Origin of the sequence: Spongiactinospora rosea, from assembly GCF_003315795.1 — a bacterium.
Taxonomy (GTDB): domain Bacteria; phylum Actinomycetota; class Actinomycetes; order Streptosporangiales; family Streptosporangiaceae; genus Spongiactinospora; species Spongiactinospora rosea.
The window spans coordinates 1-57671 of record NZ_QMEY01000022.1; the positions used below are offsets into that span (position 1 = coordinate 1).

Genomic DNA, 57671 nt, shown 5'->3' on the forward strand with positions numbered 1-57671 from the left:
GACCGGGACGGACGAACCTCTGGTGTGCCAGTTGTATCGCCAGGTGCATGGCTGGTTGGCTACGTTCGGGAAGGATAACCGCTGAAGGCATCTAAGCGGGAAGCTTGCCTTGAGATGAGGTCTCCCTCCCACTTTGGTGGGGTAAGGCTCCCGGTGGATGACCGGGTTGATAGGCTGGTGGTGGAAGCGTTGTGAGGCGTGGAGCTGACTGGTACTAATAGGCCGAGGACTTGACCACAACAAACACGTTTGTGTGTTTAATGCTGTTGCGTGTGTGGTGCTCGCGTTCACTGTGTGATTCTGAGACTGCAACCAGGCTGCGGTCTGCCCCTCTTCGGAGGGGTGGGTCTGCGCCGGTTGGTGGTTTCGATGTGTTGCGGTGGTTATGGCGGTGGGGAGACACCCGGTTACATTCCGAACCCGGAAGTTAAGCCTGCCTGCGCTGATGGTACTGCACTGGGGACGGTGTGGGAGAGTAGGTCGCTGCCGCACAATTTTTGAATATGGGGAGGCCCTTGTCGCTGGGCACGGAGTTCAGGTTCCGTGCCGGGCGATGAGGGCCTCCTCTTTTGCATGCCCGGAAACAGCCCCGCCTCCACCACCTCCACGAGGCATCGCCTAAGGTTTGCTGCATTGTGGAGCTTTTCGAAACCCATCGCCGGCACCTGTGGGGCGTCGCCTACCGGATCCTCGGCACCGTCGCCGACGCCGATGACGCCATGCAGGAGACCTGGCTGCGCTGGGAGCGCGCGGACCAGGCCGCCGTCGAGGACGTCCGGGCCTACCTGACGACGACGGTCAGCCGGGTCTGTTACGACATGCTGACCTCCGCCCGTGCCAAGCGGGAGTCCTACGTCGGCCAGTGGCTGCCCGAGCCCGTGGTCGAGGAGCTGGGCCCGGAGGACCGGGCCACGTTGGACGACTCGATCAGCCTCGCACTGCTGGCCGTTCTGGAACGGCTCACGCCGGCCGAGCGCACGTCGTTCGTGCTACACGATGTCTTCGATGTGCCGTTCGAGGAGATCGCCGACATCGTCGGCCGCAGTACGGGGGCGGTCAGGCAGCTCGCGTCCAGGGCCCGGGTGCGGGTGCGGGAGTACGGGCCGCGGCGTACGCCGGAGCGGTCGGCGCACCTGAAGGTGGTGGCGGCGTTCGCGGCGGCGGCTGCCAGCGGCGACCTGCCCGGCCTGGTGGCCGCGCTGGACCCCGACGTCGTGTGGACGGCGGACGGCGGCGGCAAGGTCACCGCGGCGTTTACTCCGGTCACGGGTGCGGACAAGGTCGCCAGGCTGGTCCTGGGGATGGTGGAGCGCTGGTACACGAACATGTCCGCGGAGTTCCGCGAGGTGAACGGCGCACCGGGTGTACTGGTGGTGGACGCGGCGGGGGCGGTGGACTCCGTGCTGGCGTTCACCGTCGCCGAGGGCCGCATCACCCGCGTGGACGTCGTACGCAATCCGGACAAGCTCCGGCATCTCGCTGTGTGACACAGCTCACTAAGACATTCTCCGCCTTCCGCTGGTCTCCCCTGGTGAACAGCGACTCAGGAGGCTGGCATGAAGATCGTGGTGATCGGCGGCGGATATGCGGGTATGATGGCGGCGCTCCGGCTCGGCCGGCGACACGGCATCACCGTCATCAGTGCGGAGGACCGGTTCACCCAGCGGATCAGGTTGCATGAGTTCGTGGCGGGACGGCCCAGCGTGACGGTTCCGCTGGCGGAGCTGACCCGGGGCACCGGCATCGAGGTCGTCACCGCGTGGGTGGAGGGCATCGACCTGGCCGCCAAGCGGGTGCGTACGGCCGACGGCCGCGAATTCGGCTATGACACGCTGGTCTACGCCCTGGGCAGCCACACGGACCTGAGCCTGCCCGGTACGGCCGAGCACACCTACACCGTCGAGCGGGCCGCCGAACTGCGCGAGCGCCTGGCGGACGGTGCGAAGAAGGTCGTGGTGGTCGGTGGTGGACTGACCGGCATCGAGCTGGCCGCCGAACTCGCCGAGTCCCACCCGGGCCGCCGGATCGAGCTGGTCGCCGGTACGGTCGCGGGGGCGGGACTCTCCGCGCGCGGGCGCGCCCGGGTCGAGCGAACGCTCACCAGGCTCGGCGTCACCATCCACACCGGCACGCGGGTCACCTCGGTCGAGGAGGGGGTACTTCACACCGACCGTGGCGATATCTCCGCCGATGTCATCGCCTGGGCGGGATCGTTCGCCGTACCGGGACTCGCCGCCGCAGCGGGGCTCGCGGTGGACGACCGGGGCCGGGCTCGCGTGGACGGTACGATGCGGTCGCTCTCACACCCCGACGTCTATGTCGTCGGCGACGCGGCGGCCGTGGAGATCCCGGGCGCGGGCGTCTCACGCATGTCGTGCGCGGTGGGCATGCCGATCGCGGCCCACGCCGCCGACGCGATCAACGCCAGAGCCGACGGACGCACCCCGGCCGAGTTCCGTTTCCGGTACTTCATCCAGTGCATCAGCCTGGGCCGCCGCGACGGCGTGATCCAGTGGGTCAAGCCCGACGACTCCCCGGCGAAGCTGGTCATCACCGGCCGCCTCGGCGCCTGGGTCAAGGAACAGGTCTGCCGCTCCACGGTCACGTGGCTGCGCATGGAGCGCCGCCGCCCCGGCTCCTACCTGTGGCCGAAGGGCCCGGCCCCGGTACGGCGGAGCGCTGACGAGGGCCGGGCCGTCGCCGACCTGCCCGCGGCCGACCTCACCAGATCATGACCGGGCTCGCCTATCACCCGGTGCTGCTCGTCCTGCGCTTCGGATTCGAGTTGTTCGCGCTGGCCGGCTTCGCCATCTGGGCCTGGCGCAGGACGCCGGGGCCCCTGCTCCGCTTCCTGACCGCCATCGCGTTGCCGGTGGCGGTCGGGTGGGCGTGGGGCGCCTTCGCCGTGCCGGGCGACGAGTCGCGGTCGGGCGAAACCGACTTCGACACCCCCGGCCCAATCCGGCTGCTGCTGGAACTCGCGGTCTTCTTTGGTGCGGCATTCGGCTATTACCGGGTGGGACTGCGGCGGATTGCGGTAGGATTCGCGGTCCTGCTGGCCGTATATCATGTGGCGGCGTTCGACCGGATCATCTGGCTTCTACAGAATTAGCCTGGAGTGGAATGTAGTTCGGCGGTCATGACCGTGACCGCATGGCCGCCGAGTATGACTCGGTCGCCGCGTAGGCTGGTATGCACCAAGCCGCCCCGGGCGGAGAGCTGGTGGCCGAGGAGGTCCTTCTCGCCGAGTTGGGCGGACCAGTACGGGGCGAGGGCGCAATGTGCCGACCCGGTCACCGGGTCCTCGTTCACGCCAACGCGGGGCGCGAAGAACCGTGAGACGAAATGGGGCTGCTCCGACCCCTCCTGACCTGCGACGGAACCACTACGGTCGGTGTCGTCATTCGACGCGCGCGCGGTGACGATGACACCTCTCGCGTCGATCTCACGCAGTGCCGCGATATCCGGGGTGAGGGTCTGTACGGCGTGTGCCGATTCCAGTTCGACGAGTAGGTCCTCCCGGGCACGGGCGGTCCGCAGCGGCGTCGCGCCCAGTGCTTCCGCGAGCCCCGCGGGTGGTGTGGTGGGCTTGGGCGGTGCGGCGGGAAAATCCATCGTGATCATATTGTCGGAGCCCTGACTCACTGTCAGGATTCCACTCAAGGTGGAGAATTCGATCGTCCCTGAGGCCGCTCCGATGGAATAGAGCACATGCGCCGTGGCCAGGGTCGCGTGCCCGCACAATGCCACTTCGACGGCCGGGGTGAACCAGCGCAGCGAATACGGCCGGCCGCTGTCGAGACCGGTCACGAACGCGGTCTCGGAGAGGTTCATCTCGGCGGCGAGCGACTGCATCCACGTGTCGTCAGCAGGGAAGTCGAGCAGGCAGACGGCCGCGGGGTTACCCTGGAACGGTTGCCGGGTGAAGGCGTCTACGGTGAACATCCGCATGGAGTCAGGTTATCGGGGGAGGATAACCGATCGCCCTGAGGGACCCAGCCGTACAAAATAGGAAAGTGTTGGGCGTGTCGCATGGCGAACATCCAGGCATCGGTTAGCGTCCAATGTGTCAGGGCGAGCCGAATGCGGTGAGTGCCTGACGAGGAAAGGACGAGCCGATGGGGGCAGTGCGCAAGGTGGCGACCTACCTTGGCCTGGGCGGTGTTGATCAGTACGACGAGCCCTACGAGTACGAGGGCGCCGAGGACGAGGAGTGGATGCCCGCGGCGGAGCGCGCGGCGCGCCGGTGGCAGCAGGCCGGGGAGCCCGCCCGCATTGTGATGGTGCAGCCGCGTGAGTACAACGACGCGCCGACCATCGGGAAGCACTTCCGCGAGGGGCAGACCGTGATCATGGACGTGACCGGCATGTCCATGACGGAGGCCACCCGGATGGTGGACTTCGCGGCCGGGCTGGCTTACGGCTGCGAGGGCAAGATCGAGCGCATCGCGGAGAAGGTCTTTCTGCTCGCCCCGGCCGACGTCGAGATCTCCGCGGTCTGACGTACGGCCGTGGGGGCATGCTCGCCGGGGGGCCGAGCATGTCCCACTGACCGACTCGGCAGACGACCGGCCGACGCGTGGTGTCGTCGTGGTCAGGCGGCGCGAGGGCCGCGGCGGATGAGGCGGGTCAGTTCGGTGAGGTCATCGGAGGCCAGCTTGGCGCGGTTGTCGGCCTCGCGGGCGTACTCGTGCATCGCCCAGACCGCCCCGTCGGCCAGTTCGCGCAGCTCGGTGGTCCGGGCGCGTACGTAGTCGTCGTCGGCACGGGACTGGCCGTGCGCGCGCCACAGCAGGTGACCCGCGAGCGCGCAGAGCGCCACGCCCGGGACCAGCAGGAGCAGCATCGGCACCAGGAAGGCCGCCACGCCCAGGACGACGCCGAGCGCCGCCAGGGCGTAGCCCGGCCAGGGGCCCCGGCGCTTGGGCACACCCGACTCGGTGATCCGCCGCTCGGCGTCGGCCAGCGAGCGAGGGTCGGGCCCTTCGGGCAGCAACAGGATGTCGTGCCCCAGTATGGGCACGGTGATCTGCGTGGGCGGCGCGCTGCGGGTCGCCTCGGTCAGCTCTTCGGCCACCGAACGCACGATGGGCGCGACCACGTGCAGGGCGGCGGCGGCCAGGTCGGGGTCCGCGCCGGGGCTGAGATCGTCGCGCAGGTGGCCGACCAGCGAGCCCATCGGGCCCTCGGGGCCGCCCGAGCCGATCAGGCCGCGCAGGACCGCCAGCGGCTCGTCATGGGCCCAGGCGGAGACGGGCCGCCCTGAGCCGTTGCGCGGCGGGGGCGAGGCGCTGTCGTCGGGCCGCTTGGACGAGGTGATCTCCACACACCGGCCGCGCAGCCGCGCCAGCTTGGCGGCGGCCTGGGTGGGGTCGGCAAGCCCGGGGATCTCGGCCAGCTCGGGATAGTCCACCAGCGAGTGCGGTATGACAACGGCGGGGTTGCCCGGTATGAGGGCGGCGAGCCAGCCGTCCACGTCGTCCTGGTCGGGGAGATCGACGGCGTCGAGCTTGCGGAGTACGAAGATCTTGCCCGCCGGGCCGTACGCGCCCCGCGCCGCGGTCACCCACAGCGCCCGCTGCCCGTGCGCCACGGGCCGGTCGGCGGACAGCTCGCCGAAGGCGATGCCGAGCCAGGACGCGTGGATGCGGTCGCCCTGGCCCGCCACGGCGAGCGCGAGGCACAGGAAGAGCGCGGTACGTCGTTCGTCCCGCTGCGCGGCCTTGGCCAGCGGGTGCAGCGCGTCCTGGCCCGCCATGAGCGCCACCAGGGCCTCCATCGCGGGCGGCAGCCAGTGGCCATCGACGTCGGCGAACGTGGCCGGGAGCACGGGCGTGGCACCGCCGGCGGCGAGGTGCGCGAGCAGCGCCTCAGCGCCGCGCTGGAGCTCCGTCGTGGCACGGGGGCTCGCGGTCAGATCCATGCTCAAGCGGGAACCCCCCGTAGACGCTGGGATCGCCCGGACATGTGCGACTCCCGCCGAGGTCGCATGCCGGACATTCCAATGACCGCGCAAAGCCTAACCCGGGGGGTGCCCATGTCCACGGAGGCGCGCCCAGAGCAGGCGCTTCCGGGACCACCCGGTGCCATCCGGTCGGCCCCTCCCCTCCACCGGCACACCCCACCCAGCGGTCGGACGGCGGTGGCGGGGGTCACATGCGGTCGGGGGCCGGGACGCCGAGGAGGTGGAGGCCGGTTTCGAGGACGCGCAGGGTGAGGGCGCACAGGGCCAGGCGGGAGGCGCGGGTGTCGGCGGGGACGCCGTCCTTGACCACCGGGCAGGTCTCGAAGAAGGTGGTGAAGGCCGTGGCCGTGTCGAACAGGAACGCGCACAGCCGGTGCGGCTCGGCGGCCTCGCCCACCCGCTCGACCACCGCGGGGAAGCCGAGGAGTTGCAGGGCCAGCGCCCGCTCGGCGGGCTCGCCGAGGACGATCGGGCCGGTGACGGACGCCGGGTCGACGCCGCCGCGGCGGAAGATGGACCGGATCCGGGCCTGGGCGTACTGCATGTACGGGCCGGTGTTGCCGGTCAGCGCGAGCATCCGGTCGAAGTCGAAGACGTACTCGCTGTCGTGGCTGACAGACAGGTCGGCGTACTTCACCGCGCCCATGCCGACCGCCCGCGCGATCTCCTCGCGGGTCGCGTCGTCGTAACCCCGGTCGGCGATGGCCGCCCTGGCCCGGTCGATCGCCTCGTCGAGCAGGTCGGTGAGCTTGACCGACTCGCCGGAGCGGGTCTTGAACCGCCGGCCGTCCTTGCCGAGCATCATGCCGATCTGGATGTGCTCGGGCGAGACCGAGTCGGGCAGCCAGCCCGCCATCCGGGCCGCCGCGAAGACCATCTGGAAGTGCAGGGCCTGGTCGTTGCCGACGACGTAGAGGATGCGGTCGGCCTTCAGGTCGTGCACCCGGTAGCGGATGGCGGCCAGGTCGGTGGTGGCGTAGCCGTAGCCGCCGTCGCTCTTGCGGATGATCAGCGGCAGCGGCTTGTCGTCGCTGCCGGTGAAGCCGGGCGGGAACACGCACAGCGCGCCCTCACTCAGCACCGCGACCCCGGACGCCTCCAGGTCGGCGCAGGTCTTGGCCAGCATGTCGTTGTACATGCTCTCGCCGGCGATGTCGGCGTCGGTCAGGGTGACGCCGAGCATGCTGTAGATCTTGTTGAAGTAGCGGATCGTGGCGTTCATGAAGACGTGCCAGAGCCGCAGCGTGTCGGGGTCGCCGGACTGGAGCGTGGTGACGCGCTCGCGGGCCCGCCGCTTGAACGTCTCGTCGGTCTCGAACTTCTGCCGCGCGGCCTGGTAGAACTCGGTGCCCTCACCGGCCTCCAACTGCGCCACGGCGGCGGGCTCGCCGATGTCGAGCAGGTGCTCGATGAGCATGCCGAACGGCGTGCCCCAGTCGCCCAGGTGGTTCTGCCTGACGACGCGGTTGCCGAGGTGCTCGTGGACCCTGGCCAGCGCGTCGCCGACGATCGTCGTGCGCAGGTGGCCGACGTGCATCTCCTTGGCCGCGTTGGGCGCGGAGTAGTCGATCACGACGGTGGCCGCCGGAGTGATCGTGGGCACCCCGGCGCGCGGGTCGCCGAACATCTGGCCCGCCTGCTCGGCGATCCACGCGTCGCTGAGCGTGATGTTGAGGAACCCGGGGCCGCTGACCTCGACCGTGCCGGGGAAGTCGGCGAGCCGGTCGGCGATGGCCTGGGCGACGTCGCGCGGCTTGGGCCGGTCGGGCAGTCGCCTGGCCAGGCTCATCGCGACGTTCGCCTGGAAGTCGGCGAACTGCGAGGGCCGGATCAGCGGGTCCGCGTCGGCGAACTCCGCCCCGAAGGCGTCGGCCAGTGCCAGCCGGACGCGCTCGGTCAGGACGAGCTGCGGATCGGTCATGCACCCAAGAATATCGGCTGGCGATCCATGTCCTCACCGGGTTTCTCACCCGTGATCACCAGCGCCCGAAGGCTACGACCACAGGCGGTGCGGGCGGTGCGTCCCGGCGACGCGCTCGCCGATCTTGGCGACCGTCCCGGCCGCCGCCAGCCGCGCGGCCAGGGCGCAGGCCGCCGCTATCCCGTTGGCTCTGGAGGCGCCGTGCGCGATGACGACCGTGCCGTTCAGGCCGAGCAGTACGGCCCCGCCGTACGCCTCGGGGTCGAGCCTGTCGCGCAGGTCGCGCAGGGGGGAGCGCTGGAACAGCGCGCCGAACCGCGCCAGGCGGCTCTCCGCGAAGCTCGCCCGCAGCTCGCCGAAGGTGAACCGGACCGCGCCCTCGATGGCCTTGAGCGCGACGTTGCCGGTGAACCCGTCGGTGACCACGATGTCGACCACGCCGGTGAGCAGGTCGTGGCCCTCGACGTTGCCGCCGAAGTCGATGCCGGGGGCGGCGGCGAGCAGTTCGTGCGCCCGGCGTACCAGTTTGTCGCCCTTCTCGGCCTCGCTGCCGATGGTGAGCAGGCCCACCTTGGGGTTCGCGACGCCGAGGCCGGTCTCGGCGTAGGCGATGCCGAGGTGTGCGAACTGCACCAGCGACTCCGCCTTCACCTCGGCGTTCGCGCCCGCGTCGAGCAGGATGGTGGGGCGCGGCGCGGTGGGGAGTACGACGGCGAGCGCGGGGCGCAGTACGCCCTGCTGGCCGCGCAGCCGCAGCTTGCCGGTGGCCACGACCCCGGCGGTCGAACCGGCGGACACCACGGCGCAGGCGTCGCCCCGGCGTACCAGGTGACAGGCCACGGCGATGCTGGAACGCGGGCGGCGCAGGCTGGCCAGCGCGCCGGCGTTCATCTCCAGGGCCTCCTCGGCCCGCACGATCGGGATCTGCCGCGCGGCGTCGTGCTCGATCAGGGCCTCGTGCAGCACCCGCGGCGCTCCGACCAGGACCACGGGAACGCCGTGCTCCCGGTACGCCTGTACCGCACCGGCCACGATCTCCGCCGGGGCGTGGTCGCCGCCCATGGCGTCCAGCGCGATCGGCGGCAGGGCGGCGGACCGGCGGCCGTCCTCCGCCTTGCCGGGCGAATCCGTGCCGGACGTGCCACCGGAAGGGGTGGTCGTGGCGGACTGCCCGGACTGGCCGGGTTTGCCGGAGTCGCCGGAGTGGTCGGTTTCGGGCAAGGTCACCTCGTGCGGATCGCGTCTCACCGCATCGTAGGCGTCCTGTCCGGTACGTCTACCAGCGGGTACGTCGGACCGGCCGGACCCATGGGCACTGGCCCGTGGTCAGCCGAAGTGCGGGTCCTTCTCCCGGGAGACCACGATCTTGCTGAACACCGCGCGCCCGGTGATGCGGATCAGCGGGCCGGTGGTGTCGCTGTTCCCCGCACCGCCCGACCCCACCGCGACGTGGCGCTTGCCGAACAGCACCCCGCCCTCCTCGATCACCTGCGCGTCGCCCGGGACCCGCACGATGAGCTTGCCGCAGAACGCGTTCAGTTCCAGGGTGATCTCCCGGCCGGGCAGCACCGCCTCCGTGAGGTCCACGATCAGCGCGCCGAAGGTCGATCGCATTTGGGTATGGCGGGCCGGAACCCACCTCCCGCCCCGGACGACCTTGCTGAACACCGCGCCGACCTGCTGCTTGTGCATGGCGTCGGCCGCTGACGAGCCGCTGACGGCGGGCAGATCCCGAGTGATCGCGACCAGGTCACCGACGGTTATCGCAGAGTAGGTGGCCTCCAGGCGGTCGGCATGCTCAACACTGGTGAGACGGCCGGTGGCGAGGGCTTCGCCGATGACCGCGGCGACCTGGTCGCGCTCGGCGTCGGAGGCGCGTTGATCCACGTTGTCGGGCGGTGGACTGCTCATGTGGACGAGTGTACGACTAACGCGATATGTCGCGAAAGCAGGAAGTTTTACGGCGACCTTAGCGATCATCTGAAAGCTCTTGGGGCACTGCCCGGGCAGGACGACATCAAAGGAAACTTTGGTCTCCCTGGAACCAGTCGAGGGGGTTGCCACGTCGGGGTATATGAAAAATAGAGGACGCACGAGACGGCCTAGTGGTTTACAACCTCGTTGGAAAAGGGAGGGAAGGGCCTAGTGATCTTGAAGCAGAACGGTAGTCGCGGGTTCCGTGCCTACACCAGCAAGCACCTGGATGAGCTGCTCCAGCGTGCAGGACTCGACGACGAGGAACGGCTACGTATCCGTGCGGTGGCGACCGTGCTGCCCTTCCGGACCAACGCCTACGTCGTCGACGAGCTGATCGACTGGTCGGACATCCCGGACGACCCGATCTACCGGCTTGTGTTCCCGCAGGCCGACATGCTGCCGGAGGCGGACGTCACCCGGATCGCCGGCCTGCTGCGCGACGAGGCCGCGAAGAGCGAGATCACCGCGGTCGCCCACGACGTACGCATGAAGCTCAACCCGCACCCCGCCGGGCAGCTCCAGCTCAACGTCCCCCGGGTCGGTCAGGAACCGATCCAGGGGCTTCAGCACAAGTACCCCGAGACCGTTCTCTTCTTCCCCAAACAGGGGCAGACCTGCCACGCGTACTGCACGTACTGCTTCCGCTGGGCGCAGTTCGTCGGGGACCCCGACCTCAAGATGGCCTCCGACGATGTCGAGCGGCTGGTCGAGTACGTCCATGCGCATCCCGAGGTGACCAGCATCCTGCTCACCGGCGGCGACCCCATGATCATGGGCGAGCCGGTGTTGCGCCGCTACATCGAGCCGCTGCTGCAGATCGAACAGCTCGAATCCATCAGGATCGGGACGAAGTCCCTGGGCTACTGGCCGCAGCGGTACATCACCGACCCTGACGCGGACGACACCCTGCGCCTGTTCTCGCGGGTGGTCGAGTCCGGCAAGAACCTCGCCTTCATGGCGCACTTCTCCCACCCGCGCGAGATCGAGCCGCAGGCGGTGCAGGAGGCGGTCCGGCGCATCAACGACACGGGCGCGGTCATCCGCACCCAGGCGCCGCTGATTCGCTCCATCAACGACGACCCGGCCATCTGGACGCACATGTGGCGGCGTCACCTCACCATGGGGATGGTCCCGTACTACATGTTCGTCGAGCGTGACACCGGTCCCCAGGACTACTTCGCGGTGCCGCTCGCGCGGGCGTACGAGATCTTCCGCGACGCGTACGCGGGCGTGTCGGGGCTGTGCCGTACGGTCCGCGGGCCGTCGATGTCGGCGACGCCGGGCAAGGTGTGCGTGGACGGGGTCACGGAGATCGCCGGTCAGAAGGTCTTCGTCCTCCACCTCATCCAGGCCCGCGACCCCGAACTCGTCGGCCGCCCCTTCTTCGCCCGCTACGACCCCCAGGCCACCTGGCTCACCGACCTCACCCCGGCCTTCGCCGACCGCTTCCCCTACGAGCCGGCCCCCCTCGGCGCGGCCCGCCTCTCCGCCTGAACCCCTGCCCAAGCCCCTGAGCCCGCCCCTACGGGCCCGGGAGCCCATTCCACCTCATCCGCAACGGCCGGTGCCCCCTCACGGGGCCACCGGCCGTTGTAGATGGCGCTCGCTCCCTCAGATGGCGCTCGCTCCGCTCGCGCGGGGCCCGTGTATGGCTGCGCGCAGTCCACCCCCCGGGGGTCAGTCCAACGCGTGGGCGTACTCCCGGGGGCCGCAGGACGGGCGGCGGACGCCGGTACGGCGGGCGATCTGGGCCTGTAGCCGGGCCATCTGCCAGTGCAGCTCCAGTAACTGTTCGGCGAGTTGGGTGTGCGGGATCTCCGCGGGATCCTCGGCTGCCAGGTGGTCGATCGCGATCGACAGATCTCTCATCGCGCGCCCCTCATCGACGGCGTCTCCGGATCGAATATACGTTCGGAATCATAGCGGAACGCCGGTCGCGATGTCAGAAAGTCGGGGCGCGGCCCGAGTCTCGGCGGCTCAGGTCTCGTAGGTCGGCGCGATGTAGCCTCGGGCCAGCGTGTTCGCGGTGATGTTGAAGCCCACCGCGGCGGGCGGCGTCTGCGGGTCCACGCCCAGCTTCTCGACGCTCAGCGCGTGGACGGCGAACAGGTAGCGGTGGGGGTAGCCGGGCGGCGGCGCGGCACCGCCGTACGTGGCCTGGTTGTAGTCGTTCCGGCTCTCCACGGTCCCCTGCGGCAGTCCCTTGGTGCCGACGGAGCCGGAGGCGCCCCTGGGGAGTTCGGTCACGTCGGCGGGGATGTCGAACGCCAGCCAGTGCCAGAAGCCGCTGCCGGTCGGCGCGTCCGGGTCGTAGCAGGTGACCGCGTAGCTCTTGGTGCCCTCCGGGCCGGGGGACCAGCGCAGATGCGGCGAGATGTTCTGCCCCGTCGAGCCCCAGTCGTCGAACACATGCACGTCCGACATCCGCTCACCGTCGCGTACGTCGTCACTCTCGACGGTCAGCGCGGGAACCTGGGGAAGAAAGTCGTACGGGATCGGTGGCCGCTGCGACACGGGTCTACCTCCGATGGATCTCGTCCTTCATGAACGTTCCCCATCTTGGGCCAAGTCGCGCACTCAGCGCACCACGCCCTGCCCACGCGCGCCCCCGCGCGAGCGCAGCGAGCGCCTTGAGTACTTCTAGTGACGCGCCCGCCGTAACCATGCACGGCCCGGGCGCGGTCGTGTCCGGAGTGACGAGCGATGGAGTGAGGGAGCGAGGAACGAGCGAGTGAGCGACGGAGCGAGGAGTAGAGGGCGCGGCCTTGAAGGCGCCCGGGCCCGCGCGAGCGGAGCGAGCGCCATGGGCACGCCCCCGCGCGAGCGAAGCGAGCGCCTTAAACACGGTTGTAGGCGGCGAGGACTTCCTTGGGGTTGCCGTCCATTTTGATCTTGCCCTTGTGCAGCCAGATGACCCGGTTGCAGGTCTCCTCGATCACGTCCAGGTTGTGGGCGACCAGGAAGACCGTGCCGGCCTCCTGGCGCATCAGCTTGATGCGTTCCTGGCTCTTGCGCTTGAACTCGCGGTCGCCCGTGGCCAGGGCCTCGTCGATGAGGAGGACGTCGTGGGACTTGGCCGAGGCGATGGCGAAGCGGAGCCGGGCGCCCATGCCCGAGGAGTAGGTCGACATCGGGAACTGGACGAACTCCCCGATGCCGGAGAAGTCGACGATCTCGCCGTACTTCTCCTTGACCTGGCTGGGCTTCATGCCCATCGCGTAACACCCGAGCACGATGTTGCGCTCGCCCGTCAGGTCGCGCATGAGGGCCGCGTTGACGCCCAGGAGGGACGGCTGGCCGTCGGTGTAGACCGCGCCGGAGTGGGGCGGCAGGAGGCCCGCGATGGCGCGCAGGAGGGTGGACTTGCCCGAGCCGTTGCGGCCGATGACGCCGATGGCGTCGCCGTGGTGGGCCACGAAGGACACGCCCTTGATGGCGTGGACCTCGCGCATCTGGGGGCGGCCCTGGCGGCGGACGAGGCGGAGCAGCGCGTTGGCGGCGTTGCCGCGTTCGGCGTCGGAGGCTGCGCCGTACACCCGGTAGATGATGTGGAGGTCGTCCACGATGACGGTGGGCGTGCCGGAGTGTTCGGGCCCCCCGGCCGGCTTCTCGTCCCTGGGATAGACCTTGACGTCCTTGTTGGACGGGACGTCTGGTTCCTCCGCCTTCACGTGTGACAGCTCCTCGGTCAGCTCAGCCACGGCCGTACCTCTCCTCGGCACGCCAGAAGTACCAGAAGCCGACGAGCAGGGCGAACACTGCCCAGAATACGCAGACCCCCCAGATCCACGGCGGGGCGGTGGTGTGCGACTTGAGCAGCAGCTCGCGCATTACCTCGATGTACGCGGCGGCGGGGTTGATGTAGAGAATGTCAGCGATGATCTGGGGGATCTCGGCGTCCCTGATCTTGTCGCCGATCGCGAAGAACACGCCCGACGAGTACAGCCAGGTCCGCATGATGAACGGCAGCAGTTGGTTCATGTCGCGGGCGAACGCCCCGATGCGCGCGAGGACCAGGCTGGCGCCGATGTTGAACATCGTCTGCAGCAGCAGCGCCACTGGGACGAGCAGCCAGGACCAGGTCAGCGGCTCACCGGTGACCAGCACCAGCACCGCCAGCACGCCCATCGAGATCAGGAGCTGTTGCAGCTCCTGCACCGTGTAGGCGAGCGGCAACGCCGCGCGGGGGAAGTGCAGCGCCCTGATCAGCGAGAGGTTGCCCGAGATCGACTTGGCGCCGCCGCTGACCGCGCGCTGTGTGTATGTGAACACGAACATTCCGGTGATCAGGAACGCCGTGTAGTTCTCCATGCCCTTGGCCGCACCGAGGATCAGGCCGAACATCAGCCAGTAGATCGCGGCGTTGAGCAGCGGCGTGAGCACCTGCCAGAGCTGACCCAACGCCGAATTGCTGTACTTCGAGATGTTCCGCGAAGTGGCGTAGGTCAGCACGAAGTGCCTGCGCTCCCAAAGCTGGCGCAGGTAGACGGGCAGACCTGGGCGTGCGATGGCACGTCGAAGCCCGTATCGCTCGGCGAGCTGGGCCAGCGACTCCTTCCCGGCGGAAGGGGTGCCGTCTTTCCGGCCGCCCGCCCGGGCGTCCGCGAGCGCGGATTCCGGCTGGCTCATGGCAAGGACTCTATTGGATCCTGGTGATGGGGATGCCTGCGATGGTGCTCTGTGCAGCGACGGGCGCGCACAGACAGTTGGACGTGGCCTCTCAGAGTACGGTTCCGGGGCATTTGCAAGGTTCTGCAATGCTCGCCCCGGGTTCATCCGCTGTGCTGCGGCCGGGTCAACCGTAGCCCAGGAGACGGCCCTGTGTCGGCAAGCACGCGAGCATCAGGCCCTTATGTGTATTTTGGGACAGACGCCCAAGTCCCCTGTAGGACAAGGGATCCCCGTCTGTACACTTCTGGCGAGTTTATGCCTGTTTTAGGCTCTTTGAGCGCCCGTAGTGGTATGCGTGTGACGTCCAGCGGGCGCACGTGTGACCGAACTGCAACGCGCCAGAGACTCCCTGGTGAGAAGTAGTGCGGGATTGTAGCGATCGACTGGCAGGGCGTCGGCAGGGTTCGACCGTGTCGGCCGAGGCGGGGGTAACCAGGCCCTTTCCTTGGCTGCCGGGAGAGCATCGCAGCTCAGAACCATGCCCACCTGAGAGGGAGGAAAGACCCACAATGCGTGTGACCAAGGGCGCACAAATAATCGCCGGTACCGCGCTGCTCGCCCTCGCGGTAGCCGCGTGCGGCGGCGGTGGCGGGAGCACCGGCAGCTCGCCCGGAGCCACCACAGGCGGAGGCGACGCTCCCGTCCGGATGGAGATCGGCGAGCCGCAGAAGCTGTTCTACCCGAGCGACACCACCGAGACCGAGGGCGCCGAGGTCCTCGCCGCTCTCTTTTCTCCCCTGGTGAGCTACAACGAGAACAAGGAAGTCGTCAACGAGGTCGCCCAGTCGATCGAGACCGAGGACAACAAGGTCTGGACGATCAAGCTCAAGCCCGGGTACACGTGGCACAACGGCGAGAAACTGATCGCCCAGAACTACGTCGACGCGTGGAACTTCGCCTCCAACCAGGAGAACGCCCAGTCGGCCAGCTACTTCTTCGGCCGCGTCGCGGGTTATGAGGACCTCAACCCGGGTGAGGGCAAGACGCCCACCACCAAGGAGATGTCGGGCCTCAAGGCCGTGGACGACACCACCCTTGAGGTGACGCTGTCCAAGCCGTTCTCGCAGTTCCCGGTCATGCTCGGGTATACCGCGTTCTATCCGCTGCCGAAGGCCGCGTTCGGCCCCGACGGCAAGGTGACCGAGGAGTTCGCCAAGAAGCCCATCGGCAACGGGCAGTTCTCGATCGACAAGCCGTACGGCAAGGGCACCGACCAGACGATCGACCTGACCAGGTACGACGCCTTCGCGGGTGCCAAGCCGAAGTTCGCCAAGCTGCAGTTCAAGATCTACACTAGCACCGAGACGGCGTACAACGACCTGCGCGGTGGCCAGCTCGACATCATCGACCAGCTCGCCGCCTCGTCGATCTCCTCGGCCAAGGCCGACCTGGGCGAGCGCTACATCGAGCAGCCCGACGCCGGCATCGGCTACATCGGCTTCCCGCTGAAGTACAACAAGGATTACGAGAACGTCAAGATCCGCGAGGCCATCTCGATGGCCATCGACCGGAAGACGATCGCGGAGAAGGTCTTCTCCGGCACCCGCGCCCCGGCCGACGACTTCATCAACCCGGCCATCGCGGGCTACAAGCAGGGCGCCTGCACGGTCTGCGTCTTCGACCCCGCCAAGGCCAAGGAGGTCTACACGGCGGCGAACGGCCCCAAGAAGCTGGAGCTGGGCTACAACGCCGACGGTGGCCACAAGGAGTGGATCGAGGCCATCGCGATCAACCTGCGCGCCAGCCTGGGCGTCGAGGTCGGGGTCAAGCCGTTCGAGAAGTTCCAGGCGATCCTCGACGAGCTGGACGCCAAGAAGTACACCGGTATGTTCCGGATGGGCTGGGCGATCGACTACCCGTCCCCGGAGAACTACCTGACTCCCATCTTCTCCACCGAAGCGGCCAAGACCGGCTCCAACTACGCCGGCTACTCCAACAAGGAGTTCGACGAGCTGCTGGTGAAGGGCGACACCGCCGAGACGCCGGAGGCGGGCCTTGAGGCCTACCGCCAGGCGGCCGACGTCCTGAACAAGGAACTCCCGTACATTCCGGTCTACTTCTACAAGATCAACGCGGGGTATTCAGAACACCTCAAGAGTGTGAAGATTAACCTGCTCAACCAGGTTGAGTGGGAGTCCGTCGAGAAGGCCTAGAAAGATTCTCCGAAGCCGGGCGCGCACGCCGCGCCCGGCCTGGGAGAAGGTCGCATGAGGGCAGTCTGCTTGGCACCGCAAACCCTGGGTACCGAGGCTGCCCTTTGCGCATGTATGGGAGGCTTTAGTGGGCCGCTACGTCATAAGACGTCTTATCCAGGCGATCCCAGTGCTACTGGGCGCCACCCTGCTGATCTTCGCCACCGTCTTCGCACTGCCTGGTGACCCCATCGCGGCGCTGGCGGGCGAGAAACGGCAGGATCCGACGGTCGTCAGTATTCTGCGTGAGCAGTATCACCTGAACGACCCCCTTCTAGTGCAGTACGGCTACTACATCGCCGGCGTGTTCCGCGGCAATCTCGGCCGGACCTACGCCAACGTGGAGGTGTCCGAGATCATCGCGGCGAAGTTCCAGGTGACCATCAACCTGGCGCTCACCGCGCTGGTCCTTGAGGCGCTGATCGGCGTCGGGCTCGGACTGTGGGCGGCGCTGCGCCGCGGCCGGGCCGTGGACAGCATGATCCTCGCCTCCACGCTGCTCCTCGTCTCGGTGCCGACGCTGGTGACCGGCTTCGTGCTGCAGCTCCTCCTCGGCGTCCAGCTCAGGAGGTGGACCGGCGTCACGATCTTCCCGATCGCCGGTGTGTCCGACGGCTGGGTCAGCTACATCGTCCCCGGCTTCGTACTGGCGGGCACGTCGATCGCCTATCTGACCCGGCTCACCCGGACCAGCTTGGTGGAGAACCTGCGCGCCGACTACGTGCGAACGGCCGTGGCCAAGGGCATGCCACGAAGACGCGTGATCGGACGGCACGCGCTGCGCAACGCCCTGATTCCGCTGATCACGTTCCTCGGAGCCGACCTGGGCACGCTCATGGGCGGCGCGGTGATCACAGAGTCGATCTTCAACATCCCCGGAATCGGGCAAGAGCTGTTCAGATCGGTACACGAACGACAACAACCGGTGGTGGTAGGCATCATCACCATCCTGGTGCTCGTGTACATCCTGGCCAACCTGGTCGTCGACCTGCTCTACGCTGTGCTGGACCCGAGGATCCGCTATGAGTGACATTCGACCCGCAGGCCCCATGGACCCTGAGACCCAGCAGCGCGAAGCTCTGGACCAGGTCGCCCCGGCCACAGCCCCCGACACCGCGCAGCCCGGCGTGCCGCCGTCGGCGCAGCCGAAGACCAAGCAGAAGAAGGAGGGCAAGCCCGCCAGCCTGTGGACCGACGCGTGGTACGACCTGCGCCGCCGGCCGCTCTTCATCGGCTCGGCCATCATGATTTTCATCTTGGTGGTCATGGCGATCTTCCCGCAACTGTTTACTTCGGTGAACCCGTACGACGCGGTCACCTGCCAGCTCATGGACGCCCGCACGCCCCCCAGCGCGGGCCATCTGTTCGGGCAGGACAACCAGGGCTGCGACGTCTTCGCCAAGACGATCTACGGCGCCCGGGTCTCGATCCTGGTCGGCGTGACCACGATGATCGTCACCGCGGTGTTCGGTGGCCTGCTCGGGCTGATCGCCGGGTTCCGTAGCGGCGCGACCGACGTGATCCTCTCCAGGACGACCGAGATCTTCTTCGCCATCCCGGTGATTCTGGGCGCGCTGCTGATCCTGGTGGTCTTCGGCAAGGGCAACGTATGGACGGTGATGCTGGCGCTTTCGGTGCTGGCCTGGCCGATGACGTTCCGCATCATGCGCGCGGCGGTGATCACCGCCAAGAACCAGGACTACGTCGTGGCCGCACGGGCGCTCGGCGCGGGCGCCGGCCGGATCATGTTCCGGCACATCCTGCCGAACGCGCTCGCCCCCGTGATCGTCATCGCGATGATCAACCTGGGCGGGTTCATCGCGGCCGAGGCGGCGCTGTCCTACCTCGGAGTCGGCATCCAGTCGCCGGAGATCTCCTGGGGCCTGATGATCGCCGATGCCCGCGACCGCTTCCTGGAGGCGTGGCACCCGCTGATCTTCCCGTCGATCTTCCTCAGCATCACCGTCCTGGCGTTCATCATGCTCGGCGACGCCGTCCGCGACGCGCTCGATCCGAAGTTGCGATAAGGGGGATCCGTGAAATCCGCGAAGACAACCGCCACCGATGTGTTGCCCGCCGAGGGAGGGCTGGGCAACGACGCACTGCTTGAGGTGGACGATCTCCATGTGGAGTTCGTCACCAGAGCGGGGCTGGTCAAGGCCGTCAACGGGGTGAGCTACTCGCTCATGCCCGGTGAGAGCCTGGCGGTGCTCGGCGAATCCGGGTCCGGCAAGTCGGTGACCGCTCAGGCCATCATGGGCATCCTCGACATGCCGCCGGCCAGGATCCCCCAGGGATCGATCAAGTTCCGCGGGACGGACCTGCTCAAACTGAGCGAGGACGCCCGCGCCCAGATCCGCGGCCAGCGGATCGCCATGATCTTCCAGGACGCGCTGTCCGCGCTCAACCCGGTCTTCACCGTGGGCTGGCAGATCAGTGAGATGTTCCGGGTCCACCGCGGCATGTCCAAGCGCGACGCGCTGAAGAAGGCCGTGGAACTGATGGAACGGGTCCGCATCCCGGGCGCCAAGCAGCGGGTGAACGACTACCCGCACCAGTTCTCCGGCGGTATGCGGCAGCGCATCATGATCGCGATGTCCATCGCGCTGGACCCCGAGGTACTGATCGCCGACGAGCCCACCACCGCGCTGGACGTGACGGTGCAGGCCCAGATCATGGAACTGCTCGCCGAACTCCAGCGCGAGAGCAACATGGGCCTGATCCTCATCACCCACGACCTCGGGGTGGTGGCGGACGTCGCCGACAAGATCGCCGTCATGTACGCCGGGCGCATCGTCGAGAACGCCCCCGTACGCGACATCTACAAGAACCCCGGCCACCCCTACACCAAGGGCCTGCTGGAGTCGATCCCCCGCGTGGACCTGAAGGGCCAGGAGCTCTACGCGATCAAGGGGCTTCCGCCCAACCTGCTGGACATGCCCTCGGGCTGCGCCTTCCACCCGCGCTGCCCGTACCGGCAGGACAACTGCGTCACCGACGTCCCCCCGCTGAACGAGATCAACCTGGACCGCAACAGCGCGTGCCACTACTGGAGGGAGGTCCTCGATGGCAGCCACGGGTGAACGGGTCCTTGAGGTCCGTGACCTGGTCAAGCACTTCCCGCTGACCCAGGGGATCATCTTCAAGCGGCAGATCGGCCAGATCAAGGCCGTGGACGGCGTCTCCTTCGACCTGCACAGGGGCGAGACCCTGGGCGTCGTGGGCGAGTCGGGTTGCGGCAAGTCCACGCTGGCCAAGGTGCTGATGGCGCTGGAGCGGCCGACGTCGGGCAGCGTGAAGATCAACGGCGAGGACATGGCCGCCGCCAGGGGCGGCGCGCTGAAGCGGATGCGCCGCAACGTGCAGATGGTGATGCAGGACCCGTACACCTCGCTCAACCCGAGGATGACGGTCGGCGACATCATCGGCGAGCCGTACGAGATCCACCCCGACGTGGCCCCGAAGGGCGACCGGCGGCGCAAGGTGCAGGAACTGCTGGAGGTGGTCGGTCTCAACCCCGACCACATCAACCGCTACCCGCACCAGTTCTCCGGCGGCCAGCGGCAGCGCATCGGGATCGCCAGGGGCCTGGCGCTCCAGCCGGAGATCATCATCTGTGACGAGCCGGTCTCCGCGCTCGACGTGTCCATCCAGGCCCAGGTGATCAACCTGCTGGAGCGGCTGCAGAACGAGTTCAACCTGGCGTACATCTTCATCGCCCACGACCTGTCGGTGGTGCGCCACATCTCCGACCGGGTCGCGGTGATGTACCTGGGCAAGCTCGTCGAACTCGGTAAGGACACCGAGATCTACGACAAGCCCGCCCATCCCTACACGCAGGCGTTGCTCTCCGCCGTACCGGTCCCCGACCCGGAGGGCCGCGAGGCGCGGGAGCGGATCATCTTGCAGGGCGACCCGCCGTCCCCGGCGAACCCGCCCTCGGGCTGCCGCTTCCGCACCCGTTGCTGGAAGGCGCAGGAGATCTGCGCCAAGGAGGAGCCGCTGCTGGAGATCCGCACCGGCACGGCCCACGAGAGCGCCTGTCACTTCGCCGAGACCCAGGACGTCGTGCACGCCTGACGCGGGCTGGAATAACGCGTCTGAGCCCTCCACAGGCCGGTCTTGTGGAGGGCTCAGCCGTTGGTTCGCCGTTGGCGCCGGCGGTCAGCGGCCGGCGGCCGCCCCGGCCGCGCCCGCCGCTCCGGCGGCGGCACCGGTGGCCCCGCCGACCGCCCCACCGGCCACGCCGCCCAGGGCGCTGCCGTTGGTGAGGCCGGTCACCATGCCGACCAGATCCCCCAGCGGGTCCTGCGCCACCGCGGACGCGACCCCGGCCGTACCGAACGCGGCCATGCCGACGATGGCGGTCGCGACGAAAATGCGTCGGATCATTTGCTACTTCCCCCGAAGCTCTCCCGGGGCACGTGTGATCACAGAACGTCCCCGGGTGGATGCGATATGTCCCCGACAGCCTCGCACCCACCCCAGTACCTCAGGCCCCGACTTGATCCGTCCATTACGCCCGCTGTGCTCGAACAAGGCCCACGCCGACCGCCACCCCGCGCGAGCGGAGCGAGCGCTTTAGGCACTTCTTAGTGACGCGCCTGCCGCAACCACGCACGGCCCGGGCGCGGTCGTGTCCGGAGTGACGAGCGATGGAGTGAGGGAGCGAGCGACGAGGGAAGCGCGCCGGTTATCAGCGCCCTCGCCGCGACGCGCCAGCGTCGCCATGGGCAGGAGGAGTGGAGGGCGCGGCCTTGAGGGCGCCCGGGCCCCGCGCGAGCGGAGCGAGCGCCATGAGCACAGCGAGCGCCATAAACACAGCTCAGACTTTGATCACCTTCGTCAGGGGGCGTTCGGGGGTGTGGTCGGGGAGGAACCAGCGGAACCAGATGCGGCCGCGTTCGTGGCCTGCGGTGGAGACCCAGTTGGGCATGCCGGGGTCGGTGGCGGAGATCACGATGCGCCAGGAGCCGTCCGGCTCGTACTCCACCTGCCCGCCGTTGATGGTCACCCGCTCCCACGCGTAGTCGTACGTGTGCTGGAACGGGTTCCACAGGCACATGTTCCAGAAGGCGCACTCCGGCGAGCGCCCCTCGATCAGCAGCGCCTCCCCCGGCCGCAGGTCGAAGGACCCCATCGCGTACGCCGCGTCGCCCGCCGCCCACCCGAAGGTCGTGGTGGGCACCGGGTAGGGCTCGGCGACGTCGTTCTCCTCCACCAGCGGCAGCACCAGCGTGGACTGCTCGCGCAGCCAGGTGAGCGCCGCCGTGAACCGACGGGCGAGGTCGGCGTCGGTCTCCCTGGGCGGGTCGTCGGGCGCGTCCAGGCACTCGATGCTCCAGGTGGCCCGGCGGCCGGTCTCCGGGGACACGAGGTAGTCGCGGGTGATCGCGCACACCACGTCGGATTCGAGGCGCAGCCAGTTGGCGGCGCTGTCCTGCGGCGGGTCGTCGGGCGAGAGGATCAGCTCGAAGGAGCCGTCCGCGCCGAAGCGCAGGGTCCGGTCGTTGGCGGTGGCGACGATCCGTTCGGCGTAGCGGCCGTCGTCGGGCCCGCCGTACAGGGTGAGCGACATGTACGCGGCGTCGGCGCGCTGCCCGGTGATCAGGTACGTGCGCTCCGGGTCCAGCGGCGTGAAGCAGAAGTAGGCGTCGGCGTTGTCGCCGCCCCACTTGGCGTACGGCCAGACGATGTCGGTGAAGCGCGGCCGGTGCGGATGCGCCCATACCTGTGTGTCGAGCGCCACGCGCAGCAGCGAGAACGCCCAGGCGCGGCCTTCGGCCTTGGTGCGTTCGTCGAAGGCCGGGTCGGAGGAAACGCCCTGTTCGATGCGTGCCAGCTCGGCGAGGATCTCGTGGAAGACTGCGGAGCTGTCCGGGACGCCTGCGGTGCGGAGCGCGCTCATGGGGCCAATATTGGCATACGGGCACCTCCGCCAACATCCCTTGACAACCCCGCTATAGATCCATTCGGCGGGCCGTTCAGCGGCTGCGCGCGGACCGGCTGCCGCGCCGGTCGCGGACCGCGATGCTCACCCCGAGCAGCACGCTGACCAGGATCAACGCCGCCCCCACCAGCCGCCGGGAGGGCGTCGAGTCGTCCGGTGGGGGACCGCCGCCGAAGTAGACGGGGCCGGAGGGCGGCCCGCCGGGGCGAATCGCCGGTGATCGCGCGTTCGCCGGACTTTGTGTGAATTCGGGCTCATCTGCATCCCGGGCGTGTCCGTTACCCATAGGCGTCAGCAGCCCCCCGGTGACCCGGCGTCTGGCGTATCGCCCGGCCTGTTCCAGCGCGAGGTCCGCGCGGACCACGCCGTGCCCGTACGCCGAGTCGTGACCGGCGGCGGGGCGGCGCGCGGTCCCGCGTTCCACCGCCCGGCGCACCTGCGCGGGGGACAGCTCCGGGTACCGCGCGCGGACCAGCGACACGACGCCCGCGACCATGGCCGCCGCCGAACTGGTGCCGTCGCCCACCACGTAGGAGTCGGGGCCGTCCGCGCTGACGATCCGCGCCCCCGGCGCGACCACCGAGAGGTACTCCTGACGGTTGGAGAACCGGGGCACCCGCAGCGACTCGTCCACCGCGCCCACCGCGATCACCCCGGGGTAGGCGGCCGGGAAGTTCTTCCTGTTGCCGCTCGCGCCGTCGTTGCCGGAGGAGGCGACCAGCACCACGCCCTGGTCGATCGCGTACTGGACGGCCTCCTCCTCGGCGGCCGAGCCCTCCCAGGTGCCGCTGCCGCCGCCGAGCGACATGCTGATCACGTCGGCCCCGTGGTCGGTGGCGTAGCGGATGCCCTTGGCCAGCGCGTTGGTGCCGCGCCCGGCGAGGCGTTTGCGCTGCGGGTCGTCGTTCTCCAGGGTGACCCGCACGGACAGCACCCGCGCCTCGGGGGCGACGCCGAGCACGCCGCTCGCGTCGCGGTCGCCGTGCCCGCGCCCGGCGATCAGGCTGGCCATCGAGGTGCCGTGGTGGCCGGAGTAGCGCGACGCGCCCCGGCCGCCGGTGAAGTCGGGGCCCACGGTGACCGCGCCCGCGAGGTCGGGGTGGCGGGGATCGACGCCGGTGTCGAGGACCGCGACCAGTACGCCCTCGCCGCGGGTGTGCCGCCAGGCTTCGGCCGCGCGTAACGCGGTGAGCGGCCACTGTTTGGCGCGTGCCGCCGTACCGACGTCGTCGGCGCGGACCGGGGTGTCCGGCACGGCCGCGACCAGGGCGGGCAGCGCGAACAGCGCCGCCGCCAGGGCGATCGGCGCGGGCGGGCGGAGCGGCCTCACCGGGTGAGGTCCCGGTGCAGGGTGACGGCCAGCTCACGGGCCAGCCGGGGCAGCCGGCCGTCGATGGGGGAGCCCGCGGTGTACGGGCGGCCGTCGGCGTAACCGGCCGAGGTGAGCACCACGTAACGGTGTTCGCCCGCGGCCAGCGCCCCCGCGATGTACTGGCGTTCGCCGAACCCCTCCGCCGCGCCGCCCGCGAAGCCCGCCGGGCGGACCGTGGACGGGCGCAGCCGGGGCCGCCCCGACCGCTGCGTGGCGAGCCGCCGCGCGACCCGCGAGGACGCCTCCGCCGCCGAGTCGGACAGCACCGCGATCCCGGCCGTGGCGACGTAGGTCTGCGTGCTGTCGGAGTAGGTCGCGCGCAGCGTGGTCAGGCAGCCGAGCCGGCTCAGCGCCTTGGCCGCGGCCGGTTGCAGCGCCCGCGCGCAGGGGGCCTCCGCGGCGACCCCGGTCAGCCGGTAGCGGACGGTGGCCCCCGACGGGCTGGTGCCCGGCAGCGTGGCGGGGAAGATGCGCGCGGCGGGCCAGGAACGCCAGCGGTCGGCCACCGGGGCGCCGGTGCCGCTGTGCGCGGGCGGCCAGGAGTGCGCGATCAGGCCGACCGCCGCGGCGAGGACGACGGGCAGTGTGTACGGCCTGCGGAGGAACGCCCACACCGGCCACGGGCGGCGTTTGCGGTGTGCGCCGCGGCGACGTGTGTCACGTGCTTCGGTCAAGAGCGCCCTCGCCAAAACGGATCAGGCCGCGGCTCACGGGCCCGCTCCCCGATCATCCGCTGGTGCCGGCCTCATTCTGACATGCGAGCGCGCGCCGACGCGGCGTATCGGTGAACAAACCGATACCCAGGGTAGTGAGATTGGGCCCGCAATTTGGGGCGGGCATTACCGGGTCCCGCCCGGCCCCTTGCCCGCGGGCGCGGCCACCAAGTCTGTACAACCCCCATGAAGGCCCGCAAATTGCCGACTACGATGGCTGCGGGCCGCGCGCTCGTGACGTGACCGTCGCGGGCCCGACCGAGGAGGACAGTATGGACACTGCGCCGGTGGACGGTGACAGTGACACCCCCGATGACGCTCCCGAAGAAGCACAGATCATTGACGGGCTCAGCGAACGCGACCGCGACATCCTGGCCTTCGAGCGCCAGTGGTGGCGCTACGCGGGCGCCAAGGAACAGGCGATCCGCGAGGCTTTCGGATTCTCCGCCACCCGCTACTACCAGCTCCTCGGCGAGCTGGTCGAGCGCCAGGAGGCGCTGGCCCACGACCCGATGCTGATCAAGCGGCTGCGCCGGCTGCGCGCCGCCAGGCAGCGCGAGCGGGCCGCCCGCCGGCTCGGCATGCGTCCGTGACGGTCCGGGTAAGGGAAGCGGATGAGCGACCAACCTGAGGCCCCGTCCGCGGAGCTGCCGTGGCCGCGTACGGCCGCGGGGTCCGTGGGGCTCGACAAGATCCTGGCCGATCCCTCCGGCGCGGTCGTCGGGCTCGACTTCGACGGCACGCTGTCGCCGATCGTGGCCGACCCCGCCGCCGCCCGCGTGCATCCCGCCGCCCCCGGCGTGCTCGCCACCCTGGGCGCGGCCGTGGGCACCGTCCTGGTCCTGACCGGCCGCCCGGCGGCCTCCGTGATCGAGTACGGCGGCGGCGCGGACGCCGCGCTGGCCGACGTGCCGGGGCTGGTCGTGCTCGGGCAGTACGGCGTGGAGCGCTGGGAGGCCGGGGAGCTGGCCTCGCCGCCGCCGCCGGCGGGCGTGGCGGCGGTCCGTGCCGCGCTGCCGGAGGTCCTGGCCGCGGCCGGGGTGCCGGACGCCTGGGTCGAGGACAAGGGCAGGGCGCTGGCCGTGCACACGCGCCGCACCGCCGACCCGGCCGCCGCGTTCGCGGCGCTGACCGAGCCGCTCGCCGCGCTCGCCGCCCGGCACGACCTGATCGTCGAGCCGGGGCGGCTGGTCCTGGAGCTGCGCCCACCTGGCACGGACAAGGGCGACGCGCTGTCCGCCTTCCTGGCCGAGCGGTCCGCCCGCTCGGTGATGTACGTCGGCGACGACCTGGGCGACCTGGCCGCCTTCGACGCGGTACGCCAGTCCGGCCTGCCCGGCGTGACCGTGTGCAGCGGCTCGGCCGAGGTCACCGCGCTGAGCGAGCGCGCCGACATCATCGTGGACGGCCCCGACGGCGTGGTGGCGCTGCTGCGGGCGCTGGCCGGGGCGGTCAGCCGTCCAGGGCGTCGAGCTGCTGACTGAACCACGCGGCGGGCGGCAGCGCGGTCGCCGCCTCGCGCAGCCGTTCGCCCCTGCGCGCGCGTTCCTCCTCCGGCATCGTCAGGCCCTCGTGCAGGGCCCGTGCGGTGCCGGAGACGTCGTAGGGGTTGACCAGGATCGCGTCCCGGCCCAGCTCGGCCGCCGCGCCCGCCTCACGGGAGAGCACCAGCGCCGAGCGCGGTGACAGGATCGGGCCCTCCTTGGCCACCAGGTTCATCCCGTCGCGGATGGGGTTGACCAGCAGCACGTCGGCCATCCGGTAGGCGGCCAGCGAGCGCGGGTAGTCGTCGTGGACGTTGAGGATCAGCGGGTCCCAGTCCTCGGTGGCGTAGTCGTCCTCGATCTCCTTGGCGCAGCGCTGCACCGCCGCGGTGTACTCCCGGTACTCCGGCAGGTCGTGCCGCGACGGGTAGGCGAAGGCCAGATGGACGACCCGGCCGTGCCACTCCGGGTGCTGCGCCAGGAACTCCCGGTAGGACAGCAGGCCGCGCACGATGTTCTTGGACAGCTCGGTGCGGTCGATCCGGACGATCAGCCGGCAGCCCCCGACCCGCTGGCGCAGCGCGGCCATGTGCGACTCGACGTCCGGCTCCAGCGCCCGCGCCCACAGGGCCTCGCCGTCCACGCCGAGCCCGTGCACGCCGATCTTGGTCGTCCGGCCCTGGTGGACGACGGTACGACGGGCGCGGTCCACCCGCGCCCCGAGCACGACCTCGCAGCAGTCCATGAACGCCGCCGCCCACCGCTCGGTCAGGAACCCCGCGTGGTCGGCCCCCAGGATGCCGGACAGCACCTCGATCCCCACGTCGTCGGGCAGCAGCGCGAAGTACTCGGGCGGGGCCCACGGCGTGTGCGAGAAGTGCGCGATCCGCACGTCGGGGCGTTCGCCGCGGAGCATCGCGGGGGCCAGCGTGAGGTGGTAGTCCTGGATCATCACCCGCGCGCCCGGCCCGGCCTGCTCGGCGAGCGCCAGCGCGAACGCCGCGTTGTAGGACTGGTAGGACTCCCACTCGCGGCGGAACCTGCCGTCGAAGTGCGGCTTGTTGGGCGTGTCGTAGAGCAGGTGGTTGACGAACCACAGGGTCGAGTTGGCGACCGCGTTGTAGGCCCGGTGGAAGGTCGCGGGCGGGATGTCCAGCATGCGCAGCGGGCCGGTGTCGTATCCGGCGCGGTCCAGGCGTCCGCCGGGCGCCAGGCGTACGGCGGAGCGGTCGCCGTCGGACAGCGCCGCGCACACCCACAGCACGTCCATCTGCTTGACCACCCCGGACAGGCCGGAGACCAGGCCGCCGCCGCCCCTGCGCATGGTCAGCTCGCCGCCCTCGGACAGGGTGAAGGAGACCGGGCCGCGGTTGGAGGCCACCAGGACAGCGTTCAACGTTGGACCACCGTTCCTTCGCCGTGGGACGCTTGCGGGAAGGTTAACCAACCCTGATCCCTGACCATAGGATGTCCAGGACTCACGGCTGATGGGGACCCGAATGGCGCTGGACGAGACGACCGAGCAACTGGCCCGCGCCGCCGCGCAGGGTGACCACCGGGCACTCGGCGAGCTGTTGCGGCGGATCGAGCCCGACGTGCTGCGGCACTGCGGCCGCATCCTTCCTTACCACCAGGACGCCGAGGAGGCGTGCCAGGACACGTTGCTGGCGGTGGCGCGCAACATCGGCCGGTTCGAGGGGCGGGCCCGGTTCAGCACCTGGCTGCACATCGTGACGGCCAACTGCGCGCGCACGACGTACCGCACGCTCAAGCGCCGGGCGGCCGAGCAGAGTTCGGACGAGCTGCCCATGCAGCGTCCGGACGTCCGCAGGGTGAGCGTGATCGCGGGGTCGCGACTTGACCTGCTCGACGCCATGGAGGCCCTGGAGGCCGACAAACCGGACCTCGCGCAGGCGCTGGTGTTACGTGACATCTGCCAGCTCGACTACGCGGAGGTGGCGGAGCAGCTCCAGATCCCGCTCGGCACCGCCAAGTCACGCATCCACCAGGCGCGCAAGTTCGTTCAGGCGGCTCTGGGCGACGCCTACGGAGGCTGACCTCAGCCGGTTTCTGGACGGCGGCCGTCTTGAATGCTGAGATGCTTCGTCACGGATGTCCGGTTGCCGGGTAGAGTGCGAGCGAGCCTGTCCATCAGGCTCGCCAGACTTCACAACTTCATATTGCTCATCCAGAGGGGTGGAGGGACCGGCCCTGCGAAGCCCCGGCAACCTTCCCGGAGATCAGCGCTCGCGACATGGCGAGAGGCCGGCCGGGACAGGTGCCAAATCCGGCCTGTGATCAAGGTGGTCGCAGGCGAAGATGAGGGAAAGGCCTCGCTTCCATGGTGCTCGCGACACACACCAAGCCCGCCACCACCGACTTCGGCGCCGCCGTGGCACTCTCCTGCCGCGAGTGCGGCACCCGCTACGACCTCGGCCCCGACTTCGCCTGTATCGAGTGTTTCGGCCCTCTGGAGGTCGCGTACGAGTTCGGGCCGGTCAGCCGCGAGCAGATCGAGGCCGGGCCGACCAGCGTGTGGCGGTACCGCGCGCTGCTCCCGGTGCCCGCCGACGTGGCGGACAAGCCCAACCTGGCCCCCGGCTGGACCAAGCTGGTGCGGGCCGACCGGCTGGCCGCCGAGCTGGGCCTGCGCTCGCTGCACATCAAGGACGACTCGGGCAATCCCACCCACTCCTTCAAGGACCGTGTGGTGGCCATCGCCGTCGAGGCCGCCCGCAACTTCGGCTTCCACACCCTGTCCTGCTCCTCGACGGGCAACCTCGCGGGCGCGGTCACGGCGGCGGCGGCGCGGGCCGGGCTCGACGCCTGCGTGTTCATTCCCGCCGACCTGGAGCAGGCCAAAGTGGTCATGGGGTCGGTGTACGGCGGCAGGCTCGTCGGCATCGAGGGCACCTACGACGAGGTCAACCGCTTCTGCTCGGAGCTGATCGGCGACCCGCTGGGCGACAAGTGGGGATTCGTCAACGTCAACCTGCGGCCCTACTACGCCGAGGGCTCCAAGACCCTCGCCTACGAGATCGCCGAACAGCTCGGGTGGCGGCTGCCCGAGCAGATCGTGATCCCGATCGCCTCCGGCTCGCAGCTCACCAAGATCGACAAGGGCTTCGCCGAGCTGATCAAGCTGGGCCTGGTCGAGGACCGGCCCTACAAGGTCATCGGGGCGCAGGCGGCGGGGTGCGCGCCGGTGGCGACGGCGTTCCGCGCCGGGCATGACGTGATCAAGCCCGTCAAGCCGGACACCATCGCCAAGTCGCTGGCCATCGGCAACCCGGCGGACGCGCCGTACGTGCTGGACATCGTCCGCCGTACCGGCGGGGTGGTGGAGGATGTCACCGACGACCAGATCGTGGACGCGATCCGGCTGCTGGCGCGCACCGAGGGCATCTTCGCCGAGACGGCGGGCGGCGTGACCGTCGGGGTGCTGACCAAGCTGGCCCGCGAGGGCCGCCTCGACCCCGAGGCCGAGACGGTGGTCCTCAACACCGGCGACGGCCTGAAGACCCTCGACGCGGTCGCGGCGCACGCCCGTCCCTCGGCGGTGATCCGCCCGTCTCTCGACGCCTTCCGCGCGACCGTTGCCGAGTGAACCGCATATCTGACGAGAAAGTGAGCCGAAAATGAGCGTTTCCGTGCGTATTCCGACGATTCTGCGCACATACACCGATGGGGCGGCGGAAGTCGGCGGGGAGGGCGCGACGCTGCGCGAGGTCTTCCAGAAGCTGGACGCGGACTACCCGGGCATCGGGGCCCGCATCCTCGACGAATCCGGAAAGATCCGGCGTTTTGTGAACGTGTATGTGGGGGATGAGGACGTCCGTTTCGCGGAGGGCCTGGACACGGCGACGCCCGACGGAGTTCAGGTCTCCGTCATCCCGGCGGTCGCGGGAGGCGCCCGCTGAGGGTGTCCTCAGCGGTACATTTCGGTGTTCGGGGAGGGAGCGGGCGAGAGCCGACAGTACGGCGTCGCTCGCTCCGATACCGAAATGGCATGATTCCCCGGCACTCGGAGCCGACTGCCGTACCTGTGCTTCTACGTGCCTTTTGATGACCCTTTGACGCCTGAGGCCCGCCCTGGGGAGCCTGGAGACGCGGACGCGCCCGGCTCGCGGGCCCAGGCCGGTTGACCGGCGGGGCGGCGGGTAGATCGTTCTTCGTGGCCGAGCCATGCGCGTGCCTCCGCCGAATGTGCCGCCCCGGTATGGGGCCCGCTCTGACCTGCCCGCATGTCGCCGCCATCGCACCTTGCCCCGCTGCGGCCCCACGAGCCTCAAGACGGGCGGTGAGCTCGGCTAAAAGCCCGTCCGGCGCGTGATACCCGCGCCTCGGTAATCGGCACTATTACGGATGTCGGCCCTTGACTGGCACGCCTTCACCACCGGCCGTGGCCGTATTCGGTGCGCCCCGCTCACCATTCCCGCCAGGGCCCGTACCGGGCTTCCGCCCACCGGCGGGCGGGCGGGATTGGCCGTCCCCTGGGCCGGCCGGTGCCGAGGTGACTTGTGGCACGAGGGCTTACCGGCCCTATTGCCCAAGACCCCGGTCGGTCACCTCTGACTCACCTGTCAGACCCGAGTGTGACTGATGGGTATTCGTGTGTTTGCGTACCGCTATTTCCGCACTGCGTCAGAGGTGAGGGTCATTCGCGTTCGGTGCGCCCGGACGCCCGCTCGACACCGCCTCCCGCTCCCGGGAAGCGCCCCGACCTGCTAGGAGACGCCTGGGCCCGCCGGTGGCGGTTACGGAACTCCAACCACTTCATTACATCGGGTGGGGGCCCATAATGGGGCGAGGGGGTTGGGGTGCTGTGTGCGGGTTGTGCGGGAAGCGTCGCAGTCCGTGGAGGGAATGGGGTTATGGCCCCGGAAGTCTCCGCCCGGGGCGCCCCAAGACGGGCGGCTAAGCGGGCACTGTTCCATTCCGTCATAGGTAATGGTGCAAGATTTAACCATAGATTCGATGGAAGAAAATTCTCTCAACAAGCTATGAGCGAACGTCAAGAGTGAGTTTGCGCCCTGACTCTGTTGCTCAATGCCGTCCCACAGGTATGGTCGAGTTCGATCGACGTAGCCGAGTACGAGTAAGAAGTTGGTCTCCCAACTATCCGGGAGTTCCATACTTCCGGCTCTATCTCCGCCTCGGAGATCGCGGGCCGCGCAGAGGAATGGGTGCGGCCCGGAGCCCAGCAAGAGGAGTCGGAAAGTGGCGCAGGGCACCGTCAAGTGGTTCAACGCGGACAAGGGCTACGGCTTCATCGCGGTAGACGGTGGTAAGGATGTGTTTGTCCATTACTCGGCAATCATGATGGACGGTTACCGTTCGTTGGAGCAGGGCCAGCGGGTGGAGTTCGAGATCACCCAGGGGCAGAAGGGGCCCCAGGCTGAGTCCGTCCGGACGGTCTGAGCCGCATAGCCGGCCCGTCGGCGTCGAGGGTGACCCCGAGCCGCCGGGCAGGTGAGGCGGGTCATCCACACGTGGAACGTCTGGTGGGCCGGTGTGTCCGGAAAGCGTGCGGCAGCGCAGTCCGCGCGGTTCCGCCGGATGCCATCGGCCCACCCGAAGGGGCCGGACCTTCCCCTTTCCGCAGTCCGGTCCCTTCCCTTACCGCAAAAACTGCACAATCACACAAACGCACGCCGTATCCAGATCCGCCGGTGGCCGGTGACCCTCACCAGGCCACCGGCGGATCAGCGTTGCGGGCGGCGCGCGGGGGCGGCCCGGAAGGGGTGAGAGATCGGCAGGTCAGCAGGTCACAAGGGTTCGCGCTTGCACTCCCTGGGGTAGAGTGCTAAACAGTTCGTTGGCACTCTCCTGTCGAGAGTGACAAACCGGGATCGAGGCGATGGGGCCTCGCCGACCACGACGTCCGGTGTCGTGCGGAAGCGGGTCCACATGCCGTCGCGGGCGTCGGCTCGATCCGCTGCAAGCCACCCTGTATCTGGGAGGTCTAGCCTTATGGCAGCCAAGATGATCGCGTTTAACGAGGACGCCCGGCGCGGTCTCGAGCGCGGTATGAACCAGCTCGCCGACGCCGTGAAGGTGACCCTTGGGCCCAAGGGCCGCAACGTCGTGCTGGAGAAGAAGTGGGGCGCCCCCACGATCACCAACGACGGTGTCTCGATCGCCAAGGAGATCGAGCTCGAGGACCCGTGGGAGAAGATCGGGGCCGAGCTCGTCAAGGAGGTCGCGAAGAAGACCGACGACGTCGCAGGTGACGGCACCACCACGGCCACCGTGCTCGCCCAGGCGCTGGTGCGCGAGGGGCTGCGCAACGTTGCTGCGGGCGCCAACCCGATGGCTCTGAAGAAGGGCATCGAGGCGGCCGTGGAGCGGGTCAGCGAGGAGCTGTCCAAGCTGGCCAAGGACGTGGAGACCAAGGAGCAGATCGCCTCCACCGCCTCCATCTCCGCCGCCGACCCCGAGATCGGCTCGCTCATCGCCGAGGCGATGGACAAGGTCGGCAAGGAAGGCGTCATCACCGTCGAGGAGAGCAACACCTTCGGGCTGGAGCTTGAGCTCACCGAGGGCATGCGCTTCGACAAGGGCTACGTCTCGGGCTACTTCGTGACCGACCCCGAGCGCATGGAGGCGGTCTTCGAGGACGCCTACATCCTCATCGTCAACTCCAAGATCTCGGCCAACAAGGACCTGCTGCCGCTGCTCGACAAGGTCGTGCAGGCCGGCAAGCCGCTGGTCATCATCGCCGAGGACATCGAGGGCGAGGCCCTGGCCACCCTCGTGGTCAACAAGATCCGTGGCCTGTTCCGCTCCGTCGCGGTCAAGGCGCCGGGCTTCGGTGACCGCCGCAAGGCCATGCTGGGCGACATCGCCACGCTGACCGGCGGCCAGGTGGTCTCCGAGGAGCTGGGCCTGAAGCTGGAGACCGCGGGCCTGGACCTGCTGGGCCGGGCGCGGAAGATCGTGGTGACCAAGGACGAGACCACGATCGTGGACGGCGCCGGTGACGCCGAGCAGATCGCGGGCCGGGTGAACCAGATCCGCGCCGAGATCGACAACACCGACTCCGACTACGACCGCGAGAAGCTGCAGGAGCGGCTGGCCAAGCTGGCCGGCGGCGTTGCGGTGATCAAGGCCGGTGCGGCGACCGAGGTCGAGCTGAAGGAGCGCAAGCACCGCATCGAGGACGCGGTCCGCAACGCCAAGGCGGCCGTGGAAGAGGGCATCGTGCCCGGCGGTGGTGTGGCGCTGCTGCAGGCCGGCACCAAGGCGTTCGAAAAGCTGGAGCTGTCGGGCGATGATGAGGCGACGGGCGCGGCGATCGTGCGCAAGTCGCTTGAGGAGCCGCTGAAGCAGATCGCGGTCAACGCGGGTCTTGAGGGCGGCGTTGTCGTGGAGAAGGTGCGCAACCTGACTCCGGGTGAGGGCCTGAACGCGGCGACGGGTGAGTACGTCAACATGTTCAAGGCGGGCATTCTGGACCCGGCGAAGGTGACCCGTTCGGCGCTGCAGAACGCTGCGTCGATCGCGGCGCTGTTCCTGACCACCGAGGCCGTCATCGCCGAGAAGCCGGAGAAGGAGAAGGCTCCGGCCATGCCGGGCGGCGGCGGCGACATGGACTTCTGAGTCCACGTCACCACAGCGTCACCAGCGCCACCACGGCGCGACAAAGCGGGCGGCTCCCATCGGGGGCCGCCCTCTTCGTGTTCCGGACATCTTCCTGCGGCCTCGAACGGCGGCCCGCGGGCTGGGCAAGGCCGGTTCTGCGGAGGGCAGGGCCGAAGGGGCGTGTGCCAGTGGCCCGTAAACGCTGGGTCTGCACTTGTCCGTGCGGCTGATCGGCCGATCGGGGCCTCGATAGTCTCCCCCGGTCGGACAGCCAGCAGGGGAGCTTTCATGAGCCAGCGAGCGGCGAGGAGGAGACCGTACGGCGGCATCTCCATCGTGGCCGTGCTCATGTTGTTCGCGGCGGGTTCGGGCGTGTCGCCCGAGGCGGGGATGACCTTCCTGCCGCAGGCGACCACGTTCACGGCGCTGGGCGGAGTGGCGCGGGACACCGCGCCGCTTTCGGAGGGGACGGGTGTGGTGGTTCATCCGGTCGGAGATCGGCCGGTCCACGCGCGTCCCGGCGGACCGCCCGTCGCGGTGTTGCCGAGTCTGCAGCTCGGCAACCCGACGTGGGTGCCCGTCGTCCAGACCGTGCCAGGGTGGCTCAGGGTCCTTCTTCCTTCGCGTCCCAACCGCGCGACGGGGTGGATCTCCGGGGCGGGGGGCGGCCTCAAGGTCGCCCGTACCCCCTACCTGGTGAAGGTCGAAAGGGCGGCGCGGCGTTTGACGGTCTACAGGTCCGGGCGGGCGATCGGCCGGTGGACCGTCGGAGTGGGCGCTCCCAAGACGCCCACTCCGCTGGGACGGACCTTCGTGCTCGCGTCGCTGCGCGGGCAGGAAGGGTCCGGCTCGACTGTCATGCCCACGGGAACGCATTCCGCAACGCTGGATTCCTACGGTGGCGGGCCGGGGACCGTTGCGTTCCATGGCTGGCCCGACAAGTCGGTCTTCGGCAGGGCCGTCAGTCACGGGTGCATCCGAGCGCCCGACAGCGCGCTCGAAGCGCTGTCGCGGGTACCGCTCGGCACCGTCGTCATCATCACGCGCTAGGCGTCCGCCGGAGCACCACGCCTGGCCGCATTCGAAATCTGTCACCCACAGGGGGGAAAATGGGTCTCAGCAGACACCTCGTCGGGGCCGCGGCACTCGCCATCGCCGCCGCCTCGACGCTGGTGAGCGCCGCCGCGTCGGCCTCACAGGCGAGCACCGACTCGCCGTCCACCGCCCACGTGCTCTCGGCGAACGGGCCGGTGCACATCAAGCCGATTCCGAGGGTCGAGTCGCCGCAGGGCCAGGCGGCCCGCCGGGTCGTGCTGGGCAGTCACGAAGACCAGCTCATCACCGCCACCGGCCTGCTGGCCACGGCGGACGAGTCCCGCTCCGAGGCCAGCGCGGCGCACATCCGGACGCTGGAGAAGCGGATCACCGCGGACGCCATCAAGTCCACCTGCACGGGCGGCGAAGGGGTCACCACCCTGGCCGGCGCCCGTATCGGGGACCGCCCGATCGAGGCGAACCCCGCGCCCAACACCACCATCCCGGTGGACCTCGGCAAGGCCGGCACCGCTTCGGTCACGCTGAACAAGCAGGTGCGCGGGGCCGACGGCCGGCTGAACGTCACCGGTATGGCGGTGACCGTCCCGGTCAGCGAGGGCAAGTCGCAGACGGTGGACGTCGCCTCTGTCGCGTGCGGCGGCGCGGGCGAGGACGCCGGTTCCATCGACCAGAGCGCCGACAACGGCGACCTGGGCGACCAGAACGACGGCGCCGTGGACGGGGCCCAGGACGGCGACGCGATCGAGCCGGCCGACGTCTCCGACGTGGTGCGGCGGGACAAGGTCGAGGAGGCGGCCCCGGCACCGGTGCCGGCAGAGGTCGACCTCCCGGTCGCCGGCTGATCAACGGTCCGGGACCGCGATAGGCGGGGGCATGGGGAACGACGGCCGGTAGAACTCGTTCCGCAGCCCCCGCCGGCTCGTTTCCGGGGGCCCGTCCAGCCGCTGCTTAGATACGCTAATGTCTCTTAATAAGAGTCTTTGGTGTCTCTAATGGAGGTGTGGCGATGGCCTGGCTCGAAGTACCGGTACTGATCGCGGGCGGGGGGATGAGCGGCCTGTCGGCCGCGCTGTTCCTCGCGCATCAAGGGGTTTCGTGCCTGCTCGTGGAGCGGCACCCCGAACACTCCCGGCACCCCCGCCTCAGCGGGCTCTTCCCGCGGGTGATGGAGGTCTTCCGCCAGGTGGGGCTGGAGCCGCAGATCCGGGCGCTCGACGAGTTCGAGGGCCGGGAGGGGCGGTTCATCAGGGCTCGCACGCTCGCGGGCGAGGAGATCGAGAGCAACCCCGACCTACGGGAGGACGCCGACCTCGGGCCCTACACGCCCACGCTCGGCGCGATCTGTGACCAGGACCAGGTGGAGCCGCTGCTCCGCGCCCGGGCCGAAGAGCTGGGCGCGGACATCCGCTTCCACACCGAACTCATGGACTTCCGGCAGGACGGCGACGGGGTCACCGCGATAATCCGCGACCGCGCCGACGGCACGGCGACCACCGTCCGCGCGGGCTACCTGCTGGCCTGCGACGGCGAGCGCAGCCCGATCAGGGAGCGCCTCGGTATCGACCGCTCGGGGCCGGGCACGCTGGCCGAACGGCTCGGCGTGCTGTTCCGGGCCGACCTCGGCGCGGCCCTGCGCGGCCGGCACATCAGGATCTGCCTCACCGAGGGCCACGGGGACCTGCACATCCGCGCGATGAACCGCTGGGGGTACGGCTGCGACTTCGACCCCGCGCGGGACCGGATCGAGGACTTCACCGACGAACGCTGCACGGAGTTGATCGGGGCCGCGGTGGGCCTGCCCGGCCTGCGGCCGGAGATCCTCGGCGTGCAGCGCTGGCGGATCGCCGCCCTGATGGCCCGGCGGTTCGGCGAAGGACGGGTCTTCCTGGTCGGCGACGCGGCCCACGTCTGGCCGGCCACCGGCGGCTTCGCCGGGCAGGCGTGCGTGCTCGACGCGCACAACCTCGCCTGGAAGCTCGCCGCGGTGCTCTCCGGCCGGGCGGGCGCCGCCCTGCTCGGCACCTACGAGGACGAGCGGCTGCCCATCGCGCGGATCAGCCTGGACGACTCGCTACGCCGGATGGCATGGTTCCACGCCGGGGACGGGGCCGGGGAGAGAGGGGCGCCGCGGGATCACGCCACGGTGGCGATGGGGGGCGTCTACCGGTCGTCCGCCGTGCCGGCCGGGGAGGAGGACCCGCCGGAGGAAGAGTCGCTGGAGGACCCACGGCGGCCATCCGGGCGGCCGGGGACCCGGGCGCCGCATCTGCCCGTCACGCGGGGTGGTGGCCCTGCGGAGTCCACCATCGACCTGTTCGGCCGCGACCTCGTGCTGCTCACCGACACCGCGGGCGTGGGCTGGCGGGAGGCCGCCGGGCGGCTCGGCGGGGTGACCGCGTACCGCTTCGGGGCCGAACTCACGGACCCGGCCGGACTGTTCCACGACCGGTACGGCGTGGGCCCCGGCGGAGCCGTACTGGTCCGGCCGGACGGTCACATCGCCTGGCGGGCCCGCACGCCGTCGCCCTCGCCCGCCGTCGCCCTGAAGGACGTCCTGGGCAGGCTGCTCGGATGAAGGTCACCGTGTTCGGGGCCACCGGCGGGACCGGGCGGCATCTGGTCCGGCTCGCGCTGGACCGCGGCCACGAGGTCACCGCCGTTGCCAGGAATCCACAGGGACCGGCCGTCCGCAGCCCCGGACTGACGGTGCTGCGCGGCGACCTGACCCGCCCCGGCGACCTGCGAGCCGCGGTCGAGGGGCGGGACGCGGTGCTGTGCGCGGTGGGCGCGCCGTACCGGTTCCGCGCCACGACCACCCTGCACTCCGCGGGGGTCGGACTGAACCTGGTCACCGCGATGCGCGCGGCCGGGGTCCGCCGGTTGATCTGCATCACGTCGATGGGCGTCGATCCAGGGCCGGAGCTTCCGATCAGGGACCGGCTCATGGTGGGGTTCGTCACCAAGGTCCTGATCCCCGCCGTGTACGCCGACATGGCGCTGCTGGAGCGCACGCTACGGACGACGGAAGACCTCGACTGGACGGCGGTACGCGCGCCGAAGCTGAGCGACGGACCGGCCACGGGACAATATGTGAACGCGGTCGGCGGACATCTCGGGCGCACGGGCGGCCGGCGGCCGATGCCCAGGGCGGACCTCGCCTCGTACATGATCGAGCTGTTGGCGGATGAGCGCACGTTCGGCCACTGGGTCGAGGTGGCCCCGAAGAACTAGAACGGAGGTCCGGTGCCGGAGCAGGTGAAGAAGGTGCGGCGGCGCGGTCAGGCCCTGCTGAACGCGATCTATCGGGCCGTGCTCGCCGAGGTGGCGGAAGTCGGTTTCCGCAGGCTCACCATGGAGGGCATCGCCTCCCGCGCCGGTACCGGCCGGATGCCGCTCTACCGGCGCTGGGACACGCCGGAGGCGCTGCTCCTGGACGCCCTCGCCGACGCGCTGGCCGGTACCGGCGGGCCGGTGGACACCGGTGATCTTCGTCAGGACCTGCTCGTGCATTTCCGCCGGATGACCGAGCAGGTCCTGGCCGGTGACCTCGGGTCCGCGCTGGGTGCGGTGATGGGCGAGCGGGGGCGGCACCCCGACCTGGTGGTGACGGTCCGGGACCGGATGCTGCGCCCCCATCTGGCGGCGATCGAGGACAGCCTGCGGCTGGCCGCCGCGCGCGGCGAACTCGACGAGTCCGCGATCTCCACGGAGGTCTGCGCCGCGGGGCCCGCGATGATCACCGTCCATCACCTGATCAACGGCGCGCCGCCCGTGGAGGCGGAGCTGGCCGCGATCGTGGATCGGGTCGTGCTGCCCGCCGCGCGCGGCGGCGGAACCGGGGTCGCCAGGGGAGTGATCTGAGGCGAGCGGCTACCTGTCGGCGAGGGCCGCCGGAAGCTCATGGGCGTGTACGACGGTCAGCGTGGTGACCGCACGGGTCAGCACCACGTACAGGCGGGCCAGGCCGCGCGGCTCGGCGGCCACGATGTCGGCGGGCTCCATGACGATCACATGGTCGTACTCAAGACCCTTGGCCAGCGTCGCCGGGACCACGAGCAGGCGGTGGTCGCCCGTGGAGTCGGGCCCGAGTACGCCGTGCTCCAGCCCGGCCGCGCCGAGCGCGGCCGACAGCGCGGCGACGGCGGCGTCGGGGACGATCACACCGATCGAGCCCTCACGGGCCAGCGCCTCGCGGACCGCCGTCTCGACGGCGGCGGGGAGGGCGTCGGCGGCGGCCCGCCGTACCGAGAGGGAGCCCGCGCCCGGCCGCAGCGAACGCGGCACGGCCAGCTCCGGGGCGACCTCCGGGAGCAGCCTGGCCGCGAAGTCCAGGACCTCCCTGGGCACCCGGAAGCCGAGCGTCAGCTCGGTCACCTCGCCGGAGTCGCGGCCCAGGTGCGTGAGCACCGCCTGCCACGAGCGGGTGGACCACGGCGTGGTGCCCTGGGCGAGGTCGCCGAGCACGGTCGCCGACCCGGTGCGGCAGCGCCGCCCGAGCGCCCGCAACTGCATGGGCGAGAGGTCCTGCGCCTCGTCCACCACGACGTGACCGATGGAGGGCGTGCGCTCGATGAGGTCGGCCAGCTCGTCCAGCAGGGCCGCGTCGGCGGCCGTCCATTTGGCCGACTTGTGCGACCGGGGCGGCTTGGCCCAGGTCAGCAGCTCGCGTTCGGCCGGTTCGAGGTCGGATTTGGCGGCGCGTTCCAGGAACTCGGCGTCGCTCAGCAGGCGGAACAGGACCTGCTCGGGCGTCACCTTCGGCCACACCGCGTCGAGGACCTGCTTGACCGGCTTGGAACGGGCGACCGCGTCCTGGACCCGGTCGTCCGGCGACTCGCCGCGCTGTTCCATCCGGACCAGCACGGCGTGCGCCAGCCGCTGCGCCAGGGCGGCGCGGCCGGGGCCGTACCGGGTGGTGCCGCGCAGCGAGGCGACGATCTCGCGCACCTCGTGGTCGGCGACCCGGAAGCGGCTCGCCCCGCGGGTGTACAGGACGCCCTCGGTGGGCTTGGTGACGTGCAGCCACAGCGCGCGCGCGAGGACCCTGGCCATCCGGGGGTCGCCCTTGAGCGCGGCGACGGCCGGGTCTTCCGGGGCGGCGTGCTCGCCGACCAGCCCGGCGATGGTGGTCTGCTCCACCTTGATCTCGCCCAGCGCGGGGAGGACGGAGGAGATGTAGGAGAGGAACGCGCGGTTCGGGCCGACGATCATGACGCCGGAGCGGGCCAGCTTCTCCCGGTGCGTGAACAGCAGGTACGCCGCCCGGTGCAGGCCCACGGCGGTCTTGCCGGTGCCCGGCGCGCCCTGCACGCACACGGTCAGGCCCAGGTCGGCGCGGACGATGTCGTCCTGGTCGGGCTGGATGGTGGCCACGATGTCGCGCATCGGGCCGGTGCGCGGGCGCTCGATCTCCTCGGTGAGGATGCGGGAGGCGGCGGGCGCGTCGCCGTCGGCGCTGTCGAGGCGTTCGTCCTCGAAGGCGGTCAGCGTACCGCCGTGGTAGCCGAACCTGCGGCGGCGCGTGATGTCCATCGGCTGCGCGGGACTGGCCTGGTAGAAGGCCCGGGACACCGGGGCGCGCCAGTCGATGACGAGCGGGCGGCTGCGGTCGTCGTGGATGTGCCGGCGGCCGACGTAGATCGTGCCGGGCAGGTCGTCGCCCGCCGAGCGGTCCAGGCGGCCGAAGAAGAGCGGCGCGTCGGGGTGGTCGGCCAGCGCCTCCACGCGTTCGTCCAGCAGGGCCTGGAGGATCTGCTGGGAGACCCAGTCGCCCGCCGCGTTGGCGGACAGCGACCGGGCGTGCTCGCGCATCGTGCGCAGCGCCGCGCGGGAGACGGCCAGGTGCTGCCGCTCGGCGGCGAGTACGTCGCCGGGGTCGGCGTCCTCCTGTATGTCGGGGGCGAGCCTGTTGGCGGGCATGCTGAAGCGGCCTCCTTGCCGGATCGGGGACGGTACGTGCGACGGCGGGAGAGCCGCGCGCGTACGACTGGGAACGGAGGTGGTGGGATTGTGGATGGTTGAGGTCAGAACCAACTAGCCTAGCGCCATGGCGAGTGGGGGCTCCACGTATTAAATTGGCGTGGTTCGCGGCGGGTTCGCGGACTGAGATGGCGCCGGACCGGGTAATTTTGCGGAGTGACACGCCCGCAAGTTGCGATATCTCCTGTTATACCGACCGTGGCGGTGCTGCTGCTGGCCGCACTGTGGGGTGCGTCGGTCTACGCGGGGTGGGGGCTTGAGGCGTTCTGTACGCCGGGCGAGCCGGGCGATCAGTGCGCCCGCAGGCTGGAGCTGGTATCCACGATCTCCGGGCTGTTCGCGGTGGTGGCGGGGAGCTGTTCGGTGGCGGCGTGGCTGACGCGCTCGCCGCGGGCCTTCCTGCCGCTGATGATCGTGGCGATCGGGTCGTGGGTTACTGCGGAGGCCCTGTTGTTCTTGGGGGGAATGCTCGTCGGGTGATTATTCCGGCACCGTGCGTCATTCTAGGGGTTTTTCCGGAAAAAGGCTCGCGAGTCCGGTGATTGGACCGGATCATGGGGTATGCCGCAGTTGGCCAAGGCCGGGCCAAGCGAGGGGGTGGTGGGAATGTCAAAGACCCGCGGAATCTCGTGGACCTGACAAAACCGTGACGTGTTCGCCAGCGTTCGGCGGGGCGACCGGCTATTCGCCGGCGAGCACGTCAGCACGCCTCACATAGCGTGTCCGGAATTGTGCGGAATGTCGCTATTAGTCTGGCTGTGAATCCGACGCGGGCCGGTCGTCCGTGAGCACGTCGTCGGCATCGACGATCTGGTACGCGTACCCCTGCTCGGCCAGGAACCGCTGCCGGTGGGCGGCGAAGTCCTGGTCCACGGTGTCGCGGCTGACCACCGAGTAGAAGCGGGCCCCGCCGCCGCCCGCCTTCGGGCGAAGCACCCGGCCGAGCCGCTGGGCCTCCTCCTGCCGCGAGCCGAAGGTGCCCGACACCTGGATGGCGATCGACGCCTCCGGCAGGTCGATGGAGAAGTTCGCGACCTTGGACACCACCAGGACCTGCAACTCCTTGTCGCGGAACGCCTGGAACAGCCGCTCCCGCTCCCGGATGCGGGTCTCGCCCTTGATGACCGGCGCGCCGAGATGGTCGCCCAGCTCGTCGAGCTGGTCGATGTACTGGCCGATGACCAGCACCTGCTCGTCCTGGTGGCGGCGGACCAGCGCCTCGGCGACCCTGGTCTTGGCCGGGGTGCTCGCGCAGAACCGGTAGCGCTCGTCGGCCTCGGCCATCGCGTACGCCAGCCGCTCCTCATCGCTCAGCGTGACCCGGACCTCGACGCAGTCGGCCGGGGCGATCCAGCCCTGGTTCTCCATCTCCTTCCACGGCGAGTCGTACCGCTTGGGCCCGATCAGCGAGAACACGTCGCCCTCCCGGCCGTCCTCGCGCACCAGCGTGGCGGTCAGCCCGAGGCGGCGGCGGGCCTGGAGGTGGGCGGTCATCCGGAAGATCGGCGCGGGCAGCAGGTGGACCTCGTCGTAGACGATCAGCCCCCAGTCGCGGGCGTCGAACAGCTCAAGGTGTTTGTAGACGCCCTGCCGCCGGGTGGTCATCACCTGGTAGGTCGCGATGGTGACCGGGCGGATCTCCTTGCGCGTGCCGGTGTACTCGCCGATCTCCGCCTCGGTCAGCGACGTGCGGCGCAGCAGCTCCTGCTTCCACTGGTGGGCGCTGACCGTGTTGGTCACCAGGATCAGCGTCGTGGCCTGGGCGTGCGCCATCGCGGTCGCGCCGACGATGGTCTTGCCCGCGCCGCACGGCAGCACCACCACGCCGGACCCGCCGTGCCAGAACGAGTCGGCCGCCTCGCGCTGGTAGGGGCGCACCTGCCAGCCGTCCTCGGCGAGCTTGATCGGGTGCGCCTCGCCGTCCACGTAGCCGGCCATGTCTTCGGCGGGCCAGCCCAGCTTGAGCAGGGCCTGCTTGAGGGTGCCGCGCTCGGACGGGTGGACCGCCACGGAGTCGCCGTCGATGCGCGGGCCGAGCAGCGGCGCGATCTTCTTGGACCGCAGCACCTCCTCCAGCACCGCCCGGTCGGAGGTGGCCAGCGACAGCCCGTGGACGGGGTGCTTCTCCAGGCGCAGCCTGCCGTACCTGGCCATCGTCTCGGCCACGTCGACCAGCAGCGCGTGCGGGACCGGGTAGCGGCTGTGCGCGATCAGCGCGTCCACGACCTGCTCGGCGTCGTGGCCCGCGGCGCGGGCGTTCCACAGCGCCAGCGGGGTGACCCGGTAGGTGTGGACGTGCTCGGGCGCGCGTTCCAGCTCGGCGAACGGCGCGATCGCCTTACGGCACGCGTCGGCCGCGGGGTGATCGACCTCCAGTAGGAGGGTCTTGTCGGACTGGACGATCAGCGGGCCGTCGTTCAAGGCTGTCTCCCGGGGGTCCGTACGGCTGACCTCTATCCAACAAGACGGCGGGTCCCCGCAATCCCGCGAACGGTTAAAACGTGTGCGGCGCCCCGGGACGTCAGATGTAGTTCTGGTTGGCCGCCACGATGATCACTACCAGGCCCACGACCAAGAGCGCGATGTTGATGCCGATGCTGATCCAGGCCCAGCGCAGCAGGGTCCGGGCCCTGTCGGGCTCGGTGTCCACCCTGCTGAGCGCGATGCCGGACAGGATCGCCCCGGCGATGCCGCCCAGGGTGACGTAGCAGCTGAAGCCCAGGAAGATGCTGATGACCAGGGCGACGATGGCGTGCGTGCGCGGCGCGTCCGGGTTGCGGTAGGGCGGGTGTCCGTGGCCGTAGCCGTAGGGCGGGTACTGCCCATACCCCGGCTGCCCGTAGCCCGGTTGCCCGTAGCCCGGCTCGCCGTACCCCGGCTGACCCGGAGCCGGTCCGTAGCCCGGCTGCCCGTAGCCCGGCCCTTGAGGGTCATCTGATGGGGTGCTCACGCGCTGTCTTCCGTTCGGCCGTGCATGGACGTGTGTTTGGACACGTCAACAAATACCACGTTATGCCCGGACGGGCCCTGCGACCGCGGGCGCTCAGCCGCCGTCCGACACCTCGGAGACCCCCGTGATCCGGTGCAGCGCGAACCGGTGGACCGCGGCCCGCGTCTCGTCGTACGCGGTCAGGTAGCCGCCCTCCATCCGCGCCGGCTCCAGGATGCGGCTGGTCGCCTGCCCCTGGTTGTCCAGGTAGCCGATCCACACCCGGCCGCCCTGCCGGATCGCCTGCTGCAACGCGTTGATCGTGGCGGTGGCGGGCGACCGCGGCACCTGACCGCCCGGTGACTCCACCGGCGGACGCCTGGCCTGGTGGGCGGCGTCGCCCGCGCGGATCGCACGGACCGCCGCCGTGATCACGTCGCGGTCTAGGCCGTTGACCAGCGTGACCGGGCGGGCGGGCGGCGCGCCCTCCGCGCGGCGGGCGTCGAGCTGGGACACGATCACGTCGCCGTCCAGCGACTCGGCGACCGGCGCGTACCCCATCGCGCGCAGGCCGTCCACCAAGACCGCGCGCGACGAACGGGACGCGATCACGGTGGGCGCGAGCCGGCGCAGCCGCAGCGGCGCGGCCCGGCGGTCGGTCAGCACCTGGTCCAGGACGGCGGGGTCGTCGCAGCGGATGTACGCGCCCGCCGTACCGACCCGGATCCGCCCGTGCCTGCGCGCCACGTCGGCGACCAGGTAGGTCAGCGGCTGCGGCACCGGGGTCGCGGAGTGGCGGGCGAGCATCGCCAGCAGCTCCTCGCCGCTCTGCCCGGCGTCGAGCGCCCGGCGTACCGAACCCTCGCTGAACCGGTAGACCGTCGCCCCGCCAGTGGACTCGACATCGGCGGCCAGTGTGAGCCAGCGCCGCAGGTCGCCGGTGAGCGGGCCGGGCGCGACGGCGGTGAGGTCGGCCTGGAGGAGTACGTGGTCGATCGGCTCGGGCAGCAGCGGGCCGAGCAGCTTGGCGGCCTCCGCCGGGTCGCCGGACGCCAGCGCGCGGCCGTGCCCGGCCGGCACGCCGAGGCCGGTCACGCCGATCTGCTCGGCCTCGCGCAGCGTGAGGTCCACCAGCCGGTCGCGGTAGGGGCCGCGGCGGCGGGGCTGCTCCCAGGCCAGCCGGTCACGGACGGACGCGGGGTCGGGCGCGACCCCCGGCCCGGCCGCGGCCAGCATGGCCAGCGTCGCGGCGCGGACCTCGCGGGCGGCCCCTCTGCGCAGCTCGGGGGTGAGGGCGTTCATCAGCCGGTCGCGGTCGTCGCGCTCCCCGGCGAGGCCGGGCGCGCGGTCCGTGGCCAGCCAGCTCCCGGCGACCACCGTCCAGCGTTCCTCGCCCGGCTTGACGCGCCAGGCGTCGTACGCGGGGCTGGGCAGCCACTCGCCGTCCACCCCGCCGGAGGCCACGATCAGCCCGGCCGCGTACGCGACCTCGGCGACCAGCGCCGCCGACCACTCCGGCAGGTCGAGCGTCTGCGCGGCGCGCTTCAGGTCGCGTACGGCGAGCCCGCCCGTGCGCAGCACCCCCGGCGGGTCGAAGCTCCACCGCTCGCACAGCTCCTCCACCGCGCGGACGAACGTGAACGCCTGTCCCGCCGCCGTACGGTCGGTCAGCGCGGTGTCGCGCTCGGGGCCGCGCAGCGGCGGCGCCGAGGTCAGCAGGTCGCGGTGCAGACGCCCGTCGCGCAGGTGCAGGGCGACCTCGCGGGGCAGCGTCACGGTCTCGTCGCCGGTCGCGCCGAGCAGCCCCCGGGCCAGCAGCTCCTCGATCGGCGACTGCGCGCTGCCGGTGCGTACGGCGCGGCGCGCGTTGGCCAGCCGCCCGGCGGCGGGCCCCCAGGCCATCTTGTCGAGCGCGGCCCTGGCCTGCGGCGACACCTCCGTCACCAGGCGCTCGACCACGGCGGGGTCACCGAGCAGCGCGGGCACCTCGCCATCACCGTGGCCCGCGCCGATGTCATGGACGATCTCGGCCAGCCGCTCCGGCGAGTGGTGACGGAACACGTCGGCGGCGGGCGGGCCGAGCCCCGCGGGCGGCGACAGCGCCTCTGTGACGCCGGGCGCGGGGAGGGGCGCGTCGTCAGGGCCGTAGACGAGGGCGAGGTCGCGCAGGCGGCGCAAAGTGTCGTCGAGGGCCGCTCCGAGGTCGTCGGCGGCGCTCTCGTGCAGGCCACGGGCCAGTACGCCGCGCAACTGGGCCGAATCGGGCACCAGGACGAGGGTTTCGAGCACGGCGAGCGTGAACCGATCCAGCCGGTCCAGCGCCCGCCCGGTCGCCGACGGCGTGGTCGCCCGCGCGGCCAGCCCCTCGACGTGCGCGGGCACGGGGGTGACCAGCTCGGGCCGGGCGGCGACGAGGACGCGCAGCTCCTCATCGTCACGCCCACGCAACCACTCGGCGAACTCCACGCTCACCGGCGTCCCCCTCTCAGGTCCAGCTTTCATGGTATGGCGGCGAACGACCAGGTCATGATCGCCTCCCGGCGCTACGGTGGATGCCTGCGCAGCGAAGGAGGCGACCCGTGTGCCTGAACGTGGCCGCTCCCGGCGCGCGGCGGGGGAGGTGACGGCGTGAGCGAGCGTGCTCTGGAGTACGTGAGCGAGGCGTACGCCTCCATGCGCGGCGGGGAAGGTGACGGTGTGGCCGAGCGCGGCTCTGGAGTGCGCCGGCGGCGTGTCCGGCCTCTCCAGGCGGTGGGGGAGGCGGTGGTATGAGTGAGCGTGCCGACCGGCTGGTCCTGGATTATGTGAGCAAGGCGGCCGACCTCGCGCTCGGCGTGCTACGCCAGCATGAGCGGCTGGCGTTCGTGGCCGAGCTGCGTGCGCGGATCGAGGCGGACCGGGCGGGCAGCGGTGACCCCAAGGCCGTGGCCAGGGTACTGGCCCGGCTCGGCGACCCCGCCGCCCAGGTCGCGGCAGCCAGGGCCCGCCTCCCGCAGCGCCCCGAGACCCCGCCCGCACCCCCCGGCCCCAATGAGCCGGCGCCGGTGGCCCCGCCGGGGTATCCCGGGGGCGACACCGCCGGTACCGCGGTGTTCCCGCGGGTGGTGGACGACCAGGATGGGCGGGCGGGCGCGGCCGATGCCAAGGTGCCTGCGGGGGTGCGGCGGCACAGGGAGATCGCCAGGCGGGCCGTCGTACGGCGTACGGCGGGCCGGGGCGGCACCGGGCGGCGTGGGCTGAACCTGCCCGGCGTACGGCTGCGTCGCGCGGCCATGGCCACCGCGAACCCGATGGCCACCGAGGGCAGGGACGCGCGGACCATCCTGAAGGAGTACCCGCGCGAGGCCCTGGCCGTGCTGCTGCTGATCGCCGCCGCGGTACTGCTGCCGTTCCGGCCGGCCCCGATCGCGATCTTCCCGATCCCGCTCCTCGCGTGGGCGACGGCGGCGGCCGTCACGCTGTCGAGCGCGGGCTGGACGTTCCGCGACCGGCTGATCGGCGCGGGCGCCCCCGTGGCCTGCTACGTCTTCGGCGGCCTCGCGGTCACGGCCCTGCGGTGGACGCAGGGGGCGGCCGAGCTCGGCGGCCTGGCCGCGGAGTACTTCAGGGTCGGCGAGATCATGTTCCTGGTGGGCACCGCGGGCGGTGTCTTCTGGCTCGCGTACCGGCTCCTCGCCCCACCACGCCCCCGCCGCGCGTGACCCAATTTCGTACACCCTCGCGCCTACGTCCACCGCCCCTTGGCGATAAATAGGTATTTTCCTGGATTCCGAGGGACTTCCAAGGACCTTCCAAGGGACAAGGGCGGACCACCGTTTCGATCGGTGTCAAGCGTTTGGCATCCTGGCTTCCGTGTGCTTCGTAGGATTTGATCTGGATTTGACACTGGCCGATACGCGTGTCGGGATCGCGGCGGTCTATGATGAGTTGTCCCAGCGGCTCGGAGTGGCGATCGACACCGCCGCCGTGGTGGCCCGGCTGGGGCCGCCGCTGGAGGCGGAGCTGGCGTACTGGCTGCCCGCGGAGGAGATCCCGGCCGCCGCGGCGTTGTACCGGGAGCTGTACGCCGGGATCGCGGTGCCCGCCACCTCGGTGATGCCCGGGGCAAGGGAGGCGCTGGCCGCCGTACACGACGCGGGTGGCAGCGTGATCGTCGTCACGGGGAAGAACACCGCGGACGCGAAGCGCACCCTCGATGCCCTCGACCTGCCCGTGGAGGCGGTCGAAGGGTCGCTCTTCGGGGCCGAGAAGGGGGCCTCGCTCGCGTCTTTCGGCGCGGCGGCATATGTTGGAGATCACGTCGCGGACATCGCGGCGGCGCGGGCGGGAGGCACCGTCAGCGTCACGGTGGCCACCGGCCCTTACACCGCTGGAGAACTACGTGAGCACGGAGCGGACGTCGTCCTCGGCGATCTGACCGAGTTCGGCACGTGGTTCCGGCGGTGGCGAGGCGAAACATCATTCACCTGATTTCGCGGTGAAATACATGGTCGCTCTTCGCCCCGGGTGGGCATAACCTACATCCATTCACCTTTAAACGACAGTCTGAACGAGGTCACCCCTGTGCCGAGTGGCAAGGTCAAGTGGTACGACGCCGACAAGGGTTTCGGCTTCCTCACCCGCGACGACGGCGGTGAGGTTTTCGTGCATTCCTCCGCGCTGCCGAGCGACGTCGAGTCGCTCAAGCCCGGCCAGAAGGTCGAGTTCGGCGTGGCCGAGGGGCGCCGCGGTCAGCAGGCGCTGTCGGTCCGAGTGATGGACCAGCCGCCGTCGCTCGCCAAGACGAAGACCAAGACCAAGCGGAAGAAGCCCGACGAGATGGTGGTCATCGTCGAAGACCTGATAAAGCTCCTCGACGCGATCTCGACCTCCTATCAGAAGGGCAAGCACCCCGACGCCCAGCACGCCAAGAAGATCGCGGCGGTGCTGCGCGGGGTGGCCGACGACCTGGACGCCTGACAGCCGCGAAGAGCAGGGGGGTCGCCGGGGGTCGGCCCCTCAGCCGTGCGGGTTGGTGAGCGGTTTGGTGTGCCCGGGGTTGTCGCCGCGGTCGGAGGCCGGACGGGTGGCCGGACGCGGCAGCAGTTCGGTCGCGGTCGTGGCGTTCGGGTCGGCGGCGTGCTCCGCCGTCGCGTCCGGGGCCGGGTGCCGGCGCGAGCCTGCCCGCTCCGCGGCCACCCGCGCCTTGGTGCCCGCCAGCCTGCGCCGCCGCTTGATCAGCGACCACAGCAGTGTCCCGCCCAGCAGGACCGCGATGACCGTCAGCGCGGCCGGGCCGCGGGAGTAAAGCGACATGATCAGCCCGGCCAGCCCACCGGCCACCCAGGCGATCTGGAGCAGCGCCTCCACCACACCGAACGTCGAGGACCGCACCTCCTCGCCGATCTCCCGCTGCACGATCGCGTCGAGCGACAGTTTGCCGAGTTCCTGGGCGAACGCCGCGACCAGCGCGACGGCCACCGCCGTCCACAGGTTGAACAGCAGCGCCGTCGCAAGCCCGGTCACCGTGGACACGGCCAGCGTGATGAGCACGGTGACCTGCGGGGAGTGGTTGCGCACCCAGGAGGCCACCGCCGCGCCGGCCAGGCCGCCCGCGCCCGCCGCCCCGGCGAGCGCCGCGATGATCAGTTCCTTGCCGTGGCCGCCGGGCAGGTTGCCGTCCTGCACCACGAAGAGCATGAAGAACAGAAGAAAGCCGGAGAACAGGCGGATCGCGGCGTTCGCCCGCATCGCCTCGGCCACCGCCGGGCCGACGTTGAGGAGGGTACGCCAGCGGGCCGGTCGCCGCTCCCGGTGGCCCTCCTCCTCTTCCTCCTCGCCCTCGATGTCCGGCGCGTCGACGTGCCGCGGCAGTCGTACCGCGTGGACGCCCGCCACCAGGAACAGCACGAGCGTGCCGCGCAGCACCCACTCGCCGCCCAGCCAGGCCGCGAGGCCCGCGCCGACCGGGATCGCGATCCCCGCGCTGACCAGCGTGAACAGCGCGACCCGCGCGTTGGCGGTGACCAGGCCGATGTCGGCGGGCAGCACGCTCGGCATGATCGCCGCCCGGGACACGTTGTACGCCTTGGACAGCACCAGCACCCCGAGCGCCGCCGGGAACAGCGTCACCGCGTCTTCCGAGACCACGGCGGCGGCCATCGACCAGCACAGCAGCCCGCGGGCCATCAGCGTGCCCGCCATCACGTAACGGCGGGCCGAGCGGAACCGGTCGAGCGCGGGCCCGACGAACGGCGCGACCACCGCGAACGGCGCCATCGTGATCAACAGGTAGAGCGCGACCTGGCCGCGGGCCTCGTCCACGGGCAGGCCGAAGAACAGCGTGCCGGCCAGCGCGACCGTGATCAGCGCGTCGCCCGCCGCGCCGGCCGCGCTCAGCTCGATCAGCCGCCCCAGGCCGGTACGGCCCGCGCCCTGGGCGTACGTGAGCCGCCTGGTCGCCCTGCCGACCCGTAGTGTGCCCCCCGCCGCCGCCTTGCCCGCCACCCGCGTACCGCCGACCGTCGCCCGGCCCATGCGGATCGTGGCCCGTCCGGCCGCGGCGGCCGACCTGGCGACCCTGCGCGCGGCGGTGCCCGCCGTACGCCGCGCGTCCTCCCAGCCACCTCTCACGCATCCAGTCTTACCCGAAGCCCGCCCGTCTTGTCCGGTACGGCAGGCCGTGCGACACGCCGCGTGACGACCTCTATGGGCGGGGCACGTCGTCGGCACCGCTCGCGATGGGTGAAAATGGAGTGTGAACTGGCGAGCCAACACCATCAGCCCGCGCAGCCCGCAGCGCCGGCGGCAGGCGGGGGTGGTCTCGTGAGCCGCACCCGGACCCGCGTCCCGCCCGCCGATCCCGCCTGCGTGGCGGCGCTCGACCTGGCCCGCGCGGCCGCCGAGGAGATCGCCAGGCCCGGCGAGGTCGGCGACCACCTGGGGTTCGAGGTGGAGGCCGACCGCACGGGCACCCACTCCTTCGTCTGTCTCGACCGCGCCTATCGCGGCTGGCGGTGGGCCGTCACGGTCACCCGCGCGTCGCGGGCCAAGGTCGTCACGGTCAGCGAGGCCGTGCTGCTGCCCGGATCCGGCGCCCTGCTCGCGCCCGAGTGGGTGCCGTGGAGCGAGCGGCTGCGTCCCGGCGACCTCGGGGTGGGCGACCTGCTGCCCACGTCCGCCGACGACGACCGGCTGGCCCCCGGCTTCACCGAGACCACTGAAGACGCCGACCGGCAGATGATCTTCGAGCTGGGCCTCGGCCGGGCCAGGGTGCTCTCGCCCGCCGGTCGCGACCGCGCGGTCCGGCGCTGGCACTCCGGGGAGTCCGGCCCGCACACGCCGATCGCGCACGCCGCGCCCGCGCAGTGCTCGACCTGCGGGTTCTACTGGCCGCTCGCGGGCGTGCTGCGGCTCGGCTTCGGCGTGTGCGCCAACGAATACGCCCCCGACGACGGGCGGGTGGTCTCCGCCGACCACGGGTGCGGCGCCCACTCCGAGGCGTCCGCCGGGCCCGCGCCCATCGAGCCGACCTCGCCGATCCTCGACGACCTGGGCTTCGACCTCATGGAGGACAAGCCGGACCAGGAGGAGGCCGCGCCCGACCTCACCGGTTCGGTGGACGAGTCGGCCTCGGAGCCGCTCGGTCACTCATGACCGGCCTGCCCGCCGTACGACATGGCCGTCCTACGGCGGGGCAGGCCGCGCACGCCGCCACCCGGCCCTCGACAACCCCCCGACGCGATCGTGAGCTGGCACCTGCATGAGCGACATCACCGACATCTTCGACACCGCGGGCGTCCGTGCCACCGTGCTGGCCGCCTGGGCGGCCTCACCGGCGCGGTTCCGTGAAGACGCCAACGCCGAGGAGGACTTCGCGCTCGGCGGCTACCACGACCGGCTGATCGTGGAGCTGGCCCAGAACGCCGCCGACGCGGCGCTGCGCGGCGGCGTCTCCGGCAGGCTGCGGCTGACGCTGCGCGACGGGGTGCTGATCGCCGCCAACACCGGCGCGCCGCTCGACTCCGGCGGCGTGGAGGGCCTGTCCACCCTGCGGGTGTCCGCCAAGCGCGACCAGACCGGCACCGCGGGCCGTTTCGGCGTCGGCTTCGCCGCCGTGGTGTCGGTGTGCGACGCGCCGGAGATCGGGTCCTGGGCCAGCGGCGCGGTCCGCTGGTCGCGCGAGCAGACCGCCGAGCTGGTCGCGGCCGAGCCCGCGCTCGCGGGCGTGCTGGCCGAGCGCGGCGGGCACGTCCCGCTGCTGCGCCTGCCCTTCCCCGCCGACGCGATCGACGTGCCCGAGGGCTTCGACACGGTCGTACGCCTCCCGCTGCGCGACAAGACCGCCGAGGAGGCGGTGCGGCGGATGCTGGCAGAGACCAGCCCCGCGCTGCTGCTCGGCATGCCCGCGCTGGCCGCCATCGAGGTCGAGCTGGACGGCGAGCTGCGCACGGTCGCCGCCGACGGGTGGCATGTCGTGTCGGCGTCCGGCGACTTCACGCCCGCGCAGGTGACCGAGCTGTTCGCCGACCGGCCGACCGAGGAGCGCGCCCGTCCGTACTGGCAGGTGCGCTGGGCGGTGCCCGGCTCCGGCGGGCCGCTGCCCAGGTCCGTGCCCGGCGTGGTGCACGCCCCGACGCCCAGTGACGAGCCGCTCGACATGCCGGCGCTGCTGATCGCGAGCTTCCCGATGGCCACCGACCGGCGGCACGTGGCGCGCGGGCCGCTGGCGGAGTTCCTGGTCGAGCGGGCCGCCGAGCTGTACGTCGAGCTGCTGGAGTCGCTGCCGCGCAGCCCGCGGCTGCTGGACCTGGTGCCCGGCCTGATGGGCAAGAGCGAGCTGGACGCCGAGATCCGCCGGGCCATCCTGCGCAGGCTGCCCGACGCCCCGCTGCTGCCCGCGCTGTCCCCGCCCGCCGATCGCGACGGTCTGGTCGTGGCGGGCCGGGAGGCCGCGGTGGTGGCCGGTCCCGCCGAGTTCCTTGAGCTGGTCGCGCCCATGGTGCCCGGCCTGCTGCCGGCCGACTGGCCGCCCCGGCATCCCGCGCTGACCACGCTCGGCGCGCGGCGGATCGACCTGGCCGACGTGATCGACATGCTGTCCGGCGAGGCCGTCGAGGACAAGGGCCCGTCCTGGTGGCGGTCCCTGTACGACGTGCTGCCCGCCGACGACCCCGAGGCGGTCGGCGCGCTGCCGGTGCCGCTCGCCGACGGCCGCCTGGTCCGCGGCCCGCGCGGCACGCTGCTGCTGTCGGACGGCTCCTCGCTCGACCCGGCCGTGCTGCTGCCGCTCGGCCTGCGGGTGGTCCACCCCGAGGCCGCGCACCCGGTGCTGCTGCGGCTCGGCGCGGCCGAGGCGACCCCGCGCACGGTCCTGGAAGACCCGTTGACCAGGGCCGCGGTCTCCGAGTCACTTGACAGCCCCGACGCAGGGCCGGTCGCGGAGGCCGTGCTGGCGCTGGTCGACGCGGCCGGGCTGGTCCCCGGCGACGCCCCCTGGCTTTCGGAGCTGGCGCTGCGCGGCGCCGACGGCGAGCTGTACCCGGCGGGTGAGCTGCTGCTGGAGCAGGGCGCGCTCGCCGCGGTGGTCGATCTCGACGACGCGCCGTTCGGCACCGCCGCGCCCGAGCTGGTCGAGCGGTACGGCCCGAGGGTGCTCGCCGCCGCCGGCGTGCTGGACGGCTTCGCCGTGGCCAACGACGCCGACGTGCTGCTCGACCCCGACGAGTGCGACCACGACCTCGACGGCGAGGACGAATGGCTGGACACCGTGCTCGACCTGCTGCCCGATCTCGACGTGCCGCCGGTCGCGCCGGAGTTCTCGGCGATCCGCGACCTTGAGTACGTCACCGACTGGCCGGCCGCCCTCGCCCTGCTGACCCGCCCGCCGCTGCGCGCCGCGCTGGCCCCGCTGCGGGTGCTGGCCGGGGGCGAGGTCGTGGAGGTCCCCTCGTACACGGCGTGGTGGCTGCGCACCCACCCGGTGCTCGGCGGCGCGCTGCCCACCTCGCTGCGGGTGCCCGGGGCCGACGCCCTGCTGTTCGGCCTGTACGGCGAGGCCCCGGCCGGTCTCGACGGCGCGGCCCTCGCCATGATCGGCGTCCGGACCACCCTGACCGACCTTTTGGCCGGGCACGGCGGCCCGGAAGAACTGCTCGACCTGCTCGCCGACCCCGAGCGGCCGGTGGACCGCGCCCAGTTGCGGGCGCTGTGGACGGCGCTGGCCGGGGTGGAGCCGGAGCGGGTGGCCCCGCCGAGGGCCGTGCGCGCGGTGCTCAAGGGCGAGATCGTGGTGGCCGACGCCGACGTCGACGAGGGCGGCCCCGTGGTCGTGGAGGCCCCCGACCTGCTGCCGCTGGTCGCCGACCGGCCGCTGGTGCTCGCGCCGTTCGACCTGGCGGAGTCCCTGTCGGAGCTGCTGGACCTGGAGCTGGCGGGGGAGGCGGTGACCGGCGTGGTGACCTCGTCCGGCCAGACCCGCCCGGTGCCGCCGCAGGTGCGCTCGCTGCTGCCCGCCGCCCCGCAGACCTACGTCGAGCACGAGACCCTGCTGGTGGACGGCGTGGCGGCGGCCTGGCGCTTCCACGAGGGCGTGGTGCACGCCTCCGGGGTCGATGGCCTGGCCAGAGGCCTGGCCTGGGCCACCGGCCAGTGGGGCGACCGGCTCGCCGTGGCCGCCCTGCTCCGCGACCCCGACGCCGTCCCCCTGCTGCTGGCCGAGGCCGACCTCGACGCCCAGGGCGGCTGAGGTCGATCACTCGGCGCGGGCGGATGGGGTCCAGCCGGTGTCAGTAGGTGTCAGTAGGTGTCAGTAGGTGTCTCAGGCGGTCTCAGTTGGCGAAGAAGGTCTGGAGGTGGCGGTTGACCGGTGCCGGGCAGTCGAGCTGAGGGGCGTGGCCGCAGCCGTCCAGGATGTAGGTCTGGTCGTTGGGGAGCAGGTCGGCGAAGCGCTGGGCGCGTTCGACGGGCTGGACGGTGTCCTGCTTGCCCCACAGCACCAGAGTCGGGGTCTTGGTTGAGGGCAGCGCGCTTTCGGTCGTCGACCAGTCCAGGCGGCGTTCCAGCAGTACCGTCGCACGGATGTTGGTCGCGAAGGTCGAGGGCGCCCACCACTCGTCCAGCAGCTCTTCGGTGATCAGCTTCTTGTTGACCATCATCGCCTCGGCCGTGGAGCGGGCCATCGAGCGCCCGGACGACAGCTTGACCGCCACTTCGCCGATCACCGGCACCTTCAGCGACTCCCACAGCCAGGTGCCCGGCAGGTCCAGCCCGGTGGCGTCCAGCAGGGCCAGCTTGCCGACCCGGTCGGGGTGACGCTGGGCGAAAGCGAGCGCCCAGCCGCCGCTCCAGGAGTTGCCCGCCAGCCCGGCCTTCTTCACGCCGATGGTGTCCATGAAGGAGCCGATGGCGGTGGTCATGGCGTCCAGGTCGTACCCGAAGTCGGGGTCCTTCACCTGGGTGTAGCCCTGGCCCGGCAGATCGACGACGTAGACGGTGTGGTCCTTGGCGAGTACGCCGACCTGCTCCTTCCAGCCGATCACCGAGGTCCCGCCGGGTGAGATGAGGATCAGCGGCGAGCCGGAACCCGCCTGGATGTAGTGGAATCGGGCGATCGGGGTGTCGGCGTACCGGGAACCCATCTTCGCCAGGTAGGGGGAGCGGAAGTCCGCTTCGGCGGGCTGCCAGGCGTACGCGCCGAACAGCAGCGCGGCCACCAGCACCGCGAACACGCCCAGCACCCAGCGGCGGAGCCTGCCCCTGCGGCGTGGGCGCGGGCGCGTCACAGGTCGTTCGTCCAGTCGAGTCATGATCGGTCCCTCGGGTCGCTCGTCGTCACCCAGGGAGATGGGCGCGCGGCGGCCGGTGTGACAGTCCGCACCTGTGATCGCGCTCACGGCGGGGACGTCGGGCCGGCTACCCGGACGCCGGGGGGACGGCGGTGCTGGGCTCGATCGGCTGCTCGTCCGGCGGGATGGCGGGGGCGTCGCGGTCGCGGCGGCGGACGTACCACAGGCCGAACACGCCGCCGGCGAGGCCCGCCACGCAGGTCCAGGCCCACCAGGAGGCGGCTCCGGCGGGCGGGACGACCAGCAGGACGACCAGGGCCACCGCCCAGAGGGCCATGCCGGTGAGGACCGCCTTGGTGTCGTTGGTCCGCAGCGGCTGCAGTTCCGGTCGCCGGGACGGGGCCGGGTGCTGCTCGGAGCGCGGTGCCGGGTTCACACGCTCCAGCCTAGGCGACATGCGGACAGGCGTGGCGTGCCTGTGCGGCAGGGGGTGGGCGAGGCACGAATGCATCTCGGTACCATCAAATCCCCTATGTCCCCCTTTTCCCCTTTGATTGTGACTGCGACGCTGCGCCCGTGAACGACACCATCACCCCCACCCGCCCCCGCGGCGCCCTCGACCGTTTCTTCCAGATCACCGAACGCGGCTCCACCGTGGCCACGGAGGTCCGCGGCGGGCTCGCGACCTTCTTCACGATGGCCTACATCGTGGTGCTCAACCCGATCATCATCGGCGCCGCGGCCGACGGCACCGGCCAGTACCTCGGCGACGGCAACGCCCCGAACTTCCCCATGGTCGCCGCCGCGACCGCCTTCGTGGCGGGCGTGCTGACCATCGCCATGGGCGTGGTGGCCAGGGTGCCGTTCGCGCTGGCGACCGGGCTCGGCCTGAACGCGTTCCTCGCCTACGCCATCGCCCCCCACATGAGCTGGGAGGACGCGATGGGCCTGGTGGTGCTCGAAGGGCTGGTCATCCTGGTCCTGGTGCTGACCGGCTTCCGGGTGGCGGTGTTCAACGCCATCCCGCCGTCGCTGAAGACCGCGATCAGCGTCGGGATCGGCCTGTTCATCGCGCTGATCGGGTTCGTGGACGCGGGCTTCGTCCGGCGTACGGCGAGCGGTTCGGTGCCGGTGCAGCTCAGCGTGGCCGGGTCCGGATCGCTGAGCGGCTGGCCCACCCTGGTGTTCGTACTCGGCCTGCTGGCCACCGCGTTCATGGTGGCCCGGCGGCTGAAGGGCGCGATCCTGATCGGCATCCTCGGCACCACCGTGGTCGCCGTCGTGGTGGAGGCCGTCGCGAACCTCGGCACGCAGGTCGTCGGCGGCAAGCCCGCCGACCCGAACGCCTGGGCCATGGTCGCGCCCGGCATCCCCGACCAGATCGCAGGCCTGCCCGATCTGTCGCTGCTCGGGCAGTTCAGCCTGTTCGGCGCGTTCGACGTGGCGAGCGTGGGCGTGGTGACGGCGGTGCTGTTCGTGTTCACGCTGCTGCTGGCCGACTTCTTCGACACCATGGGCACGGTCGTCGGCGTCGGCCGCCAGGCCGGGCTGGTCGGCAAGGACGGCACGCTGCCGCGTACCAAGGAGATCCTGCTGGTCGACTCGCTCGCCGCGGCGGCGGGCGGCGCGGGTTCGGTGTCCTCCAACACCACCTACGTCGAGTCGGCGGCCGGGGTCGGCGAGGGCGCGCGTACCGGGCTGGCCAGCGTGGTCACCGGCGTGCTGTTCCTGCTGGCGATGTTCTTCGCGCCGCTGACCGAGGTCGTCCCGGCCGAGGCGGCGGCCCCCGCGCTGGTGATCGTCGGCTTTCTGATGATGACCCAGGTCAAGGACATCGACTTCGGGGACTACGAGATCGCCATCCCGGCGTTCCTGACGATCGTGCTGATGCCCTTCACGTACTCGATCACCGCGGGCATGGGCGCGGGCTTCGTCAGCTACATCGTGATCAAGGCGCTGCGCGGCCGGGCCCGCGAGGTCCATCCGCTGCTGTGGGTGGTGGGCGCGCTGTTCCTCGTGTACTTCACCGTCGAGCCGATCAAGTCGCTTCTCGGCGCGTAGTGCCGGGCCGTCTCTGTACCCTCGGGAGGTGCCTGGGCTGCGAAGACTCCTG

51 protein-coding genes, 2 rRNA genes and 1 riboswitch are annotated in these 57671 nt (G+C 70.8%); of the genes, 32 read left to right on the forward strand and 21 right to left on the reverse strand.

The window, feature by feature from the left end; translation table 11 throughout:
• From DP939_RS34435 to DP939_RS34455, 5 genes are all read left to right on the forward strand, one after another.
• Positions 1–238 (forward strand): 23S ribosomal RNA (locus DP939_RS34435); the annotation flags it as partial.
• A 137-nt stretch (positions 239–375) separates the two neighbouring features.
• Positions 376–492 (forward strand): 5S ribosomal RNA (gene rrf, locus DP939_RS34440).
• A 143-nt stretch (positions 493–635) separates the two neighbouring features.
• Positions 636–1487 carry an RNA polymerase sigma factor SigJ gene (gene sigJ / locus DP939_RS34445; RefSeq protein ID WP_225878681.1) on the forward strand — a complete coding sequence of 284 codons (852 nt, stop codon included), beginning with the start codon at positions 636–638 and terminating at the stop codon, positions 1485–1487.
• Positions 1488–1556: 69 nt separating this feature from the next.
• Entirely contained in the window at positions 1557–2735 is a 1179-nt protein-coding gene (locus tag DP939_RS34450; protein ID WP_113985032.1) for an NAD(P)/FAD-dependent oxidoreductase, read from the forward strand.
• The gene (locus tag DP939_RS34455) at positions 2732–3112 is read left to right on the forward strand and encodes a YrdB family protein (RefSeq protein ID WP_199565614.1); all 381 of its coding nucleotides are present in this window, start codon (positions 2732–2734) and stop codon (positions 3110–3112) included. The genes DP939_RS34450 and DP939_RS34455 overlap by 4 nt, the downstream gene beginning before the upstream one ends.
• Here DP939_RS34455 and DP939_RS34460 read toward each other — a convergent pair.
• The gene (locus DP939_RS34460) at positions 3109–3951 is read right to left on the reverse strand and encodes a PhzF family phenazine biosynthesis protein (RefSeq protein WP_113985034.1); all 843 of its coding nucleotides are present in this window, start codon (positions 3949–3951) and stop codon (positions 3109–3111) included. The genes DP939_RS34455 and DP939_RS34460 overlap by 4 nt on opposite strands.
• A 167-nt stretch (positions 3952–4118) precedes the next feature.
• Between DP939_RS34460 and DP939_RS34465 the strand changes: the two genes are divergently transcribed.
• The gene (locus DP939_RS34465) at positions 4119–4502 is read left to right on the forward strand and encodes a cell division protein SepF (RefSeq protein ID WP_113985035.1); all 384 of its coding nucleotides are present in this window, start codon (positions 4119–4121) and stop codon (positions 4500–4502) included.
• Between the two features lie 92 nt (positions 4503–4594).
• On the opposite strand, the gene DP939_RS34470 is transcribed toward DP939_RS34465, so the two are convergent.
• From DP939_RS34470 to DP939_RS34485, 4 genes are all read right to left on the reverse strand, one after another.
• Positions 4595–5923, reverse strand: a complete 1329-nt coding sequence (locus DP939_RS34470; RefSeq protein WP_113985036.1) for a hypothetical protein — start codon at positions 5921–5923, stop codon at positions 4595–4597.
• Between the two features lie 229 nt (positions 5924–6152).
• Positions 6153–7886: an arginine--tRNA ligase gene (gene argS, locus DP939_RS34475; RefSeq protein WP_113985037.1), complete on the reverse strand. Its 1734-nt coding sequence runs from the start codon at positions 7884–7886 to the stop codon at positions 6153–6155.
• A gap of 72 nt (positions 7887–7958) precedes the next feature.
• Positions 7959–8948: a phosphate acyltransferase PlsX gene (gene plsX, locus DP939_RS34480; protein WP_113985162.1), complete on the reverse strand. Its 990-nt coding sequence runs from the start codon at positions 8946–8948 to the stop codon at positions 7959–7961.
• 264 nt (positions 8949–9212) lie between these two features.
• The gene (locus DP939_RS34485) at positions 9213–9797 is read right to left on the reverse strand and encodes a DUF1707 SHOCT-like domain-containing protein (RefSeq protein ID WP_113985038.1); all 585 of its coding nucleotides are present in this window, start codon (positions 9795–9797) and stop codon (positions 9213–9215) included.
• Between the two features lie 234 nt (positions 9798–10031).
• Between DP939_RS34485 and DP939_RS34490 the strand changes: the two genes are divergently transcribed.
• On the forward strand, positions 10032–11357 hold the full coding sequence (locus tag DP939_RS34490) for a KamA family radical SAM protein (RefSeq protein ID WP_113985039.1): 1326 nt from the start codon (positions 10032–10034) through the stop codon (positions 11355–11357).
• A 183-nt stretch (positions 11358–11540) separates the two neighbouring features.
• On the opposite strand, the gene DP939_RS34495 is transcribed toward DP939_RS34490, so the two are convergent.
• From DP939_RS34495 to DP939_RS34510, 4 genes are all read right to left on the reverse strand, one after another.
• Entirely contained in the window at positions 11541–11732 is a 192-nt protein-coding gene (locus DP939_RS34495; RefSeq protein WP_113985040.1) for a hypothetical protein, read from the reverse strand.
• 108 nt (positions 11733–11840) lie between these two features.
• On the reverse strand, positions 11841–12377 hold the full coding sequence (locus tag DP939_RS34500) for a YbhB/YbcL family Raf kinase inhibitor-like protein (protein WP_113985041.1): 537 nt from the start codon (positions 12375–12377) through the stop codon (positions 11841–11843).
• Between the two features lie 323 nt (positions 12378–12700).
• Positions 12701–13564 carry an ABC transporter ATP-binding protein gene (locus tag DP939_RS34505; protein WP_113985042.1) on the reverse strand — a complete coding sequence of 288 codons (864 nt, stop codon included), beginning with the start codon at positions 13562–13564 and terminating at the stop codon, positions 12701–12703.
• A complete protein-coding gene (locus DP939_RS34510) occupies positions 13557–14492 on the reverse strand; it encodes an ABC transporter permease (RefSeq protein WP_113985043.1) in 936 nt (311 codons plus the stop codon). The genes DP939_RS34505 and DP939_RS34510 overlap by 8 nt, the downstream gene beginning before the upstream one ends.
• Before the next feature lie 551 nt (positions 14493–15043).
• Between DP939_RS34510 and DP939_RS34515 the strand changes: the two genes are divergently transcribed.
• The 5 genes from DP939_RS34515 to DP939_RS34535 all read left to right on the forward strand — a co-directional run bounded on the left by DP939_RS34515 (position 15044) and on the right by DP939_RS34535 (position 20806).
• Positions 15044–16687, forward strand: coding sequence for a peptide ABC transporter substrate-binding protein (locus tag DP939_RS34515; protein WP_113985044.1), 1644 nt, complete (start codon positions 15044–15046; stop codon positions 16685–16687).
• A gap of 127 nt (positions 16688–16814) precedes the next feature.
• Positions 16815–17756 carry an ABC transporter permease gene (locus DP939_RS34520; protein WP_113985045.1) on the forward strand — a complete coding sequence of 314 codons (942 nt, stop codon included), beginning with the start codon at positions 16815–16817 and terminating at the stop codon, positions 17754–17756.
• Positions 17749–18753 (forward strand): ABC transporter permease, encoded by a 1005-nt coding sequence (locus tag DP939_RS34525; protein WP_113985046.1) that lies wholly within the window; start codon positions 17749–17751, stop codon positions 18751–18753. The genes DP939_RS34520 and DP939_RS34525 overlap by 8 nt, the downstream gene beginning before the upstream one ends.
• A 9-nt stretch (positions 18754–18762) precedes the next feature.
• Positions 18763–19809, forward strand: a complete 1047-nt coding sequence (locus DP939_RS34530) for an ABC transporter ATP-binding protein (RefSeq protein ID WP_113985047.1) — start codon at positions 18763–18765, stop codon at positions 19807–19809.
• On the forward strand, positions 19793–20806 hold the full coding sequence (locus DP939_RS34535; protein ID WP_113985048.1) for an ABC transporter ATP-binding protein: 1014 nt from the start codon (positions 19793–19795) through the stop codon (positions 20804–20806). The genes DP939_RS34530 and DP939_RS34535 overlap by 17 nt, the downstream gene beginning before the upstream one ends.
• Positions 20807–20890: 84 nt before the next feature.
• Here the strand turns inward: DP939_RS34535 and DP939_RS34540 are convergent, their stop codons facing one another.
• From DP939_RS34540 to DP939_RS34555, 4 genes are all read right to left on the reverse strand, one after another.
• Positions 20891–21118 (reverse strand): hypothetical protein, encoded by a 228-nt coding sequence (locus DP939_RS34540; protein WP_113985049.1) that lies wholly within the window; start codon positions 21116–21118, stop codon positions 20891–20893.
• A 433-nt stretch (positions 21119–21551) separates the two neighbouring features.
• A complete protein-coding gene (locus DP939_RS34545) occupies positions 21552–22634 on the reverse strand; it encodes a DUF1214 domain-containing protein (RefSeq protein WP_113985050.1) in 1083 nt (360 codons plus the stop codon).
• 76 nt (positions 22635–22710) lie between these two features.
• Positions 22711–24006: a S8 family peptidase gene (locus DP939_RS34550; RefSeq protein ID WP_113985051.1), complete on the reverse strand. Its 1296-nt coding sequence runs from the start codon at positions 24004–24006 to the stop codon at positions 22711–22713.
• Positions 24003–24722, reverse strand: a complete 720-nt coding sequence (locus tag DP939_RS34555) for a hypothetical protein (protein WP_147268244.1) — start codon at positions 24720–24722, stop codon at positions 24003–24005. The genes DP939_RS34550 and DP939_RS34555 overlap by 4 nt, the downstream gene beginning before the upstream one ends.
• A 311-nt stretch (positions 24723–25033) precedes the next feature.
• On the opposite strand from DP939_RS34555, the gene DP939_RS34560 reads away from it, so the two are divergent.
• Complete coding sequence (locus DP939_RS34560; RefSeq protein ID WP_113985163.1) at positions 25034–25354, forward strand: DUF3263 domain-containing protein; 321 nt, start codon at positions 25034–25036, stop codon at positions 25352–25354.
• A gap of 21 nt (positions 25355–25375) precedes the next feature.
• On the forward strand, positions 25376–26245 hold the full coding sequence (gene otsB / locus DP939_RS34565) for a trehalose-phosphatase (RefSeq protein ID WP_113985053.1): 870 nt from the start codon (positions 25376–25378) through the stop codon (positions 26243–26245).
• Here otsB and DP939_RS34570 read toward each other — a convergent pair.
• On the reverse strand, positions 26214–27641 hold the full coding sequence (locus DP939_RS34570; RefSeq protein ID WP_113985054.1) for an alpha,alpha-trehalose-phosphate synthase (UDP-forming): 1428 nt from the start codon (positions 27639–27641) through the stop codon (positions 26214–26216). The genes otsB and DP939_RS34570 overlap by 32 nt on opposite strands.
• Before the next feature lie 103 nt (positions 27642–27744).
• Between DP939_RS34570 and DP939_RS34575 the strand changes: the two genes are divergently transcribed.
• The 10 genes from DP939_RS34575 to DP939_RS34620 all read left to right on the forward strand — a co-directional run bounded on the left by DP939_RS34575 (position 27745) and on the right by DP939_RS34620 (position 38746).
• Positions 27745–28302, forward strand: a complete 558-nt coding sequence (locus DP939_RS34575) for an RNA polymerase sigma factor (RefSeq protein WP_111168661.1) — start codon at positions 27745–27747, stop codon at positions 28300–28302.
• Positions 28303–28426: 124 nt separating this feature from the next.
• A riboswitch (SAM riboswitch) is annotated at positions 28427–28571 on the forward strand.
• A gap of 15 nt (positions 28572–28586) precedes the next feature.
• Positions 28587–29852 carry a threonine synthase gene (gene thrC / locus DP939_RS34580; RefSeq protein ID WP_113985055.1) on the forward strand — a complete coding sequence of 422 codons (1266 nt, stop codon included), beginning with the start codon at positions 28587–28589 and terminating at the stop codon, positions 29850–29852.
• Positions 29853–29883: 31 nt separating this feature from the next.
• Complete coding sequence (locus DP939_RS34585) at positions 29884–30165, forward strand: MoaD/ThiS family protein (RefSeq protein WP_113985056.1); 282 nt, start codon at positions 29884–29886, stop codon at positions 30163–30165.
• 1300 nt (positions 30166–31465) lie between these two features.
• On the forward strand, positions 31466–31666 hold the full coding sequence (locus tag DP939_RS34590; protein ID WP_106250594.1) for a cold-shock protein: 201 nt from the start codon (positions 31466–31468) through the stop codon (positions 31664–31666).
• A gap of 552 nt (positions 31667–32218) precedes the next feature.
• Positions 32219–33847 (forward strand): chaperonin GroEL, encoded by a 1629-nt coding sequence (gene groL / locus DP939_RS34595; protein ID WP_113985057.1) that lies wholly within the window; start codon positions 32219–32221, stop codon positions 33845–33847.
• A 270-nt stretch (positions 33848–34117) separates the two neighbouring features.
• Positions 34118–34879 carry a L,D-transpeptidase gene (locus DP939_RS34600; protein WP_113985058.1) on the forward strand — a complete coding sequence of 254 codons (762 nt, stop codon included), beginning with the start codon at positions 34118–34120 and terminating at the stop codon, positions 34877–34879.
• Between the two features lie 59 nt (positions 34880–34938).
• Complete coding sequence (locus DP939_RS34605; protein WP_113985059.1) at positions 34939–35727, forward strand: choice-of-anchor P family protein; 789 nt, start codon at positions 34939–34941, stop codon at positions 35725–35727.
• Positions 35728–35891: 164 nt separating this feature from the next.
• Positions 35892–37460 carry an FAD-dependent monooxygenase gene (locus DP939_RS34610; protein ID WP_113985060.1) on the forward strand — a complete coding sequence of 523 codons (1569 nt, stop codon included), beginning with the start codon at positions 35892–35894 and terminating at the stop codon, positions 37458–37460.
• Positions 37457–38116 carry an NAD(P)-dependent oxidoreductase gene (locus tag DP939_RS34615; protein ID WP_113985061.1) on the forward strand — a complete coding sequence of 220 codons (660 nt, stop codon included), beginning with the start codon at positions 37457–37459 and terminating at the stop codon, positions 38114–38116. The genes DP939_RS34610 and DP939_RS34615 overlap by 4 nt, the downstream gene beginning before the upstream one ends.
• Before the next feature lie 12 nt (positions 38117–38128).
• Positions 38129–38746, forward strand: coding sequence for a TetR/AcrR family transcriptional regulator (locus DP939_RS34620; protein WP_113985062.1), 618 nt, complete (start codon positions 38129–38131; stop codon positions 38744–38746).
• A 9-nt stretch (positions 38747–38755) separates the two neighbouring features.
• Here the strand turns inward: DP939_RS34620 and DP939_RS34625 are convergent, their stop codons facing one another.
• Positions 38756–40804 carry a HelD family protein gene (locus DP939_RS34625; RefSeq protein WP_113985063.1) on the reverse strand — a complete coding sequence of 683 codons (2049 nt, stop codon included), beginning with the start codon at positions 40802–40804 and terminating at the stop codon, positions 38756–38758.
• Positions 40805–41062: 258 nt separating this feature from the next.
• Here DP939_RS34625 and DP939_RS34630 point away from each other — a divergent pair, with 258 nt between their 5' ends.
• Entirely contained in the window at positions 41063–41344 is a 282-nt protein-coding gene (locus DP939_RS34630) for a hypothetical protein (protein WP_147268245.1), read from the forward strand.
• A gap of 267 nt (positions 41345–41611) precedes the next feature.
• Here DP939_RS34630 and DP939_RS34635 read toward each other — a convergent pair whose 3' ends face one another.
• The 3 genes from DP939_RS34635 to DP939_RS34645 all read right to left on the reverse strand — a co-directional run bounded on the left by DP939_RS34635 (position 41612) and on the right by DP939_RS34645 (position 46265).
• Positions 41612–43285, reverse strand: coding sequence for a DNA repair helicase XPB (locus tag DP939_RS34635; RefSeq protein WP_113985065.1), 1674 nt, complete (start codon positions 43283–43285; stop codon positions 41612–41614).
• Between the two features lie 100 nt (positions 43286–43385).
• Positions 43386–43814, reverse strand: coding sequence for a hypothetical protein (locus tag DP939_RS48205; RefSeq protein WP_113985066.1), 429 nt, complete (start codon positions 43812–43814; stop codon positions 43386–43388).
• 93 nt (positions 43815–43907) lie between these two features.
• Positions 43908–46265, reverse strand: a complete 2358-nt coding sequence (locus tag DP939_RS34645; protein ID WP_225878682.1) for a helicase-associated domain-containing protein — start codon at positions 46263–46265, stop codon at positions 43908–43910.
• Positions 46266–46421: 156 nt separating this feature from the next.
• On the opposite strand from DP939_RS34645, the gene DP939_RS46430 reads away from it, so the two are divergent.
• From DP939_RS46430 to DP939_RS34660, 4 genes are all read left to right on the forward strand, one after another.
• Positions 46422–46565: a hypothetical protein gene (locus DP939_RS46430; protein WP_158578859.1), complete on the forward strand. Its 144-nt coding sequence runs from the start codon at positions 46422–46424 to the stop codon at positions 46563–46565.
• Positions 46562–47494, forward strand: coding sequence for a hypothetical protein (locus DP939_RS34650; protein ID WP_113985068.1), 933 nt, complete (start codon positions 46562–46564; stop codon positions 47492–47494). Before DP939_RS46430 ends, DP939_RS34650 begins: the two co-directional genes overlap by 4 nt.
• Positions 47495–47645: 151 nt before the next feature.
• Positions 47646–48263, forward strand: coding sequence for an HAD family hydrolase (locus DP939_RS34655; protein WP_113985069.1), 618 nt, complete (start codon positions 47646–47648; stop codon positions 48261–48263).
• Between the two features lie 93 nt (positions 48264–48356).
• The gene (locus DP939_RS34660; RefSeq protein WP_111171820.1) at positions 48357–48752 is read left to right on the forward strand and encodes a cold-shock protein; all 396 of its coding nucleotides are present in this window, start codon (positions 48357–48359) and stop codon (positions 48750–48752) included.
• Positions 48753–48791: 39 nt separating this feature from the next.
• Here DP939_RS34660 and DP939_RS34665 read toward each other — a convergent pair whose 3' ends face one another.
• Positions 48792–50405, reverse strand: coding sequence for an MFS transporter (locus DP939_RS34665; RefSeq protein WP_225878683.1), 1614 nt, complete (start codon positions 50403–50405; stop codon positions 48792–48794).
• A 192-nt stretch (positions 50406–50597) separates the two neighbouring features.
• Here DP939_RS34665 and DP939_RS34670 point away from each other — a divergent pair, with 192 nt between their 5' ends.
• Entirely contained in the window at positions 50598–51428 is an 831-nt protein-coding gene (locus tag DP939_RS34670; RefSeq protein WP_113985070.1) for a DUF3027 domain-containing protein, read from the forward strand.
• Positions 51429–51534: 106 nt separating this feature from the next.
• Positions 51535–54519: a sacsin N-terminal ATP-binding-like domain-containing protein gene (locus DP939_RS34675; RefSeq protein WP_113985071.1), complete on the forward strand. Its 2985-nt coding sequence runs from the start codon at positions 51535–51537 to the stop codon at positions 54517–54519.
• A gap of 82 nt (positions 54520–54601) precedes the next feature.
• On the opposite strand, the gene DP939_RS34680 is transcribed toward DP939_RS34675, so the two are convergent.
• Complete coding sequence (locus DP939_RS34680; RefSeq protein WP_113985072.1) at positions 54602–55579, reverse strand: alpha/beta fold hydrolase; 978 nt, start codon at positions 55577–55579, stop codon at positions 54602–54604.
• Positions 55580–55685: 106 nt separating this feature from the next.
• Positions 55686–55994 carry a DUF2530 domain-containing protein gene (locus DP939_RS34685; protein WP_225878684.1) on the reverse strand — a complete coding sequence of 103 codons (309 nt, stop codon included), beginning with the start codon at positions 55992–55994 and terminating at the stop codon, positions 55686–55688.
• A gap of 140 nt (positions 55995–56134) precedes the next feature.
• On the opposite strand from DP939_RS34685, the gene DP939_RS34690 reads away from it, so the two are divergent.
• Complete coding sequence (locus DP939_RS34690; protein WP_113985073.1) at positions 56135–57619, forward strand: NCS2 family permease; 1485 nt, start codon at positions 56135–56137, stop codon at positions 57617–57619.
• The last annotated feature ends 52 nt before the right edge of the window (positions 57620–57671 follow it).

What these genes read in the sequence shown, in the direction of transcription:
- DP939_RS34450 (WP_113985032.1), top strand. Translation starts at nt 1,557, where the DNA reads ATGAAGATCGTGGTGATCGGCGGCGGATATGCGGGTATGATGGCGGCG.
- DP939_RS34455 (WP_199565614.1), top strand. Translation starts at nt 2,732, where the DNA reads ATGACCGGGCTCGCCTATCACCCGGTGCTGCTCGTCCTGCGCTTCGGA.
- DP939_RS34460 (WP_113985034.1), bottom strand. Translation starts at nt 3,951, where the DNA reads ATGCGGATGTTCACCGTAGACGCCTTCACCCGGCAACCGTTCCAGGGT.
- DP939_RS34465 (WP_113985035.1), top strand. Translation starts at nt 4,119, where the DNA reads ATGGGGGCAGTGCGCAAGGTGGCGACCTACCTTGGCCTGGGCGGTGTT.
- DP939_RS34470 (WP_113985036.1), bottom strand. Translation starts at nt 5,923, where the DNA reads ATGGATCTGACCGCGAGCCCCCGTGCCACGACGGAGCTCCAGCGCGGC.
- argS (WP_113985037.1), bottom strand. Translation starts at nt 7,886, where the DNA reads ATGACCGATCCGCAGCTCGTCCTGACCGAGCGCGTCCGGCTGGCACTG.
- plsX (WP_113985162.1), bottom strand. Translation starts at nt 8,948, where the DNA reads ATGGGCGGCGACCACGCCCCGGCGGAGATCGTGGCCGGTGCGGTACAG.
- DP939_RS34485 (WP_113985038.1), bottom strand. Translation starts at nt 9,797, where the DNA reads ATGAGCAGTCCACCGCCCGACAACGTGGATCAACGCGCCTCCGACGCC.
- DP939_RS34495 (WP_113985040.1), bottom strand. Translation starts at nt 11,732, where the DNA reads ATGAGAGATCTGTCGATCGCGATCGACCACCTGGCAGCCGAGGATCCC.
- DP939_RS34510 (WP_113985043.1), bottom strand. Translation starts at nt 14,492, where the DNA reads ATGAGCCAGCCGGAATCCGCGCTCGCGGACGCCCGGGCGGGCGGCCGG.
- DP939_RS34515 (WP_113985044.1), top strand. Translation starts at nt 15,044, where the DNA reads ATGCGTGTGACCAAGGGCGCACAAATAATCGCCGGTACCGCGCTGCTC.
- DP939_RS34525 (WP_113985046.1), top strand. Translation starts at nt 17,749, where the DNA reads ATGAGTGACATTCGACCCGCAGGCCCCATGGACCCTGAGACCCAGCAG.
- DP939_RS34535 (WP_113985048.1), top strand. Translation starts at nt 19,793, where the DNA reads ATGGCAGCCACGGGTGAACGGGTCCTTGAGGTCCGTGACCTGGTCAAG.
- DP939_RS34540 (WP_113985049.1), bottom strand. Translation starts at nt 21,118, where the DNA reads ATGATCCGACGCATTTTCGTCGCGACCGCCATCGTCGGCATGGCCGCG.
- DP939_RS34545 (WP_113985050.1), bottom strand. Translation starts at nt 22,634, where the DNA reads ATGAGCGCGCTCCGCACCGCAGGCGTCCCGGACAGCTCCGCAGTCTTC.
- DP939_RS34560 (WP_113985163.1), top strand. Translation starts at nt 25,034, where the DNA reads ATGGACACTGCGCCGGTGGACGGTGACAGTGACACCCCCGATGACGCT.
- otsB (WP_113985053.1), top strand. Translation starts at nt 25,376, where the DNA reads ATGAGCGACCAACCTGAGGCCCCGTCCGCGGAGCTGCCGTGGCCGCGT.
- DP939_RS34575 (WP_111168661.1), top strand. Translation starts at nt 27,745, where the DNA reads ATGGCGCTGGACGAGACGACCGAGCAACTGGCCCGCGCCGCCGCGCAG.
- thrC (WP_113985055.1), top strand. Translation starts at nt 28,587, where the DNA reads ATGGTGCTCGCGACACACACCAAGCCCGCCACCACCGACTTCGGCGCC.
- DP939_RS34585 (WP_113985056.1), top strand. Translation starts at nt 29,884, where the DNA reads ATGAGCGTTTCCGTGCGTATTCCGACGATTCTGCGCACATACACCGAT.
- groL (WP_113985057.1), top strand. Translation starts at nt 32,219, where the DNA reads ATGGCAGCCAAGATGATCGCGTTTAACGAGGACGCCCGGCGCGGTCTC.
- DP939_RS34600 (WP_113985058.1), top strand. Translation starts at nt 34,118, where the DNA reads ATGAGCCAGCGAGCGGCGAGGAGGAGACCGTACGGCGGCATCTCCATC.
- DP939_RS34605 (WP_113985059.1), top strand. Translation starts at nt 34,939, where the DNA reads ATGGGTCTCAGCAGACACCTCGTCGGGGCCGCGGCACTCGCCATCGCC.
- DP939_RS34610 (WP_113985060.1), top strand. Translation starts at nt 35,892, where the DNA reads ATGGCCTGGCTCGAAGTACCGGTACTGATCGCGGGCGGGGGGATGAGC.
- DP939_RS34615 (WP_113985061.1), top strand. Translation starts at nt 37,457, where the DNA reads ATGAAGGTCACCGTGTTCGGGGCCACCGGCGGGACCGGGCGGCATCTG.
- DP939_RS34625 (WP_113985063.1), bottom strand. Translation starts at nt 40,804, where the DNA reads ATGCCCGCCAACAGGCTCGCCCCCGACATACAGGAGGACGCCGACCCC.
- DP939_RS34650 (WP_113985068.1), top strand. Translation starts at nt 46,562, where the DNA reads ATGAGTGAGCGTGCCGACCGGCTGGTCCTGGATTATGTGAGCAAGGCG.
- DP939_RS34675 (WP_113985071.1), top strand. Translation starts at nt 51,535, where the DNA reads ATGAGCGACATCACCGACATCTTCGACACCGCGGGCGTCCGTGCCACC.
- DP939_RS34680 (WP_113985072.1), bottom strand. Translation starts at nt 55,579, where the DNA reads ATGACTCGACTGGACGAACGACCTGTGACGCGCCCGCGCCCACGCCGC.